General features: G+C 71.8%; 46 protein-coding genes and 1 tRNA gene (1 of these 47 cut by a window edge). 28 read left to right on the top strand and 19 right to left on the bottom strand.

Going from position 1 to position 57,671, the window contains the following annotated elements:
- Nucleotides 1-994: the 5' portion of an ABC transporter family substrate-binding protein gene (locus FS641_RS13230; RefSeq protein WP_144764502.1), read on the bottom strand. 689 nt of this gene lie to the left of the window's left edge; the window shows 994 of its 1,683 coding nt (coding positions 1-994); the start codon lies at nucleotides 992-994; its stop codon lies off the left edge, out of view.
- 144 nt (nucleotides 995-1,138) lie between these two features.
- Here FS641_RS13230 and FS641_RS13225 point away from each other — a divergent pair, with 144 nt between their 5' ends.
- From FS641_RS13225 to FS641_RS18455, 3 genes are read left to right on the top strand one after another with little or no spacing between them, the layout of a single operon-like run.
- Nucleotides 1,139-2,122: an ABC transporter permease gene (locus tag FS641_RS13225; RefSeq protein WP_144764500.1), complete on the top strand. Its 984-nt coding sequence runs from the start codon at nucleotides 1,139-1,141 to the stop codon at nucleotides 2,120-2,122.
- A 1-nt stretch (nucleotide 2,123) separates the two neighbouring features.
- A complete protein-coding gene (locus tag FS641_RS13220; protein ID WP_144764498.1) occupies nucleotides 2,124-3,164 on the top strand; it encodes an ABC transporter permease in 1,041 nt (346 codons plus the stop codon).
- A complete protein-coding gene (locus tag FS641_RS18455; protein ID WP_144764496.1) occupies nucleotides 3,161-5,407 on the top strand; it encodes an ABC transporter ATP-binding protein in 2,247 nt (748 codons plus the stop codon). Before FS641_RS13220 ends, FS641_RS18455 begins: the two co-directional genes overlap by 4 nt.
- Nucleotides 5,408-5,492: 85 nt before the next feature.
- On the opposite strand, the gene FS641_RS13210 is transcribed toward FS641_RS18455, so the two are convergent.
- Entirely contained in the window at nucleotides 5,493-6,242 is a 750-nt protein-coding gene (locus FS641_RS13210) for a CPBP family intramembrane glutamic endopeptidase (RefSeq protein ID WP_144764494.1), read from the bottom strand.
- Nucleotides 6,243-6,362: 120 nt separating this feature from the next.
- On the opposite strand from FS641_RS13210, the gene typA reads away from it, so the two are divergent.
- The 7 genes from typA (at nucleotide 6,363) to FS641_RS13175 (ending at nucleotide 14,431) form a co-directional block, all read left to right on the top strand.
- Nucleotides 6,363-8,285: a translational GTPase TypA gene (gene typA, locus FS641_RS13205; RefSeq protein WP_144764492.1), complete on the top strand. Its 1,923-nt coding sequence runs from the start codon at nucleotides 6,363-6,365 to the stop codon at nucleotides 8,283-8,285.
- A 126-nt stretch (nucleotides 8,286-8,411) separates the two neighbouring features.
- On the top strand, nucleotides 8,412-9,605 hold the full coding sequence (locus tag FS641_RS13200) for an amidohydrolase (RefSeq protein ID WP_186317751.1): 1,194 nt from the start codon (nucleotides 8,412-8,414) through the stop codon (nucleotides 9,603-9,605).
- Nucleotides 9,606-9,710: 105 nt separating this feature from the next.
- Entirely contained in the window at nucleotides 9,711-10,256 is a 546-nt protein-coding gene (locus tag FS641_RS13195; RefSeq protein ID WP_144764488.1) for a hypothetical protein, read from the top strand.
- Between the two features lie 18 nt (nucleotides 10,257-10,274).
- On the top strand, nucleotides 10,275-11,492 hold the full coding sequence (locus FS641_RS13190) for a PIG-L family deacetylase (RefSeq protein WP_144764486.1): 1,218 nt from the start codon (nucleotides 10,275-10,277) through the stop codon (nucleotides 11,490-11,492).
- Between the two features lie 36 nt (nucleotides 11,493-11,528).
- Nucleotides 11,529-11,846: a ferredoxin gene (fdxA, locus tag FS641_RS13185; RefSeq protein ID WP_144764484.1), complete on the top strand. Its 318-nt coding sequence runs from the start codon at nucleotides 11,529-11,531 to the stop codon at nucleotides 11,844-11,846.
- 10 nt (nucleotides 11,847-11,856) lie between these two features.
- On the top strand, nucleotides 11,857-12,975 hold the full coding sequence (gene dapC, locus FS641_RS13180; RefSeq protein ID WP_144764482.1) for a succinyldiaminopimelate transaminase: 1,119 nt from the start codon (nucleotides 11,857-11,859) through the stop codon (nucleotides 12,973-12,975).
- A gap of 157 nt (nucleotides 12,976-13,132) precedes the next feature.
- Complete coding sequence (locus FS641_RS13175; protein ID WP_144764645.1) at nucleotides 13,133-14,431, top strand: citrate synthase; 1,299 nt, start codon at nucleotides 13,133-13,135, stop codon at nucleotides 14,429-14,431.
- A 117-nt stretch (nucleotides 14,432-14,548) separates the two neighbouring features.
- On the opposite strand, the gene dapD is transcribed toward FS641_RS13175, so the two are convergent.
- The gene (gene dapD / locus FS641_RS13170; protein WP_144764480.1) at nucleotides 14,549-15,532 is read right to left on the bottom strand and encodes a 2,3,4,5-tetrahydropyridine-2,6-dicarboxylate N-succinyltransferase; all 984 of its coding nucleotides are present in this window, start codon (nucleotides 15,530-15,532) and stop codon (nucleotides 14,549-14,551) included.
- A gap of 312 nt (nucleotides 15,533-15,844) precedes the next feature.
- Between dapD and dapE the strand changes: the two genes are divergently transcribed.
- Together dapE and FS641_RS13160 are read left to right on the top strand one after the other, a co-directional pair.
- Complete coding sequence (gene dapE, locus FS641_RS13165) at nucleotides 15,845-16,927, top strand: succinyl-diaminopimelate desuccinylase (RefSeq protein ID WP_144764478.1); 1,083 nt, start codon at nucleotides 15,845-15,847, stop codon at nucleotides 16,925-16,927.
- The gene (locus FS641_RS13160; protein WP_260855821.1) at nucleotides 16,924-18,174 is read left to right on the top strand and encodes a hypothetical protein; all 1,251 of its coding nucleotides are present in this window, start codon (nucleotides 16,924-16,926) and stop codon (nucleotides 18,172-18,174) included. Before dapE ends, FS641_RS13160 begins: the two co-directional genes overlap by 4 nt.
- 160 nt (nucleotides 18,175-18,334) lie before the next feature.
- Here FS641_RS13160 and FS641_RS13155 read toward each other — a convergent pair whose 3' ends face one another.
- The gene (locus FS641_RS13155; protein ID WP_186317750.1) at nucleotides 18,335-19,480 is read right to left on the bottom strand and encodes an AI-2E family transporter; all 1,146 of its coding nucleotides are present in this window, start codon (nucleotides 19,478-19,480) and stop codon (nucleotides 18,335-18,337) included.
- A gap of 127 nt (nucleotides 19,481-19,607) precedes the next feature.
- On the opposite strand from FS641_RS13155, the gene FS641_RS13150 reads away from it, so the two are divergent.
- Nucleotides 19,608-19,778: a DUF3117 domain-containing protein gene (locus FS641_RS13150; protein ID WP_017887054.1), complete on the top strand. Its 171-nt coding sequence runs from the start codon at nucleotides 19,608-19,610 to the stop codon at nucleotides 19,776-19,778.
- 80 nt (nucleotides 19,779-19,858) lie between these two features.
- Nucleotides 19,859-20,581 carry an AAA family ATPase gene (locus FS641_RS13145; RefSeq protein WP_395879540.1) on the top strand — a complete coding sequence of 241 codons (723 nt, stop codon included), beginning with the start codon at nucleotides 19,859-19,861 and terminating at the stop codon, nucleotides 20,579-20,581.
- 16 nt (nucleotides 20,582-20,597) lie between these two features.
- Here the strand turns inward: FS641_RS13145 and FS641_RS13140 are convergent, their stop codons facing one another.
- Nucleotides 20,598-21,230: an O-methyltransferase gene (locus FS641_RS13140; protein WP_144764472.1), complete on the bottom strand. Its 633-nt coding sequence runs from the start codon at nucleotides 21,228-21,230 to the stop codon at nucleotides 20,598-20,600.
- A 62-nt stretch (nucleotides 21,231-21,292) separates the two neighbouring features.
- On the opposite strand from FS641_RS13140, the gene FS641_RS13135 reads away from it, so the two are divergent.
- Nucleotides 21,293-21,661 carry a twin-arginine translocase TatA/TatE family subunit gene (locus FS641_RS13135; protein ID WP_144764470.1) on the top strand — a complete coding sequence of 123 codons (369 nt, stop codon included), beginning with the start codon at nucleotides 21,293-21,295 and terminating at the stop codon, nucleotides 21,659-21,661.
- A 71-nt stretch (nucleotides 21,662-21,732) separates the two neighbouring features.
- Here FS641_RS13135 and FS641_RS13130 read toward each other — a convergent pair whose 3' ends face one another.
- The 4 genes from FS641_RS13130 to FS641_RS13115 form a co-directional block, all read right to left on the bottom strand.
- Nucleotides 21,733-23,043 carry a carbohydrate-binding protein gene (locus FS641_RS13130; RefSeq protein WP_222122093.1) on the bottom strand — a complete coding sequence of 437 codons (1,311 nt, stop codon included), beginning with the start codon at nucleotides 23,041-23,043 and terminating at the stop codon, nucleotides 21,733-21,735.
- Between the two features lie 205 nt (nucleotides 23,044-23,248).
- Nucleotides 23,249-24,415, bottom strand: coding sequence for an Mrp/NBP35 family ATP-binding protein (locus tag FS641_RS13125; protein ID WP_144764465.1), 1,167 nt, complete (start codon nucleotides 24,413-24,415; stop codon nucleotides 23,249-23,251).
- The gene (locus tag FS641_RS13120; protein WP_144764641.1) at nucleotides 24,408-24,905 is read right to left on the bottom strand and encodes a DUF1003 domain-containing protein; all 498 of its coding nucleotides are present in this window, start codon (nucleotides 24,903-24,905) and stop codon (nucleotides 24,408-24,410) included. Before FS641_RS13120 ends, FS641_RS13125 begins: the two co-directional genes overlap by 8 nt.
- 46 nt (nucleotides 24,906-24,951) lie before the next feature.
- Nucleotides 24,952-26,292: a magnesium transporter MgtE N-terminal domain-containing protein gene (locus FS641_RS13115; RefSeq protein WP_144764463.1), complete on the bottom strand. Its 1,341-nt coding sequence runs from the start codon at nucleotides 26,290-26,292 to the stop codon at nucleotides 24,952-24,954.
- An 80-nt stretch (nucleotides 26,293-26,372) separates the two neighbouring features.
- On the opposite strand from FS641_RS13115, the gene FS641_RS13110 reads away from it, so the two are divergent.
- The gene (locus tag FS641_RS13110; RefSeq protein WP_144764461.1) at nucleotides 26,373-27,320 is read left to right on the top strand and encodes a general stress protein; all 948 of its coding nucleotides are present in this window, start codon (nucleotides 26,373-26,375) and stop codon (nucleotides 27,318-27,320) included.
- A gap of 425 nt (nucleotides 27,321-27,745) precedes the next feature.
- Here the strand turns inward: FS641_RS13110 and FS641_RS13105 are convergent, their stop codons facing one another.
- Both FS641_RS13105 and FS641_RS13100 read right to left on the bottom strand, forming a co-directional pair.
- A complete protein-coding gene (locus FS641_RS13105; RefSeq protein ID WP_313957802.1) occupies nucleotides 27,746-28,222 on the bottom strand; it encodes a GNAT family N-acetyltransferase in 477 nt (158 codons plus the stop codon).
- A gap of 9 nt (nucleotides 28,223-28,231) precedes the next feature.
- Nucleotides 28,232-29,716, bottom strand: coding sequence for an aminopeptidase P family protein (locus FS641_RS13100; protein WP_144764459.1), 1,485 nt, complete (start codon nucleotides 29,714-29,716; stop codon nucleotides 28,232-28,234).
- Nucleotides 29,717-29,786: 70 nt separating this feature from the next.
- Between FS641_RS13100 and FS641_RS13095 the strand changes: the two genes are divergently transcribed.
- Nucleotides 29,787-30,659, top strand: coding sequence for a PHP domain-containing protein (locus FS641_RS13095; protein ID WP_260855820.1), 873 nt, complete (start codon nucleotides 29,787-29,789; stop codon nucleotides 30,657-30,659).
- Between the two features lie 132 nt (nucleotides 30,660-30,791).
- Here FS641_RS13095 and FS641_RS13090 read toward each other — a convergent pair whose 3' ends face one another.
- Entirely contained in the window at nucleotides 30,792-32,285 is a 1,494-nt protein-coding gene (locus FS641_RS13090; protein ID WP_144764455.1) for a DEAD/DEAH box helicase, read from the bottom strand.
- A gap of 84 nt (nucleotides 32,286-32,369) precedes the next feature.
- On the opposite strand from FS641_RS13090, the gene FS641_RS13085 reads away from it, so the two are divergent.
- On the top strand, nucleotides 32,370-33,086 hold the full coding sequence (locus FS641_RS13085) for a ferritin-like domain-containing protein (RefSeq protein ID WP_260855819.1): 717 nt from the start codon (nucleotides 32,370-32,372) through the stop codon (nucleotides 33,084-33,086).
- A gap of 112 nt (nucleotides 33,087-33,198) precedes the next feature.
- On the opposite strand, the gene FS641_RS13080 is transcribed toward FS641_RS13085, so the two are convergent.
- Both FS641_RS13080 and FS641_RS13075 read right to left on the bottom strand, forming a co-directional pair.
- A complete protein-coding gene (locus tag FS641_RS13080) occupies nucleotides 33,199-33,495 on the bottom strand; it encodes a hypothetical protein (protein WP_144764453.1) in 297 nt (98 codons plus the stop codon).
- Nucleotides 33,496-33,503: 8 nt separating this feature from the next.
- On the bottom strand, nucleotides 33,504-33,728 hold the full coding sequence (locus FS641_RS13075; protein ID WP_144764451.1) for a DUF3107 domain-containing protein: 225 nt from the start codon (nucleotides 33,726-33,728) through the stop codon (nucleotides 33,504-33,506).
- A gap of 108 nt (nucleotides 33,729-33,836) precedes the next feature.
- Between FS641_RS13075 and FS641_RS13070 the strand changes: the two genes are divergently transcribed.
- Together FS641_RS13070 and FS641_RS13065 are read left to right on the top strand one after the other, a co-directional pair.
- Nucleotides 33,837-36,992 carry a UrvD/REP family ATP-dependent DNA helicase gene (locus FS641_RS13070; RefSeq protein ID WP_186317749.1) on the top strand — a complete coding sequence of 1,052 codons (3,156 nt, stop codon included), beginning with the start codon at nucleotides 33,837-33,839 and terminating at the stop codon, nucleotides 36,990-36,992.
- Nucleotides 36,989-40,255, top strand: coding sequence for an ATP-dependent DNA helicase (locus FS641_RS13065; protein WP_260855818.1), 3,267 nt, complete (start codon nucleotides 36,989-36,991; stop codon nucleotides 40,253-40,255). Before FS641_RS13070 ends, FS641_RS13065 begins: the two co-directional genes overlap by 4 nt.
- Nucleotides 40,256-40,764: 509 nt before the next feature.
- On the opposite strand, the gene FS641_RS13060 is transcribed toward FS641_RS13065, so the two are convergent.
- On the bottom strand, nucleotides 40,765-41,763 hold the full coding sequence (locus FS641_RS13060; protein WP_144764447.1) for a phosphotransferase: 999 nt from the start codon (nucleotides 41,761-41,763) through the stop codon (nucleotides 40,765-40,767).
- A gap of 98 nt (nucleotides 41,764-41,861) precedes the next feature.
- On the opposite strand from FS641_RS13060, the gene nudC reads away from it, so the two are divergent.
- Together nudC and FS641_RS13050 are read left to right on the top strand one after the other, a co-directional pair.
- On the top strand, nucleotides 41,862-42,797 hold the full coding sequence (gene nudC, locus FS641_RS13055) for an NAD(+) diphosphatase (RefSeq protein ID WP_144764445.1): 936 nt from the start codon (nucleotides 41,862-41,864) through the stop codon (nucleotides 42,795-42,797).
- A complete protein-coding gene (locus FS641_RS13050; protein ID WP_144764443.1) occupies nucleotides 42,794-44,533 on the top strand; it encodes an ATP-dependent helicase in 1,740 nt (579 codons plus the stop codon). Before nudC ends, FS641_RS13050 begins: the two co-directional genes overlap by 4 nt.
- Here FS641_RS13050 and FS641_RS13045 read toward each other — a convergent pair.
- Nucleotides 44,424-45,281 carry a TOMM precursor leader peptide-binding protein gene (locus FS641_RS13045; protein ID WP_144764441.1) on the bottom strand — a complete coding sequence of 286 codons (858 nt, stop codon included), beginning with the start codon at nucleotides 45,279-45,281 and terminating at the stop codon, nucleotides 44,424-44,426. The genes FS641_RS13050 and FS641_RS13045 overlap by 110 nt on opposite strands.
- A gap of 43 nt (nucleotides 45,282-45,324) precedes the next feature.
- Complete coding sequence (locus FS641_RS13040; RefSeq protein ID WP_144764440.1) at nucleotides 45,325-46,722, bottom strand: zinc-dependent metalloprotease; 1,398 nt, start codon at nucleotides 46,720-46,722, stop codon at nucleotides 45,325-45,327.
- A 162-nt stretch (nucleotides 46,723-46,884) separates the two neighbouring features.
- Here FS641_RS13040 and FS641_RS13035 point away from each other — a divergent pair, with 162 nt between their 5' ends.
- The 3 genes from FS641_RS13035 (at nucleotide 46,885) to FS641_RS13025 (ending at nucleotide 51,304) form a co-directional block, all read left to right on the top strand.
- Nucleotides 46,885-47,997, top strand: a complete 1,113-nt coding sequence (locus tag FS641_RS13035) for a PDZ domain-containing protein (RefSeq protein ID WP_144764438.1) — start codon at nucleotides 46,885-46,887, stop codon at nucleotides 47,995-47,997.
- 147 nt (nucleotides 47,998-48,144) lie between these two features.
- A complete protein-coding gene (locus FS641_RS13030) occupies nucleotides 48,145-51,165 on the top strand; it encodes a UPF0182 family protein (protein ID WP_395879533.1) in 3,021 nt (1,006 codons plus the stop codon).
- Between the two features lie 62 nt (nucleotides 51,166-51,227).
- Nucleotides 51,228-51,304 (top strand) — tRNA-Met (locus tag FS641_RS13025).
- Nucleotides 51,305-51,426: 122 nt separating this feature from the next.
- Here the strand turns inward: FS641_RS13025 and FS641_RS13020 are convergent.
- Complete coding sequence (locus FS641_RS13020) at nucleotides 51,427-52,365, bottom strand: aldo/keto reductase (RefSeq protein ID WP_144764436.1); 939 nt, start codon at nucleotides 52,363-52,365, stop codon at nucleotides 51,427-51,429.
- 113 nt (nucleotides 52,366-52,478) lie between these two features.
- On the opposite strand from FS641_RS13020, the gene FS641_RS13015 reads away from it, so the two are divergent.
- Nucleotides 52,479-53,084: a TetR family transcriptional regulator gene (locus tag FS641_RS13015; RefSeq protein ID WP_144764434.1), complete on the top strand. Its 606-nt coding sequence runs from the start codon at nucleotides 52,479-52,481 to the stop codon at nucleotides 53,082-53,084.
- 58 nt (nucleotides 53,085-53,142) lie between these two features.
- The gene (locus FS641_RS13010) at nucleotides 53,143-53,946 is read left to right on the top strand and encodes a carbon-nitrogen hydrolase family protein (RefSeq protein ID WP_144764433.1); all 804 of its coding nucleotides are present in this window, start codon (nucleotides 53,143-53,145) and stop codon (nucleotides 53,944-53,946) included.
- Nucleotides 53,947-54,036: 90 nt separating this feature from the next.
- On the opposite strand, the gene FS641_RS13005 is transcribed toward FS641_RS13010, so the two are convergent.
- Nucleotides 54,037-55,248, bottom strand: coding sequence for an aminotransferase class I/II-fold pyridoxal phosphate-dependent enzyme (locus FS641_RS13005; protein WP_144764431.1), 1,212 nt, complete (start codon nucleotides 55,246-55,248; stop codon nucleotides 54,037-54,039).
- 245 nt (nucleotides 55,249-55,493) lie between these two features.
- On the opposite strand from FS641_RS13005, the gene FS641_RS13000 reads away from it, so the two are divergent.
- Nucleotides 55,494-57,524, top strand: a complete 2,031-nt coding sequence (locus FS641_RS13000; RefSeq protein WP_144764429.1) for a S1C family serine protease — start codon at nucleotides 55,494-55,496, stop codon at nucleotides 57,522-57,524.
- Nucleotides 57,525-57,671 lie beyond the last annotated feature (147 nt).

The raw sequence follows: 57,671 nt of genomic DNA, 5'->3' as shown, positions 1-57,671 counted from the left end.
CCGCGTGCTGGATCGCGAGCCGCAGGTTCTTGTCCTTGAGGAGACCCTGCGTCGAGAAGTCCACGTGCGTGTACGACGCCGACTGCGACGCGTAGATCTTCGTGTTCTTCGCGTCCTTGACACGGGCGTACCGGTCCGACGTGCCGGCCGCGACCGAGTCGAGCTCCTTGTTGAGGTACGCGTCGATGTCGGCGTTGCCGTCGAGTGCGCGGAAGATCACCGAGTCGAGCTTCGGCTTGTCACCCCACCAGTTGGGGTCCGGCTCGAGCGTGACCGTGCCGGCGGTCTCGTTGAGGTTCGCGACCTTGTAGGGGCCGGCCGACAGCGGGACCTTGTCCTTGTAGCCGTTGTTGAAGCCGTCGGGCGTGCCGATGACGCTCGCCGGGTAGAGCGGGCTGAACAGCGACTTCCAGTCCGAGAACGGGGTCGCGTACTTGACGATCGCCTGCCGCTCGTCGGTGCCCTGCGTGACGGACTCGATGTCCTTCCAGCCGGTGTCGTCACCGATCTGGTAGCTCTGGTCGGTGCCGTTGTTGGCCTTCCAGAGCGCCTCGAAGTCCTTCCAGGTGATCGGCGAGCCGTCGTTCCACTGGGCCTTCGGGTTCACCGTGTAGGTGATCGTCAGCGGGTCCTGGCTCGTCACCTCGGCGGACTCGAGCACGTTCTTGTCGATCTGCGGCTTGCCGTCGGCATCGATGTTGAACGTGTGCGGCATCGTCGCCTGCTCGATGTCGGCGGCGTCCTGCAGGGTGCCGTCGAGCTCGAAGTAGTTCCACTGCGAGATCCACTGCGAGATGGGCAGCCGGACGGTGCCGCCCTGCTCGAGGTCGGAGACCGGCTTCTCGTTGACCTGCGCGGACGACGGCAGTTCCTTCTTGCCGGAGTCGTTCGACGACCCGGAGCCTCCGCCGGAGCTCCCGCCGGAGCAGCCGGTCACGGCCAGCGCGATGCCGGCGAGGACCGCCGTCGTCGCGAGGACTTTCCTGTGCAACATGTTCTTCCCCTCGTGAAGTTGTGGAACACACTAAGACCCCCGGGCGGGGGTAGGACGACATTTCCCCCGCGGATGAACAATCGTTACCCGGCCGGACGGTCGGCGTGATCTCCCGGAAACACAACAGCCCGTATGGTGTTCCGCATGATCCGCTTCCTGGCGCGTCGAATCGTGTACTACGTCGTACTCGTCTTCCTCGCCACGTCGTTGACGTACTTCCTCGCGTCGGCGACGTTCAGCCCCCGATCCGTGTACGCAGAGCGGAATCCGGCACCCCCGACGGCGGTCGTGGACGCCAAGCTCGACCACATCGGCGTCAACGACAAGACCCCGATCATCGTCCGGTACGGCCACTGGCTGAACGACGCGGTGCACGGCGACCTCGGGCAGACCATCCAGGACCGCAGCGTGGACGACGCGTTCTGGCCACGCCTCGGGGTGAGTCTCCGACTGCTGCTCGTCGGATCGGTCATCGGCATCGTGATCGGCGTGCTGGTGGGCGTCTGGAACGCGATCCGGCAGTACCGGTTGTCCGACCGGGTGAGCGCGATCATCTCGATCTTCCTGATCTCGACACCGGTGTTCCTGACGGCGGTGTTCCTGAAGATCGGTGCCACGAAGCTCAACCAGGACACCGGGCAGCAGCTCATCAACTTCACCGGCGAGGCCACCCCCGGGCTGACGGGCTCGTGGTGGGACCTCTTCGTCGACCGCGGCGTGCACCTGCTGCTCCCGACGATCTCGATCGCGCTCGGGTTGATCGCGATCTACAGCCGGTACCAGCGCGCCACCATGCTCGACGTGCTCGGCTCGGACTTCCTGCGGACAGCGAGGGCGAAGGGCCTGACCCGGCGCCAGGCCACGTTCAAGCACGGCCTCCGGACGGCCCTCATCCCGATGACGACCCTGTTCGCGTACGGGTTCCTCGGCATCCTGACCGGTGCGACCTTCACCGAGAAGATCTTCGGGTGGAACGGCCTCGGTGCGTGGTTCATCGACTCCGTCCAGGGCAACGACGTCAACGCCGTGACCGCCTACACACTGTTCGCGTCGGTGGTGGTGCTCATCGCGGGCTTCCTCGCCGACGTGATGACCGCCGCGCTCGATCCGCGCGTCCGGAGGAGCTGAGATGACCGACACCCGCATCGAACCCGTCGACGGCGACACGCTCGGTCGGTCGGACGCGCCCCTGCCCGGAGACCCGACGGACCGGAAGGCCGCGAGCGGCAAGCAGCGCAACCGCTTCGTCCAGACCGTCGTCCGCGTGTTCATGAACCGCGGCGCGGGCATCGGTCTCGTCGTCATCGTGCTGCTGTTCGCGTTCGCGTTCCTCGGCCCCTTCGTGACGCCGTGGGGCTACTCGCAGATCGACTACACCGCGTTCACGACCCCGCCGAGCGCAGCGCACTGGTTCGGGACGAACGGCATCGGGCAGGACGTCTTCGCCCAGACCGCCCGCGCGATGCAGAAGAGCCTGCTCATCGGGTTGCTCGTCGCGCTGTTCTCGACCGCCCTCGCGGCGCTGACCGGCGCGGCGGCCGGCTACTTCGGCGGCTGGACGGACCGCATCGTGATGTTCTTCGTCGACATGCTGCTCGTACTGCCGTCGTTCCTGATCATCGCGATCATCAGCCCGCGCATCCAGAACTCCGGCTGGATCGTGCTCGTGGTGCTCATCGCGGCGTTCGGCTGGATGGTGACCGCCCGCGTCGTCCGCTCGATGACCCTGTCGGTGAAGGAGCGCGAGTTCGTCCGGGCCGCCCGCTACATGGGGATCGGCCCGTTCCGGATCATCATCCGGCACATCCTGCCGAACGTGGCGTCGTTCCTCATCATCGACGGCACGATCCAGGTGGGTGCCGCGGTGCTCGCCGAGACCAGCCTCAGCTACTTCGGCTTCGGCGTGCAGCCGCCGGACGTGTCCCTCGGCACGCTCATCGCGCAGAACCAGGACGCTGCCCTCACCAGCCCGTGGCTGTTCTACTTCGCCGCCGGGGCGCTCGTGATCTTCGCGATCGCGGCCAACCTGCTCGGCGACGGGCTGCGCGACGCACTCGACCCGACGAGCGCGACGGGCAAGAGGCAGAAGCGCACCGGCCGGAAGCGCGACCAGAACCAGGCCGCGGTGGACGCGGCGACCATCACCACCCAGGCCGGAGCAGGCGCATGAGCGACACCACGACCAGCACCGCGACCGACGAGATCCTCCGCGTCCGCGACCTGCACGTCCGCTTCCCGACCCCGCGGGGCGAGGTGCACGCCGTCCGCGGCGTCGACCTCGAGCTCCGCCGCGGCGAGGTCCTCGGCATCGTCGGCGAGTCGGGCTCCGGCAAGTCCGTGACGAGCATGGCAGTGCTCGGGCTGCTGCCCGAGACCACGAAGGTCAGCGGCTCGATCGAGCTCGACGGCGACCAGCTCGTCGGCCGCAGCGACCGGCAGATGAGCAAGCTCCGCGGGGCGAAGGTCGCGATGGTCTTCCAGGACCCGTTGTCCGCCTTCACGCCGGTGTACACGATCGGCGAGCAGATCGCCGAGACCGTCCGGATCCACCGCGCCGGCTCGAAGCAGCAGGCCCGCGAACGTGCGATCGAGCTGCTCAAGCTGGTCGGGATCCCGCAGGCGGAGAGCCGCGTCGACGCCTTCCCGCACGAGTTCTCCGGCGGCATGCGCCAGCGCGCGATGATCGCGATGGCCATGGCGAACGACCCCGAGGTGATCCTCGCGGACGAGCCCACCACGGCGCTCGACGTCACGATCCAGGCGCAGATCATCGACGTGCTCCGGACCGCGCAGCGCGAGACCGGCGCCGCCCTCGTGTTCGTCAGCCACGACCTCGGCGTCATCGCCGGGATCGCCGACCGGATCGCCGTGATGTACGCGGGGCGCATCGTGGAGACCGCGAGCGCCGAGGAGCTCTTCGCCCGCCCGCGGATGCCGTACACGATCGGGCTCATCGGTGCGCTGCCCCGGCTCGACGAGTCGAGCGGTGGCCCACTCGTGCCGATCCCCGGGTCGCCGCCGTCGCTCATCGGGCTCCCCGACGCCTGCCCGTTCGCCGACCGCTGCCCGCTCGCCGCCGCGGTGTGCCGCGGCTCCGAGCCGGCACTGCTGGTGCTCGACGTCGAGACCGGGCGCCCGGCGGACGCGTCCCACGGAACGAGCACGAGCGGCCCCGTGAGCAGCACGAGCACGAGCAGCCCCGTGAGCAGCACGAGCAGCCCCGCCGTTGCCAGCACGAGCAGCCCCGCCGCCAGCAGCACGAGCGCGACCGTCCCGCACGCCGCCGCCTGCCACCGCACCGACGAGGTCGCCGCCGCGCACGCCGACGCCGGCGCGATCTTCTCGCTGCCGGAGATCGACGCCGTCCCGATCGCCCACGTGCCGCGTGCGGAGCGGAAGCCCGTCGTGCAGGTCGCCGGCCTGACGAAGACCTTCCCGCTGGTCAAGGGCTCCGTGTTCCGCCGCAAGGTCGGTGACGTGTACGCCGTCGACGGCGTGGACCTCGACATCCGCCAGGGCGAGACGCTCGGCCTGGTGGGGGAGTCCGGCTCCGGCAAGTCCACGACGCTGCACCAGCTCATGGACCTCGAGAAGCCGGAGGTCGGTTCCGTCGAGTTGTTCGGCGCCCCGGTCGACACGAGCAAGTCCGGCACGAAGACACTGCGCAACCGGATCTCGATGGTGTTCCAGGACCCGGCCGCGAGCCTCGACCCCCGCATGAGCGTGTACGACGTCGTCGCCGAGCCGCTCCGTGCGGTCGGCGCGAGTTCCGACCGCATCGAGGCACGCGTGCCCGAGCTCATCGAGCTCGTCGGGCTCCGTGCCGCCGAGGCGGACCGGTACCCGCACGAGTTCTCCGGCGGCCAGCGGCAGCGCATCTCGATCGCCCGGGCGCTCGCGACCGAGCCCGAGCTCATCGTCCTCGACGAGCCCGTCTCGGCGCTCGACGTGTCGATCCAGGCGGGCGTGCTCAACCTGCTCGCGGACCTCAAGGCACGGCTCGGCCTCTCGTACCTCTTCGTCTCGCACGACCTGTCGGTCATCCGGCACGTCGCGGACCGCGTGAGCGTGATGTACCTCGGCCGCACGGTCGAGGAGGGCGCGGTCGACGAGGTCTTCGAGCGCCCGATGCACCCGTACACCGCCGCGCTGATGTCGGCGGTCCCGGTGCCGGACCCGGTCCTCGAGCGGAGCCGGACGACGATCCTGCTGCCCGGCGACCCGCCCAGCCCGACCGAGCGCCAGACCGGCTGCCGGTTCCGTTCCCGCTGCCCGCTCTACGCGATGCTCCCCGAGACGCAGCGTGCCCGTTGCCAGGACGAGGTCCCGGAGAAGACCTCGCACCGCGGCGCCGCGGTGGACCACCGCGCCGCGTGCCACTACCCGGAGCAGGTCGCGACGCTCGTCGCGTGACCAGCAGACGGACAGGAGGCGCGGTGCCGGACGCGCACCGAGCCTCCCGTCCGTCGTGTGCGCGCGGCAGACCGCGCTGCCGCGCCTACCGGAACAGCGCCGGGAAGGCGTGCGCCACCCACGGGTAGCCGACGAAGACGGCCGCGTCGAGGAGACAGTGCGTCACGATGAGGGGCATCAGCCGCCCCCACCGCGTGTAGATCCAACCGAACACGATGCCCATCACGGCGTTCCCGACGAACGCGCCGAAGCCCTGGTACAGGTGGTAGCTGCCGCGCAGGACCGCCGTCGACAGGATGATCTGCCACCGTCCCCACCCGACCTCGCCGAGGCGTCGGTACAGGTAGCCGATGACGATGACCTCCTCCTGCAGCCCTGACCGGATCGCGGAGAGCAGCAGCACGGGGATCGTCCACCAGTACGACCCGAGCGCCGCGGGGTCCACGTCCACCGTGAAGCCGAGCGCCCGACCGGTGAAGTAGAGCGCGAGCCCGGGGATGCCGATGCCGAGCGCGATGAGCACGGGCAGGCCCAGGTCGGTCCGCACCCGGAACCGGTCGATGCCGAGCGCACCGAGGTGCGGGCGTGTGCTGCTCCAGAGGAGGTAGCAGACCAGCGCGACCGGCGCGAGGTCGACCGCGATGCCCACGAGCTGCCTGGCGAGGTCGACGTACTGCACGGTCGTCGTCGACGTGTTGAGCGCGGTGGACTGCTGCCCGAGCGGGGTGGTCTGGGACAGGTCGTCGATGATCTGCAGCACCGAGTAGAGCGCGCTGCCACCGAGGGAGAGCAGCAGGACGATCGTGATCTCGATCCACGTTCGCCGTCGGCTCATGTGCTGTACTCCTGTCGGTTGCGAACTACCGGTAGACTGGCGTGTCGGGCGTTCTGCCCACGGGTGCGGCGGTGGAAACCACCGGCCCGACACTCTCCCAGCAATTGAAGGATGTCCTGTATGGCGCTCGCCACCCGGTCCGACCTGCGCAACGTCGCCATCGTGGCACACGTCGACCACGGCAAGACCACCCTCGTCGACGCGATGCTCACGCAGACCAACTCGTTCGACGCCCACTTCGAGGGCGAAGACCGCATGATGGACTCGAACGACCTCGAGCGCGAGAAGGGCATCACGATCCTCGCGAAGAACACGTCGGTGCTCTACAACGGCAAGCACGCGACGGAGTTCGGCTCCGACGGCCCGATCACGATCAACGTCATCGACACCCCCGGCCACGCCGACTTCGGTGGCGAGGTCGAGCGCGGCCTGTCCATGGTCGACGGCGTCGTGCTGCTCGTCGACGCGTCCGAGGGCCCGCTGCCCCAGACCCGCTTCGTGCTCCGCAAGGCCCTCGCCGCGAAGCTCCCGGTGATCCTGCTCGTCAACAAGACGGACCGCCCGGACTCCCGCATCGACGAGGTCGTCTCCGAGTCGCAGGACCTGCTCCTCGGCCTGGCGTCCGACCTGTCGGACGAGGTCGACGACCTCGACCTCGACGCGATCCTCGACGTCCCGGTGGTCTACGCCTCCGGTCGTGCCGGTGCGGCCAGCCGCAACAAGCCGAACGACGGCGAGCTGCCCGACAACGACGACCTCGAGCCGCTCTTCGAGGCGATCCTCCAGCACGTCCCCGCGCCGAAGTACGACGACCAGCACCCGCTGCAGGCCCACGTCACGAACCTCGACGCGTCCCCGTTCCTCGGTCGTCTCGCGCTGCTGCGCATCTTCCACGGCACGATGAAGAAGGGCCAGACGGTCGCGTGGGTCAAGCACGACGGCACCGTCCAGAACGCCCGCATCACCGAGCTCCTCGTCACGAAGGCGCTCGAGCGCTACCCGGCCGAGTCGGCTGGCCCCGGTGACATCGTCGCCGTCGCCGGTTTCGACACGATCACCATCGGTGAGACCCTGACCGACCCCGAGGACGTCCGTCCGCTGCCGACCATCACGGTCGACGACCCGGCGATCTCGATGACGATCGGCACCAACACCTCGCCCCTCGTCGGCAAGGTCAAGGGCCACAAGCTCACGGCGCGCATGGTCAAGGACCGCCTCGACCGCGAGCTCATCGGCAACGTGTCGCTCAAGGTCCTCGACATCGGCCGCCCCGACGCGTGGGAGGTCCAGGGTCGTGGCGAGCTCGCGCTCGCCATCCTCGTCGAGCAGATGCGTCGCGAGGGCTTCGAGCTCACCGTCGGCAAGCCGCAGGTCGTCACGAAGCGCGACGAGGACGGCAAGCTCCAGGAGCCCTACGAGCACATGACGATCGACACGCCGGAGGAGCACCTCGGCGCGATCACGCAGCTCATGGCCGCGCGCAAGGGTCGCATGGAGAACATGACGAACCACGGCACCGGCTGGATCCGCATGGAGTTCATCGTGCCGTCGCGCGGCCTCATCGGCTTCCGCACCGCGTTCCTGACGGAGACCCGCGGCACCGGCATCGCCAACGCGATCTCGCACGGCTACGCCGAGTGGGCCGGCCCGATCCAGACCCGCATCAACGGCTCCATCGTGTCCGACCGCTCCGGTGTCGTCACGCCGTTCGCCATCACCAACCTCCAGGAGCGGATGACGTTCTTCGTCAACCCGACCGAGGAGGTCTACGAGGGCATGGTCATCGGCGAGAACTCGCGCGCCGACGACATGGACGTGAACATCACGAAGGAGAAGAAGCTCACGAACATGCGTTCGGCGAACGCCGACTCCTTCGAGTCGATGACGCCGTCGCGCCAGCTCTCGCTGGAGGAGTGCCTCGAGTTCGCCCGCGAGGACGAGTGCGTCGAGGTCACCCCCGACGCCGTGCGCATCCGCAAGGTCGAGCTCGACGCGCAGGCACGCCAGCGCGCGTACGCCCGCCTGAAGCGCCAGGACGCGTAAGCACCGCACCGCACTGGAGGCTCGCCCTCCGCCCGACGGCCCGGTCACCTGCCCAGGTGGCCGGGCCGTCGGCGTCGGTGCCGTCCGGGACCGTGCCGTCCGGGGTTCGGCGTTACGGTGGGATGCGTGACCCTCGACCTGCTCCCGCTCTACCAGGACCTCCACGCGCACCCGGAACTCGGCTTCCAGGAGCACCGCACCGCCGGCATCGTCGCCGACACGCTGCGGTCCCTCGGTGGCATCGAGGTCACCGAGGGCGTCGGCGGCACCGGCGTCGTCGGGGTCCTGACGAACGGCGACGGCCCGGTGGTCTGGCTCCGCGCCGACATGGACGGGCTGCCCGTCGAGGAACGTACCGGCCTGCCGTACGCGAGCACCCACCGCGGCACCGACGAGACCGGCACCGAGGTCCCGACCATGCACGCCTGCGGGCACGACATCCACGTCACGTGGCTGCTCGGGGCGCTCGAACGACTCGGCGCGACGCGCTCGGAGTGGGCCGGCACGGTCGTCGCCGTGTTCCAGCCCGCCGAAGAGGTCATCTCCGGTGCCCGGGCGATGATCGACGACGGCCTGGCGGAGCGCTTCCCGACGCCGTCGATCGTGCTCGGACAGCACTCCGCCCCGGCACCGGTCGGCACGGTCGCGGTCGGCTCCGGTGCCGTGATGGCGTCGAGCGACCGGTTCACGGTCACGTTCACCGGTCGCGGCGCGCACGGCTCGGCGCCGCAGGCATCGCTCGACCCGGTCGTCACGGCCGCGTCGGCGGTCGTGCGACTGCAGACGATCGTCGCCCGCGAGACGTCGCCGTTGGACGCCGGCGTCGTCACGGTCGGCAGCTTCCACGCCGGCAGCAGGGCGAACATCATCCCCGACAAGGCCGTCATCGAGATCTCGACGCGGGCGCGCAACGAGGAGACCCGCGGCAGGATCATCGCCTCGATCGAGCGCATCGTCCGGGCCGAGAGCCAGGCCGGCGGGCTGCCGGAACCGACGATCGAGCGCCTGCCAGGGGCGGACGTGCTCGTCAACGACCCCGAGCACGCCGCCCGGGTGCTCCGGGCCGTCAGCGCCGTCGTGTCGGAGGCCGTCGACACGGAATCCGGGCTCGCGATGGCCTCCGAGGACGTCGGGCAGCTCGCCACCGCCGCCGGAGCACCGATCGTGTACTGGTTCACCGGCATCACCGACCCGGAGCTGTTCCGCAGCGGTGCCGACATCCCGAGCAACCACTCGCCGTTCTACGCGCCGCAGGCGGAGACCGCGATCCCGGTCGGGGTCGACGCGCTCGTCGCGGCGACGCGCGCCCACCTGGGCTGACGGTCGCCGCCGGCCGGACGGGAGGCCGTGGTCGCTCTCCATGGTCTGGTGAGACTCCCAGGGAACTCGCGCCGGGCCTCCCGACTGCTTCGGTACTGTCGCCGCATGCGCAACGCCATCCGCACCCCGCTCGTGGCCGCCGTGGCGGCCGGGATCGCCCTGGCCGGGCTCACCGGCTGCTCCTCGGAGACGCTCAAGCAGGCCACCGACCTCGGATCGAGTGTCGCCTCGGACGTCGGCGAGCAGGTCAAGGGCATCGACGGCTCGGCGATCGAGCAGGGCATGGCGAACCTCGCCGGCGGCATCGACGGGGCGCTCGACACGGCGCTCAAGGGCGCGCACGTGACCTCCGACGGCAAGCTCCCGGACGGGTTCCCGACCGCCGCGGTCCCGCTGGTCGACGGCACCGTGCTCGGCGGCGGCTCCGGGCCGAACGGGTCCGGGTGGGTCGTCCAGGTGCGGGCGTCCTCCGTCGAGGACTTCCCGGCGGCTGCGCAGCAGCTCACCGACGCCGGGTTCACCGAGTCCGCCAAGCGCGCGGACGCCTCGAGCGCGTTCGGGATCTTCCGGAGCGACGACCACCGTGTCGTGCTGACCTTCGCGAAGTCCGACGGCGGAGCCACCGCGACGTACATCGTCACCCCGCGGTAGTCCCGTACCCTGGAGCCGATGTCGAAGGTCTCCGCGACGCGCCCCGAGCGCGTCCTCATCGTGCACGCCCACCCCGACGACGAGACCCTGTCGTCCGGTGGCACCATCGCGACGCTCCTCGAGCTCGGGACCGAGGTGACCGTCCTCACCGCGACCCGGGGCGAGCGGGGGGAGATGCTCACGCCGGCCCTCGCGCCGCTGGTCGGCGACGGGCAGCGGGTGGCCGCGCACCGGGAGACCGAGATCGCCGCGGCACTCGCCGCGCTCGGCGGCCCGCGGCACCTCTGGCTCGGCGGCCCTGGTGCCCGTCCGACGGACCTGCCCGAGCGGCGCTACACGGACTCCGGGATGCAGTGGGGCCCGGACGGACGGGCGGTCGCCGCCGACGACGCACCGGCCGACTCGCTGACCACGGCGGACCTCGGCGAGGTCGTCGACGACGTCCGGGCCGCGATCCGCTCCACCGGTGCGGACGCCGTGGTCAGCTACGCCGACGACGGCGGGTACGGCCACCCCGACCACGTGCGGGTGCACCACGCCGCCCGGTACGCGGCGAGGGCCGAGGACGTGCCGTTCTCGATGATCGTCGACCCCGGCTCCGGTGACGTCGACATGACGGTGGACGTGCTGCCGGTCCGGGCGAAGGTGCGCGCAGCCGTCGAGCAGTACCGCTCCCAGGTCACGGTCGACCCCGTGGACCCAGCCGACCCGCTCGCGCTGTCGTGGGTGATGCCGCACGGCGTCCGCCAGCACGCCCCGGCGACCGAGGCGTTCCGGCACGAGGCCCCGCCGGCACCGCCGGCGCCCGAGACGTACGCGGACATGAGCCCGGCGGGCAAGGCGACCGCGGTGGTCGTCGCCCTCGTCGCCGGACTGCTCGCCGGTGGGCTCGGGACGATCACCCACCAGCAGGAGCTCGGCGGCTTCCCGATCGGCATCGTGCTCACGACGCTCATCGTCGTCGGGCTGGCCGTCGGCGTCCGGCTGCTGTACCGGTCGCGGGCGCTGGTCGCGGCCGTCGGCGTCGGGGTGATCGTCGCCACGCAGGTGCTCGTGTCCGTCGGTGGTCAGAGCTCGCCGCTCGTGCTGGCGAACACGGCCGGGTACGTGTGGACGTTCGGACCCGCCGTGGTCGCGATGTTCGCACTGGCGTGGCCGGACCTGTCCGGGGCGCGAGCGACAGCGGTCGGCCGGCCCGAGGCGTCGCGGTCCGGGTCGTCAGCGGGCCGCGAGTAGACTCGACCTGCTCAGTTCGAAGGGAGCACCCCGACCGTGACCTACGTGATCGCCCAGCCCTGTGTCGACGTCAAGGACCGCGCGTGCATCGACGAATGCCCCGTCGACTGCATCTACGAGGGCGACCGCTCGCTGTACATCCACCCGGACGAATGTGTGGACTGCGGTGCGTGTGAGCCCGTCTGCCCGGTCGAGGCGATCTACTACGAGGACGACCTCCCCGACGAGTGGGCCGACTACTACAAGGCCAACGTCGAGTTCTTCGACGAGGTCGGTTCGCCCGGCGGCGCCGCCAAGGTCGGCGTGATCCACAAGGACCACCCGGTCGTCATGGCCCAGCCCCCGCGCGGCTGATCGACCCGTCGTGGCGCTCGACCTCCCCGACTTCCCCTGGGACCAGCTCGTCCCGTTCAAGCAGCGCGCCGCCGAGCACGAGGGCGGCATCGTCGACCTGAGCGTCGGCTCGCCCGTCGACCCGACGCCCGCGGTCGTCCGGACCGCCCTGGCCGAGGCCACGGACGCGCACGCGTACCCGCAGGTCGCCGGCACCCCCGCACTGCGACAGGCCATCGCCGACTGGTACGGCCGTCGGCACGGGGTCGCGCTGACCGAGGACCAGACGCTCCCGACGATCGGGTCCAAGGAGTTCATCGCCGGCCTCGCGCTCTGGCTCGGGATCGGCCGCGGCGACACGGTGGTGTTCCCCGCCGCCGCGTACCCGACGTACGAGCTCGGCGCCGCGCTCGTCGGTGCCACGGCGCTGGCGTCCGACGACCCGGCTGCGTGGCCGTCGTCGACGCGGCTCGTGTGGCTGAACTCCCCGGGCAACCCCGACGGCCGCGTGCTGTCCGTCGAGGACCTCCGCGTCGCGGTCGCACGGGCCCGCGAGCTCGGCGCCGTGATCGTCGGCGACGAGTGCTACGCCGAGCTCGGCTGGGAAGCGCCGTACGACGTCGCGCCGACGCCGACCATCCTCGACCCCCGCGTGGTGGGAGACTCGGTCGACGGCGTGCTGAGCGTCTACTCGCTCTCGAAGCAGTCCAACCTCGCCGGGTACCGCGCGGCGTTCGTCGCCGGCGACGCCGCGGTGCTCGCCGACGTGCTCGCGGTCCGGAAGCACACCGGGATGATGCCCCCGATGCCCGTCCAGCACGCGATGATCGTCGCGCTGCAGGACCAGACGCACGTGCAGCAGCAGAAGGCGCGCTACCGTGCCCGTCGGAGCATGCTCCGGCGTGCGCTCGAGGGTGCCGGCTTCCGTGTCGACCACAGCGAGGCGGGGCTCTACCTCTGGGCGACCAGGGGCGAGCCGGCGCTCGACACCGTCGCGTGGTTGGCCGAGCGGGGCATCCTCGTCGCGCCGGGGACCTTCTACGGCGCGGCCGGGGGCGAACACGTGCGGGTCGCCCTCACCGCGACGGACGAGCGGATCGCCGCCGCCGCCCAGCGCCTGACGAGCGGTCGGCGGCTCGACGTCGCCTGACGGACCACCGACGGCCCGCGCCGCCAGTCGTGGGTCCCACCACGTTCCGGGTGCTCCGGTGTGCACGATCGACAGTGGCCGCGATTAGGCTGTCACCGTGACTGACACTGCCAACGACGCTCAGAAGACGGCCACACCGCCAACGACGCCCGTCCCCGTGAGTCCCGCAGCCGAGCAGGCGACGGACACCGCGACGCTGTCGTACCCGGGCGGCACCGCGGAGTTCCCGATCCTGCCGAGCGTCGACGGTGCGTCCACGGTGGACATCTCGACCTTCAAGAAGCAGACCGGGATGAACACGCTCGACTACGGGTTCGTGAACACCGGGTCGACCAAGAGCGCGATCACGTACATCGACGGCGACCAGGGGATCCTGCGCTACCGCGGGTACCCGATCGACCAGGTCGCGTCGAACTGCACCTTCCTCGAGGTCGCCTGGCTCCTCATCTACGGCGAGCTGCCGACGCCGTCGGAGCTCGAGGGCTTCGACGCGCGCATCCGCCGCCACACCCTGCTGCACGAGGACCTGCGTCGCCTGTTCGACGCGCTCCCGCACTCGGCGCACCCGATGTCCGTGCTCTCCAGCGCCGTGAGCGCCCTGTCGACCTACTACGAGGACGACATGGACGTCGACGACCCGGAGAAGGTCGAGCTGCAGACCGTGCGGCTCCTCGCGAAGCTGCCCGTCATCGCCGCCTACGCGCACAAGAAGGCGATCGGACAGGCCTTCCTGTACCCGGACAACTCGCTGTCGTTCGTCGACAACTTCCTGCGGCTGAACTTCGGCACCATGGCCGAGACCTACACGCCGAACCCGGTGCTGTCGAAGGCCCTCGACCGCCTCCTCATCCTGCACGAGGACCACGAGCAGAACGCCTCCACCGCCACCGTGCGGCTGGTCGGGTCGACGAAGGCGAACATGTTCGCGTCGATCTCGGCCGGCATCAACGCGCTGTACGGTCCGCTCCACGGTGGTGCGAACGAGGCCGTCCTCGAGATGCTCCAGCAGATCAAGGACTCCGGCGAGCCCGTGCAGCGGTTCGTCGAGCGGGTGAAGAACAAGGAGCGCGGGGTGAAGCTCATGGGCTTCGGGCACCGCGTGTACAAGAACTACGATCCGCGCGCCAAGCTCGTGAAGGAGTCGGCGGACGAGGTCCTCGAGAGCCTCGGCGTGCAGGACGACCTGCTCGACATCGCCAAGGAGCTCGAGCAGATCGCGCTGAGCGACCAGTACTTCATCGACCGCAAGCTCTACCCGAACGTCGACTTCTACACGGGCATCATCTACAAGGCGATGGGCTTCCCGCCGCGGATGTTCACCGTCCTGTTCGCGATCGGTCGTCTGCCCGGGTGGATCGCGCAGTGGCGTGAGCTCAACAACGACCCGCTCAACAAGATCGGGCGCCCGCAGCAGCTCTACGTGGGGCACCCGAAGCGCGACCTGCCCGCGCGCTGACGCGGCCACCGGCCCCGGCCACCACGACATCGCGCCCCGCCGCGGACATCGCGCCCCGTCCCGACGGGGCGCGATCTCCGTACCGGGGTGCGACCGGACCGCGGCGGCCACCCGGTGCTACGCGTGCAGGGCCGTGTTGAGCTGGATGCCCTGACCGGTGCGGGGGAGCGCCTCGACGGCCCCGGAGACGCTGTTGCGGCGGAACAGGACGTTCGGGGCGCCGGACAGCTCCGCGGCCTTGACCGTCCTCGGGCTGCCGTCCGGGTTCGGTGCCGAGCCGACCAGGACGACCTTCGTGCCGGCGGTGACGTACAACCCGGCCTCGACGACCGAGTCGTCCCCGAGCGAGATGCCGAGGCCCGCGTTCGCGCCGAGGAGCGCCCGCTCGCCGAGGGACACCCGGTGCGTGCCACCGCCGGAGAGCGTGCCCATGATCGAGGCGCCGCCGCCGATGTCCGTCCCGGCGCCGACGACGACGCCCTGCGAGACGCGGCCCTCGATCATGGCGTCGCCGAGGGTGCCGGCGTTGAAGTTCACGAAGCCCTCGTGCATCACCGTGGTGCCGGGAGCGAGGTGCGCGCCGAGTCGGACCCGGTTCGCGTCGGCGATGCGCACCCGGTCCGGCACGACGTAGTCCACCAGTCGGGGGAACTTGTCGATGGCGTGCACGGCGATGCCGGCGCGCTGCAGGCCGGGGCGGAGGCGGGTCAGGTCGGCCGGGAGGACCGGGCCGGCGTTCGTCCACGCGACGATCGGCAGGTGGGCGAAGACCCCGTCGAGGTTCACCGTGTTCGGCTGCACGTGCAGGTGGCTGAGCAGGTGCAGACGCAGGTAGGCGTCCGGCGTGCTCGCGGGCGGAGCGTCGATCTCGATCTCGACGGTGACGGCCTCGATCCGGACGCCGCGGCGCTCGTCGGTGCCCACGTGCCCCCGCAGGTCCTCGGGGAAGTCGGCGTCGGCCGGCCGGGCGCCGAGGTGGGTCTCCGGGAACCAGGCGTCGAGCTCGGTGCCGTCGGCGGCGACGGTCACGAGGCCGTGGCCCCACGCGGTGGACGGTCGAGCGGAGGACGGTCGGGCGGGCGCGGCGGTCGTGTCGGTCACGGGACCCAGGGTAGCGAGCGAGCGGTGGCGACCACCCGTCCGGCCGGACGGGCCAGGACGGGCCAGGACGAGCCAGGACGAGCCAGGAGGGACCAGGACGGACCGGGACGGACCCGGGACGGACCGGGACGGGCAAGGACGACAGAGCCGACGCGTCCCGCCGACCACGAGCGTGCCGTGACGGGCACGGCGGAGGTGGTCGTCCCGCCGACCACGAGCGTGCCGTGACGGGCACGGCGGAGGTGGGCCGAGCCTCCAGTCCGCTCAGCCGCCGCGGGGGAGTCCGCAAGGGGCGGCCGATAAGGTGACCGCATGCCGGAGCAGCTCGACCTCACCGCCTCGTCCATCGACCTCACCCGCGCGATCTGCGACGTCGAGTCCGTCTCGGGGAACGAGGGCACCCTGGCGGACGCGATCGAGGCGGCGCTCGCCCCGCTCGGACACCTCGAGGTGGTCCGCGACGGCGACGCGATCGTGGCGCGCACGCACCTCGGGCGCGACCGCCGCGTGGTGATCGCCGGCCACATCGACACCGTGCCGCTCAACGCGAACCTGCCGACCGAGTTCCGCACCGCCGAGGACGGCACCGAGGTCCTCTGGGGGCGCGGCACCGTCGACATGAAGGCCGGCTGCGCGGTGCAACTCAAGCTCGCCCACGACCTCGTCGCACCGAACGTCGACGTGACCTGGGTCTGGTACGACCACGAGGAGGTGTCCGACGCGCTGAACGGCCTCGGCCGCCTCGCCCGCACGCGGCCCGAGCTGCTCGCGGGGGACTTCGCGATCCTCGGGGAGCCCTCCGGCGCGCAGATCGAGGGCGGCTGCAACGGCAACCTCCGCGCCGAGGTCCGTGCCTACGGCAAGCGCTCGCACAGCGCCCGGAGCTGGATCGGCGACAACGCGATCCACAAGGCCGCGCCGATCCTGGCGACCCTGGCGGCGTACGAGCCCCGGACGGTCGAGGTCGACGGGCTCGAGTACCGCGAGGGCCTCAACGCCGTGGGGATCACCGGCGGCATCGCCGGGAACGTCATCCCCGACGAGGTCATGGTGCACGTGAACTACCGCTTCGCCCCGTCCCGCTCGGCGGACGAGGCCGTCGCACACATCCGCGAGCTCTTCGACGGACACCAGGTCGACATCGTGGACCTCGCAGCCGGAGCCCGCCCGGGTCTCGACGCCCCGCTCGCCCAGCAGTTCGTCGAGGCCGTCGGCGGTCCGGCGCCCCGGCCGAAGTACGGCTGGACCGACGTCGCGCGCTTCTCGGCGCTCGGGGTGCCCGCCGTGAACTACGGCCCGGGCGAGCCCGTCTACGCCCACCACGACGACGAGCAGGTCCCCGTCGCGCAGATCACCGCGGTCGAGGACGGCCTGCGTCGGTGGCTGACGGCGTGACCACCGCGTCGCCGTCCGGCTCCGTGCCGGTACGGCGACCGCGCCCCGCCCTCGCGCGCTGGCGTGCGCGGTACCGGGTGGTGCCGTGGTGGGCGCGCATCACGGTCGTCTACGTGCTCGCACGCATCGTCACCGGTGCGCTGCTCATGGGGTTCGCACGGGTCCAGACCGCCAACTCGTTCACCCAGGCGCACCCGGGCTACCTGTCGTTCGCGTCGATCTGGGACGGTGCCTGGTACCGGGTGATCGCCTCGGCGGGGTACCCGTCGACGCTCCCGGTGGACACCGCTGGGCACGTCACGGAGAACGCGTGGGCGTTCATGCCGGCGTACCCGTTCCTGGTGCGCGGCCTCATGCTCGTCACGGGGGCGTCCTTCGAGCTCGTCGCCGTGACGGTGTCACTGGTGGCCGGGTGGGGCGCGGCGCTGGTCTTCCGGCGGTTGATGGGGCGCTTCCTCGATCCGTCGCGGGCCACGTTCGCCACGGTGCTGTTCTGCGTCGCGCCGGTCTCGGTGATGTTCCAGGTCGCCTACGCCGAGGCGATGGGCCTGTTCCTGCTGCTCGTGGCGCTGCTGCTGCTCGTCCAGCGCCGCTTCTGGACGATGCTGCCGGTCGTGCTGCTGCTCGGCATGACCCGGCCCACGGGGCTGGCCTTCGCACTGCTGATGGTCCTGTTCATCGGGACGTGGGCGTTCCGCCCGACGTGGCTCCGGATGGAGGCTCCGCTCACCCTGCGCGGACTGGTCCCGCCCGCCGTCGTGGCCGTGGCGTCCGGCCTGGTCGGGCTCGCCTGGCCGGCGATCGCGTGGGCCGTCACCGGGGTGCCGCGGGCGTACACGGACACCGAGCTCGCATGGCGGTCGTCGTACATCGGCTGGAAGGACCTGGTGCCGTTCACGCCGTGGGTGCAGGGCTTCGGCTGGTGGTTCCGGCAGCCCGCCGGCGGGGTCCTGCTCGTGCTGGTGCTCGTCGGGTTCGCGGCGTTCGTCGCCATGCCCGCGGCCCGGCGGATCGGGCTCGAGCTGCGACTGTGGGCCGTGGCGTACCTCGTCTACCTGCTCGCGGTGTTCTTCCCGCAGTCGAGCACGTGGCGCATCCTGCTGCCGATCGCGCCGCTGCTCGGCATCGTGGCGCTGCCGCGCTCCCGTGTGTACCGGGTCGTCGTGGTCGTGCTCTGCATCGTGCTGCAGTGGGTGTGGCTGTACTACTGCTGGTGGGTGGACGGGTACGACTGGACCCCGCCGTGACCGGGCGCGTGCGCTGCCGCGGGCGCTCCTGCCGGCGCTCCTGCGGGCGCTGCCGCGGGCGCTCGTGCTGGTGCTCCCGCGGGTGCTCTCGCGGGAGCTCCGCTCGCGTTCGCACGCGCTGAGCGACACTCCACGGGGTCCGGCGCGCGTGGGGTGTCGGTCAGGGCGTGGCGTCGGTGGGCGCTGCGGCCGCGGCAGGGTCGTCGGGCACCGCGTCCTCCGGGCGCCACGCGGCGGCGGCGACGACCATCGCGTTCACGGTCGCGATGAACGGCACCGCGAAGAACGCCCCGACGACCCCGGCGATGGTCGTGCCGGCGGTGACGCCGAGCACGACCCCGAGCGGGTGGACCTTGACGGCGCTGCCGGTGAGGAACGGGTGCAGGACGTGGCTCTCGAGCTGCTGCACGACGAGGATCACGCCGAGCATGAACAGCGCCGGCACCCAGCCGTTGAACACGAGCGCGACGAGCACCGCCACGCTGCCGGCCACGATCGCGCCGACGACGGGGACGAACGCGCCCATGAAGACGATCACACCGATCGGGATCGCCAGCGGCACCTGCAGGATGAGCGCACCGATCACGACACCGAGGGCGTCCGTGATCGCGACGACGAGCTGGACCCGGATGAAGCTCGTGAGCGTGTGCCACCCGGCAGCCCCGGCGACGTCGATGCGCGGTCGCGCGCGGCGCGGGAACAGCCGCACCACCCAGGCCCAGATGCGACGACCGTCGATGAGCACGAAGATCGTCGTGAAGACGATGATGAACAGGCCCTCGAGCGCGTGGACCGCGCCGGAGCCGGCCTCCTGGAACCCGGCGGCGATCGACGACGCGTGCGACTGCAGGTACTTCGTGCCGTTCGAGACCCAGGTGGTGACCTTCTTCGCCGTGATGCCGAACGGCTCACTGTCGAGGAGTGTCTGCAGCGACCGGATCTGGGTGTCGAGGCGGTGTTCCAGCGACGGCAGGTCGTACCGGATCTGCGCCGTCACGACGAGGGCGAGCGCACCGATCACCACGACGACGGCCACCAGGCAGGTCAGCACCGCGGCCCACTTCGGCCAGCGGTGGCGCTGCAGGAACGCCGACATCGGGGCGAGCAGCGCGCAGACCAGCAGCGCGATGAGGAACGGCACGACGATCTCGCTGAGCAGGACCACGAGCGCGACGACGACGGCGAGCATCGCGACGACGACGAGGACGCGCCACGAGAACGCCCCGGCGACCTGCAGACCCGCCGGGACGGCATCGCGGGAGGCGTCGTCAGGGTCCGGACGCCGCTTGGAGGGAATGGTCAGCACGATCACAGAGTAGGGAGGATGGCCGCGAGAACGGCGGGATCCGCACCCCCCAACCTGGGCAGTTTCGCAGTTGGCCCTGTCGTACGGGATAATGGGCGGGCATGTACTGCACGAAAGGGGACATCTGATGGCAGCCATGAAGCCGAGGACCGGTGACGGGCCGATGGAGGCTGTTAAGGAGGGTCGACTCATCATCGTGCGGGTTCCGCTCGAAGGTGGAGGCCGCCTGGTCGTCTCGGTCAACGACGCCGAGGCCAAGGAACTCCACGACGCACTCGCTGAGGTCGTCTCGGCCTAGTTCGTCGACGCACCACTGCAACGGGCCCGGAACGCGTACGTTCCGGGCCCGTTGTCGTCGGTCGGCGACAGGATGGGGGTGTGCCTCGATCCCGCCGCCCAGTCCGCCGTGTGGAGGAGCACGCCGCCGACCCGATGCCACGCGGGTCCTGGCCCGCGACGCTCGCCCCCGTCCGGCAGCTGCTCGACGACGGGCTCGACCTCGACACCGTGACGATCGTCGTCGGGGAGAACGGTGCGGGCAAGTCGACCCTGGTCGAGGGGATCGCGCTCGCCTTCGGCATGAGTCCGGAGGGCGGTTCGACGAACGCCGGACACAGCACGCGCCCGAGCGAGTCCTCGCTCTGGGAGCACCTCACGCTGCTCCGTGATCCTGGGGCTCCACGGAGCGGGTTCTTCCTCCGTGCCGAGACCATGCACGGCTTCTTCACCTACCTCGAGCAGCACCCCACCGCACGGCCCGAGCCGGTGTTCCACGAGCGGAGCCACGGGGAGTCCTTCCTCGACTTCGTCATCGACCGGTCGCGGTGGCCAGGCCTGTGGATCCTCGACGAGCCCGAGTCCGCCCTGTCGTTCCAGGGGTGCCTCGCGCTGATCGGCCTGTTGCAGGCGATCGTCGACGACGGCCGCGGGCAGGTGCTCTTGTCGACGCACTCGCCGGTGCTCGCGGCGTTCCCAGGAGCGACCATCCACGAGGTGGGCGAGTGGGGCCTCCGTCGGAGCAGTTGGGCCGACCTCGACCTGGTCCGGAACGAGCGGTCGTTCCTGGAGCACCCGGAGCGCTACCTCCGCCACCTGGCGTGAGCCGGGGCGCGACGGACTACGCCGTGACCTTCGTCATCTGCAGCAGCCCGTCGCCGGCGGGGGAGAGCGAGCTGATCACGGCGCCCGAGGTCGACACCTCGGTGAGCAGCAGCCGGAAGTCGGTCGTCGCGCGGTCCCGCCGCACGGGGTCGGCGACCCGCCCGCGCCACAGGGCATGCGGGACGAGCACGGTGCCGCCGAGGCGAGCCAACCGGAGTCCGTGCTCGACGTACTCGATGACGTGCTCGGGGTCGGCGTCCACCAGGACGACGTCGTAGGACGCCTCGTTCATGCGGGGGAGCACCTGGTTCGCCCGGCCGGGGATGAGCCGCACCCGTGACGGGGCGGTGCCGGCGGCGATGTAGGCGTCACGTGCGTACTGCTGGTGGTCGACCTCGACGTCGATCGTGGTGAGGGTCGCATCGGGGGCGCCGGCGAGCAGGTACAGGCCGGAGACGCCGAGGCCGGTGCCGATCTCGATGATGCCCGTCGCGCGCGAGGCAGCGGCGATGACGCTCATCTGCGCCCCGATCGACGGGGAGACGGCTTCGACGCCGAGCTCGAGCGAGTGCTCGCGGGCGCGGGCGATCACCTCGGACTCGGAGACGATGTCCTCCGCGAACTTCCAGTTCGACTCTTTCTCTGACACGCACACTCCTCGGTCGACAACTCTAGGGTGCAGTCCGGTCGGTTCGGGTTAGGCTCGCTCGTGTGAACATCCCGCTCGACAAGATCCTGATCATCGGGATCATTGCCGTGCTCCTGCTCGGGCCGCAGCGCTTGCCGATGTACGCCCAGAAGCTCGCCGAGTTCGTGAAGGCGGTGCGCCGGTTCGCCGACACCGCGAAGGACCGGATGCGCGAGGAGATGGGACCCGACTTCGACGACGTGGACTGGCAGAAGCTCGATCCGCGCCAGTACGACCCGCGTCGCATCATCCGGGACGCCCTGCTCGACTCCGCGCCGGCCGGTGCCGCCGTGTCCGCGCCGGTGGTCACCGCCACGAAGGTCCGTGCTCCCGCGCCGGTGGTCCCGCTCGGCCCCGGGGAGCGCGCTCCCTTCGACAGCGAATCGACCTGACGCACGCCGATGACGGACGGGAGGCCCGGTGCCAGCTGGCACCGGGCCTCCCGTCCGTCAGGTGGTGACGACTACTTGAGGTCGGCGAGGAACCGGTCGGTCCAGGCCAGCGCCGCCGTGCCCGAGACGGAGCTGCACGTCGCAGACGCGGTGCTCGTCGGGGTGGCGCAGGGGGTGTCGCGGTCGAGGGACCAGGTGTGCACGCCGGCCAGGCCGTGCGACTTCGCGTAGGCGGACACCGTGTCCGCGTCGGCGAGCGTGAAGACCTCGTCCGAGGCGTCGTTCACCCCGAGCATCGGCGTGACCTCGATCTTCGACGCGGGCGTGCCGTACGTGTGCTGCAGGTTCGTCACGGCCTGGATGGTCGACTGTCCCATCTCGCACGTCGACCCGACGACGACGCAGTTCGCCGAGGTGGCGCGGCCGAAGTCCATCGTCATGAGGTTGACGGTGTAGTTCGTCAGGCTCGAGGCCTTGATCGCCTTGACGGTCGTGTCGCCGGTGCTGTTGAGGCCGCCGTACGATCCGTCGCTCGCGGCGAGGGTGGCCAGCGTGAACGAGAAGCGCAGGTTCGGGTACTTCGTCTGTGCCAGTGCCGCGGCGGAGACGAGGTTCTGGATGTCGGACGCGGACTGGCCGCTCTCGATGTCGAAGTCGACGCCGACCATGTGCGGGGACGCGTACCGGGCGATGAAGCTCTGCAAGGCGGTGCCGGAACACTTGAACTGTCCTGCTGCCCCGCCCGTGCTGACGACGTAGTTCACACCAGCGGCGTCGAGCTTCGGGATGTTGGCGCTGGCGAACGCGTCGGCCGCGACCCCGCCCCAGTTCTCGCTGCCGCAGGTCCCGGTCGCGAAGGCGAGGGTGATCGCCTTGAGGCCGGGTTCCCTGGTCGACACCAGGCTGTTCGAACTCCCCACGACGGGGATGCGTGTGCCGGTGACGGCGGTGTTCATCACGTTCGTGTTCCAGTCGAGGTTGACCGTGACGTCCTTGTACGGGCTGAAGACCAGGCCGCTCGCGCTCCCCGTGCTGCCGTTCCCCGGCGTCGTGGTGCCGCCTCCCGTGCCGGTGCCGCCCCCGGTCCCGCCGCCGGTGGTGCCACCCGTGCACGAGCCGGCCGAGGTCCACGGCTGCCCGCTCCCCGTGGCGCCGGAGTGCGTCGCGGGGTCGTCGCCCTGGGTCCACCAGTTGGCGGTGTAGTTCGTGCCGTTCTCACTGACCGTCTGGCCGCCGGTGTATGCGGTCCCGGCGGCCCACGGGCTCGCACAGGTGGTGGCGGCGGTCGCGGCCGTCGCCGGTGCGGCAGCGAGCGCTCCCCCTGCGAGCGCTGCTGCCAGGGCGCCGACGACGCCCATCCGGATCCTGGTGGTCCTGTTCACCTGGGTTCTCCTGTCCTTCGGTCGACGACGTCGTCGACCCGGTGGGGCTCCTGCGCCCTGAATTCGCAGGAGCATTGTGGAATACCCCTGCATAATGCGCGCACCGGAGCCGTGACTTCCATGAGAGGACGTACAGGACGCGCCGCGTGGACCGTTGCGGACGGCGGCCATGGACGGCGACTGTGGACGGCAGCGCCGGACGGCCTCAGGAGAGGGAGAGCCCGAGCTTCCGGCCGGCGAGACCCCGGCCCATCATCGCCAGTCGGTCGGCGACGGCGGTCAGGGCGACGGCCGCCGGGTCCGTCGGGTCGCCGAGCACCACGGGCAGGCCGTCGTCCCCGCCCTGGCGGAGCGGGACCGAGAGTGGCACGCTGCCGAGCACCGGGACGGGGGAGTCCTGTCCCCGGGAGAGCCGAGCGGCGGTCTCGGCGCCACCGCCCTCGCCGAACAGGTGCAGCACGGAGCCGTCGGGCTGGACGAGTCCCGCCATGTTCTCGACGACGCCGACGACCCGCTGCCCGGTCTGCCGTGCGACGACCCCGCTGCGCTCGGCGACGTCGGCCGCGGCGGCCTGCGGCGTGGTCACGACGAGCACCTCGGCGTGGGGGAGCAGCTGGCCGACGGAGATCGCCACGTCCCCGGTGCCCGGCGGCATGTCGAGCAGGAGCACGTCGAGGTCGCCGAACCACACGTCGGACAGGAACTGGTTCACGGTCCGGTGCAGCATCGGCCCGCGCCAGGAGACCGCGGTCGACGCATCGTCGACGAACATGCCGATCGAGATCACCTTCACGTCGTGGGCGACCGGCGGCAGGATCATGCTGTCCACCCGGGTCGGCCGCGGCGCCACGCCGTGCTCGTCCGTGAGGCCCATCAGCCCCGGCACGCTGAACCCGTGCACGTCGACGTCGACGACACCGACCCGGAGGCCGCGGCGGGCGAGTGCGACGGCCAGGTTCACCGTCACGGTGGACTTCCCGACGCCGCCCTTGCCGCTCGTGACGGCGACGACGCGGGTCAGGGAGTCCGCGGTGAACTGCACGCCCTGGGGGCGTCCCTCGCGGAGTCGCTCGGTGAGGGCCTTCCGGACGGCCGGGTCCATCACGGACACGTCGACGGCGACGCTGTGCACCCCGGCGACGGAGCCGGCGGCAGACCGGACGTCGCGCTCGATGGTGTCGGCGGCCGGACACCCGACGATCGTGAGCTGCAGGTCGACGCGCACCGAGCCTCCCGGCTGCACGTCGACACCACGGATCATGTCGAGCTCCGTGACGGGGCGGCGGATCTCGGGGTCCACGACGCGACCGAGCGCAGCGAGGACGGCGGCGCCGAGCTGCTGGTCGTCCGTGGGGAGCGTGGCGTCAGCCACGCGCTTCCGCCTGCCGCTCCGGTTCGCCGTCGTCGATTGCGTCGCGGCGGTCGAGTTCCTCGAGCAGCGAGCGGAGTTCGGCGCGGATGAAGTCCTTCGACGCCATGTCCCGCATCGCCAGGCGGAGTGCCACGACCTCGCGGGCCAGGTACTCCGTGTCGGCGAGGGTCCGCTCCGCGCGCTGCCGGTCCTGCTCGAACTGCACCCGGTCGCGGTCGTCCTGCCGGTTCTGCGCGAGCAGGATGAGCGGCGCCGCGTACGAGGCCTGGAGCGAGAGCACCAGGGTCAGCGCCGTGAAGCCGATCGCGGCGGAGTCGAACTGGAGCGCCTTCGGCAGGAGCGTGTTCCAGCCCATCCAGACGGCGCAGAAGAGCGTCAGGCCGACGAGGAACCAGGGCGTGCCCATCGCCCGGGCGATGCCCTCGGTCGCGCGGCCGAAGGCGTCACCACGGCCGTTCCGGCGTCGGGTGGGGAGCACGCGGGTGCGCATGCCCTTCGGGGAGTCGAGGCGCTCGTCCTGGCGCTCCCGCCGGTTCTCATCCGTTCGTGCCACGTGCGTTCCTCCTTCCCGGTGCGGTGCGGCCCGGTGTCACCGGAGCCCTGCGGCTGCGTGCGCGCGGTCTGGCCGCGCCCACGGCCTCGGTGTCGCTCTGACTCCGCCAGTCGTCGGGCAGGACGTGGTCGAGCACGTCGTCGATCGTCACCACCCCGACCAGGCGGTGGGCGTCGTCGACCACGGGGACGGACACGAGGTTGTAGGTCGCCATGATCCGCGTGACCTCCGCCGCGCTGGCGTCGACCCGCACGGGCTCGGTCTGCTGGTCGATGAGCGTGCCGAGGCGCTCGTTCGGCGGGTAGCGCAGCATCCGCTGGAAGTGCACGAGCCCGAGGAAGCGCCCCGTCGGCGGTTCGTACGGCGGCAGCGTGACGCAGACGCTCGCGCCGAGCGCCGGTGCGAGCTCGTGGCGGCGGATGAGCGCGAGCCCCTCCGCGACGGTGGCGTCGGCGGAGACGATCACCGGCTCCGTCGTCATGAGACCACCGGCGGTGTCCGGCTCGTACTCCAGGAGCATGCGGACGTCCTGCGCCTCCTCCGGCTCCATGAGCTGCAGGAGGGCTTCGCTCCGCTCGTCGGAGAGCTCGGCGAGGAGGTCGGCGGCGTCGTCGGGCTGCATCTGGTCGAGGACGTCGGCGGCGCGGGCGTCCTCGAGCGAGGAGAGGATCTCGACGCGCTCGGTGTCGGGCATCTCCTCGAGGACGTCGGCGAGCCGGTCGTCGGGGAGCTCCTCGGCGACCTCGAGCCGACGTTCGACGGGCAGGTCGAGGAGCGTCGATGCCAGGTCGGCCGGCACCAGGTCGGAGTACGCGGCGATGACGTGCTCGGCGGACTGCGACTCCCCGGGGAGCTCGTCCTCGGTGACCTCGTTCCAGGTCGCGAACGTCGTCGGACCCTTGCCGAACGGGGACGGGGTGGTCTTCGGCTTCCGGAGGAAGAGCTGCGACACCTCCCAGTCGCCCTGGCCGCGGTCCTCGATCGCGATGTCCTCGATGGTCGCTCGGATGCGCTCCTTCGTGATGAGGACCTTGCGGCCGAGCATCTCCGCGATGACCCGGACCTCGCCGCCGCGCTGCTCGAAGCGGCGCATGTTCACCAGGCCGGTCGTGATGACCTGCCCGGCACCGATCGACGTGATCCGACCGACCGACACGAAGATGCGGCGCTTGCCGGGGACCTCGACGATCAACCCGACGACGTGCGGAGGGTCGACTCGGCGGTAGACGACCAGGACGTCCCGGACCTTGCCGACGCGGTCGCCTGCGGGGTCGAAGACGGAGCACCCGGCCAGGCGGGCGACGAATACCTTCGTGGCGCTCACCCGGCCAGCGTAGCCGGTCACCCGGGCGCTTCCCTGGCCGCTCTCGTGTGATTGCAAGGGGAACGGTGGATGATGACTGTGTGAGCACTCAGAGCCCCTTCGGTCGCACCGCGCAGGTCTTCCCCACGCTGCCCCGTGGCGATGTCCTCGGCACCTTCGACAGCTACCCGGACGCGCAGCGGATGGTGGCCAAGCTCGCGGAGTCCGACTTCCCCGTCAACAAGCTCTCCATCGTCGGCAACGACCTCAAGACCGTCGAGCGGGTCACCGGCAAGATGACCTACGGACGTGCTGCGCTCGCCGGTGCGCTGTCCGGGCTCTGGCTCGGGTTCTTCTTCGGCATCGTCCTGACGCTGTTCTCGCCGACCGCCAGCGGTCTGATCTTCGCGGCCGTGCTCATCGGCGCCGCGTTCGGTGTGCTGTACGGCGTCGTGTCGTTCGCGATCACGAAGCGGCAGCGCGACTTCACGAGCGTGCACCAGGTCCTCGCCACGAACTACCAGATCATCGTCGACCCGCAGCTCGTCGGGCAGGCGCAGCGCATCCTCGGGCAGTTCGGGGCCACGCCGCACGCGGCGTGGAACCCGGGCCAGCAGCAGGGGGCGCCGTTCCAGGGGCAGGGGCAGGGCCAGGGCCAGCCGCCGCGCCCGCCGCACCAGGAGCCGTGGCGTCCGGGTCCGGCCCAGGGCTCGCCGTACGGCGGGCAGTCCACCCCGCACGGTGCGCCGGGAGGCTCGGGTCAGCCCGGCACGTCGGGTTCGGTCCCGGGGGCCAAGCCGCGGTACGGCACGAACGAGGGTCCGCGCTGGGGTGAGACCGGGACGCAGCAGCCTGCGGGGTCCTCGTCCGCGTCGTCGTCCTCGTCCGCACCGGCGTTTCGTCCGGAGGAGCCCCCGCGCTACGGGGAGCGCGTTCCGGGAGCGACCCCGCCGGTGTCGAACGCTGGTCAGGCTCCGGGCGAGCAGCCGGCGGCGGAGCGTCCCGCGGGCGAGGCTCCCGAGTCCCGCGGCGACGACGAGCAGCGCTGATCGCTGACTGACGGCGGGGCTGCGGGAGCGACTCGTCGTCCCGCGGGTCTCGCGCCTCCCTCGCGCGTCTCGCTCGTGCTTCCCGCTCGTGCTTCCCCCTCGGGCCTCCGTCTCGCGCCGACTGGTCGAGACTCCCCGCTCACTGCTGCCGGGCGGTCGAAGAACGTCGGTCGTGGCGCGGGCGAACGACCGATCGCGACCACTCGGCGCACGTCGGCGGGGTGTCGTGACCAGTCGTGTCCGCGAGGGGCCGCGCCCGAGCCCGCGTCCGAGCCCGCGCCCGCCGAGGTTCCACGACTCGCCGCTCAGGTCCGTCGGGGTTCCACGACTCGCCGTCCGGGCGCCTCGGGGTTCCGCAATTCTGGAACCCCGACCGCGTGGGGCGACCTCGGCCACGTGACAGGCGAAGACAGCGCGGGACGGGCCTAGAGCACCTTCGAGTAGCAGACGGACAGGGGTGCCCCGACGTACGGACCGAAGTTCGCGATGCGGGTGAAGCCCTCACGCTCGTAGAACCGGATCGCCCGCGTCTGCGCCGGCCCCGTCTCGAGCACGAGCGCCGGCGAACCGAGGTCGAGCGCTGCCTCTTCCAGCCGTCGCAGGATCTCCGTCGCGACCCCGGCCCCGCGGGACTCACGCCGGACGTACATCCGCTTGATCTCGGTGATGCCGTCCTCGACGAGCCGCAGCCCACCGCAGCCGAGGGGCGTGCCGTCCTGGTCGCGCGCGACGAAGAACACCGCGATCGACTCCGCCGTCGGCTTCTCGCCCGGCTCGGTGTCGCCGCCGTAGGTGCTGTCGATCTCGATCCGCTGGGCGGCCCGGAGCCGCATGGCATCGGGGGAGTCGAAGTGCTCGACGTCGATCGCGAGGTTCTGCGCGGAGGCTCCGGGTGTCGTCACCCGATCAGGCTAGCGCCCGGTCCGGGCGATCCACCCCTCCACTTCCGAGGGGGTCCTGGGGATGCCGACCGACAGGTTCTCGGCGCCGTCGGCGGTCACGAGGACGTCGTCCTCGATCCGTACACCGATGCCGCGGAACTCCTCGGGTACGGTGAGGTCGTCCTGCTGGAAGTAGAGACCGGGCTCGATCGTGAACACCATCCCGGGCTCGACGATCCCGTCGATGTACATCTCGCGACGGGCCTTTGCGCAGTCGTGCACGTCGAGGCCGAGGTGGTGGCTCGTGCCGTGCACCATGTACCGACGGTGGAACTGGTTGTCGGGCTGCAGCGACTCCTCGGCGGAGACGGGGAGGAAGCCCCACTCGGCGGTCTTGCGCGCGATGACCTCCATCGCCGTGGCGTGCACCTGGCGGAAGGTGATGCCCGGCTTGACGATCGCGAAGGCGGCGTCGGCGGCCTCGAGCACGGCGTCGTAGACCATGCGCTGCACGTCGGTGAAGGTGCCGCTGACCGGCAGCGTGCGGGTGATGTCGGCCGTGTAGAAGGAGTCGACCTCGACTCCGGCGTCGATGAGGATGAGGTCGCCCGGCTGGACGGCTCCGTCGTTGCGGGTCCAGTGCAGGATGCACGCGTGGTGTCCCGAAGCGGCGATGGTGTCGTATCCCACCGTGTTGCCGTCGGCACGGGCGCGACGGTTGAACGTGCCCTCGACGATGCGCTCGCCGCGGGGGTGCGCGAGCACGGCGTCGAAGTCGGCGATGACGTCGTCGAAGCCGTGCTTGGTCGCGTCGACGGCCTTGCGGAGCTCGTTGACCTCGAACGGGTCCTTCACGAGGCGGAGCTCGGAGAGGTCGCGTGCCAGGACGTCGTCGGAGGCGGGGGTGTCGTCCGTCGCGGCGACGCCACCGACGGGGGAGCCGAGGCGGTCGTCGAGCGCCCGGGTGAGGTCCACGTCGGCGTCGCGCACGACCAACACCTGGTCGTCGAGGGCACCGAGCACGGTGTCGAGCGCGCCGAGGTCGGCGGTGGCGACACCGAGGTCGGCGGCGACCTCGGCGAGGGAGGGCCGCGGACCCACCCAGAACTCGCCGATCTCGGGGTTCGCGTAGAACTCCTCGGAGTCACGGCCGGCGGTCGCCCGGAAGTAGAGGGTGGCGTCGTGGCCGTCGTCGGACGGCGTCATCACGAGCACGGAGCCGACGACCGTGTCGGTGCCCCAGCCGGTCAGGTGCGCGAACGCGGAGTGCGGTCGGAACGGGTAGTCGCAGTCGTTCGAGCGGACCTTCGCGGTGCCGGCGGGCACCACGATCGTGCGCCCGGGGTGCAGCGCGGAGATGCGGTCTCGGCGCGCTGCGGCGAACGTCGCCTGCTCACGCGCGGACGGCAGCGGCCGGTCGCGCTCGGCCCACTGGGAACCGATGAAGTCCTTGAAGGTCGAGGAGCCGGGAGTGGTGGAGCGGTTGCTCGTCGCGCGGGGAGTGGTGTCGGCCATGCACCCCATCATCGCACCGCCCGGCGCCCCGGGTCTGTGCACCTGCTCACCTGTGGATACGATTGGGCGCGTGCCCGACCCGTTCATCGACCTGCACGCGCACTCCAGTGTCTCCGACGGCACCGAGCCGCCAGCTGCCCTCGTCCGCGCAGCCGCGGCCTCCGGGCTCGACGCCGTCGCGCTGACGGACCACGACACCACCGCCGGGTGGGACGAGGCCTCGGCGGCTGCACGGGAGCTCCCGCTGACGCTCGTCCCCGGACTCGAACTCAGCACGCGCGTCGGGTACCGGAGCGTGCACGTCCTCGGCTACCTCGTCGACCCGGCGGACGCCGGCCTGACGGCCGAGACCGACCGCATCCGCGAAGGACGGTTCTCCCGGGCGCGCCGCATGGTCGAGCGCATCGGCGCCGACCACCCGCTCACGTGGGACGACGTCATCGCCCAGGCGAGCCCCGGGGCCACGATCGGACGGCCGCACATCGCTGACGCGCTCGTCGCACGCGGCCTCGAGTCCGACCGCAGCGCGGCGTTCCGCGGGATCCTCCACCCCGCGTCCGGCTACTACGAACCGCACGAGGCACCGACGCCCCTCCGCGGCGTCGAACTCATCCGCGCCGCCGGCGGCGTCCCCGTGATCGCACACCCGGCAGCCACCTCGCGCGGCATCGTCATCGACGAGCCCGGTCTCCGCGAGCTCGTCGACGCCGGGCTCGGCGGCCTCGAGGTCGACCACCGCGAGAATCTCGCCCACGGCAAGCGCACGCTCCTCGAGTGGGCGGACCGCTACGGCCTGTTCGTCACCGGCTCGAGCGACTACCACGGCACCGGCAAGCCGAACCGACTCGGCGAGCACCGCACGTCCCGCCGCGCGTTCGACGCGATCGTCACGCAGGCGACCGGCTCGACCCCCGTGGTCGGCCCCGGCTCTCGCCTGGCCTGAGTCGTAGCGGTCCCGACCGACCGGCGACGCAGCGACGACGACGGCTCCGTCGCCCCGGCCGACCGGCGACGCAGGACGACGAAGGCCCCGTCGCGTCAGCGACGGGGCCTTCGTGTGGACTGCCGGGAGGCGCTACTCGCCGTCCGACGCCGGCTGCGGAGCCGAGGCGGTCGCCTCGCCCCCCGTGCCGGCACCGCGACGACGGCGACGCCGACGCCGCTTCGGCGCGGAACCGTCGCCCTCGGGCGCGTCCGACCCGGCGACGGCCGACTCGGACGCCACCGGAGCGGAGTCCGAAGCCGATGCTGCCGGGCGGTCCGAGCCTCCAGAGCGGGTGCGGCGACGCGGACGCGACTCGTTCGCGTCGCCGGCGTCTCCCGAACGCCGCGGCGGGCGGGATCCGGTGCGCTCCTGCGCGCCGGCCGTGGCGGCGTGCGACGACGAGCCGGGCAGGCGGCCCTTCGTGCCCTGCGGGATGTCGAGTTCCTCGAACAGGTGCGGCGACGACGAGTAGGTCTCCACGGGCTCGGGGATGCCGAACTCGAGGGCCTTGTCGATGAGCGTCCACTTGTGCAGGTCGTCCCAGTCCACGAACGTGACCGCGATGCCGGTCTTGCCGGCACGGCCGGTGCGGCCGGCGCGGTGCAGGTACGTGTCCGGGTCGTCCGGGATGGTGTGGTTGATCACGTGCGTGACGTCGTCGACGTCGATGCCACGGGCCGCGACGTCGGTCGCGATGAGCACGTCGCGCTTGCCGGTCTTGAAGGCTGCCATCGCGCGCTCGCGCTGCTCCTGGTTGAGGTCGCCGTGCACGGCGGCGGCGTTGAAGCCGCGGTCCTTCAGCTCCTCGACGAGCTTCGCCGCGGCGCGCTTGGTGCGCGTGAAGATGACGGTCTTGCCGCGACCGTTCGCCTGCAGGATGCGGGCGATGACCTCGTCCTTGTCGAGCGAGTGCGCCCGGTAGATGACGTGCTTGATGTTGGCCTGCATGAGGCCCTCGTCCGGGTCCGTCGCGCGGATGTGCACCGGACGCGTCATGAACCGACGGGCCAGGGCGACGATCGGCGCCGGCATCGTGGCCGAGAAGAGCATCGTGTGGCGCACGGCCGGCACGGCCTGGAAGATCCGCTCGATGTCCGAGAGGAACCCGAGGTCGAGCATGCGGTCGGCCTCGTCGAGCACGACCTCCTGCACGTGTGAGAGGTCGAGCATGCGCTGGCGCTGCAGGTCGATGAGGCGCCCGGGGGTGCCGACGACGATCTGCGCGCCCGCCTTGAGCTGCTCGATCTGGCCCTCGTACGCCTTGCCGCCGTAGATCGAGACGATGGTGGTCGGACGGTTCGACGACGCGAGTTCGAGGTCCTCGGTCACCTGCACCGCGAGTTCACGCGTCGGGACGACCACGAGGGCCTTGACGCCGGGAGCGGGGTCCGCGCCGAGTCGCTGGATGAGCGGGAGGCCGAAGCCGAGGGTCTTGCCGGTACCGGTCTTCGCCTGGCCGATGATGTCCTGGCCGGTGAGGCCGAGCGGGATGGTCTGTTCCTGGATCGGGAAGGGCTCGATGATGCCCTTGCCGGCCAGTGCATCGACGATGTCCTGGTCGATGTTGAGGTCTGAGAAAGTCAAGAAGGTCACCCTGTCCTATCGGGGAGTCCCGACCAGTCTACCGGGGTGCGAGGAGCGTGCCGTCGCGGCCCCTATGCTGGTCGCGTGGTGTCGTGGTGGAACCGGAAGCGCGCGGCGCAGCTCGCAGCGCAGTGGCTTGCGTCCCGGAACCCGAAGAACGCCTCCCAGGTGGAGCGGCTGCAGCTCGACGACGTCAGCCCCGAACTCCCCGTGTACCTGGGGCAGGCCGCCTACCTCCAGCTGTCGCTGTACGAGACGATGGGTCGAGCCGGGGCGGGGGCACCGACGCTCTCCGGCCGCCTGGTGACGGGCGTGCTCGCGACGACCGCGCTCGAGCGACACCGGTCGATCGTGGCCGAGATCGAGCGGCTCGGCGAGGACCCCGCCGAGCTCATGGCACCGCACCGTGCCGCGATCGACGTCTTCCTCGAGCGCACGAACGGCGCCGACTGGTACGAGTCCATGCTCACCGGCTACGTCACCGCCGGGATCCTCAACGACCTGTTCGCGAACCTGCTGCGCTCGCTGCCGAACGACGTCCAGCAGCGGCTCGGATCGGTCTTCGACGCGCGCGAGGAAGCGGCCGTCGTCGAGGAGCTCAGCGCCCGGATCGACGAGGAGCCGCAGGTGTCGTCGCGCCTGGCGATGTGGGGCCGTCGCCTCGTCGGCGACACGCTCCTGGTCGCGCGGTCCGCGCTGGCGTCCCACGCGCGCGAGGACCAGTCCCGCCTGGAGCCGGTGTGGACCGAGCTCATCGCAGCGCACACGCGCCGGATGGACGCGCTCGGCCTGACGGCCTGACGCACTGACGGCCTGACCTGCGCTGTCGCCCCGCGCGGTCTGCCGCGACGCCAGGACGGACGGGAGGCTCGTGGCGGCGCCGCCACGAGCCTCCCGTCCGCTGGTCACTCCGTCAGGCGCGGTTGGCCTTGACCCGCTCGTAGTAGGCGGTGTCGGCCTGCGTGCGCCGACGGCCGAGGAACCACTCGGTGACGAGGGCCACGACGCCGGCGCCGAGGAGTGCGACGACCCAGATCCAGGTCGCGTCGTACTGCCACCCCGCCCAGGTGAGCGCCTCCCAGAGGACCGCGGCCGTGATGCCGCCGACGGCTGGGCCGAGCAGCTGTCCGCGCGTCGTCCGCCAGGGCAGCACGACGTGCGCGACCGCACCGCAGAGGAGGCCGCCGAGGACCGCGAAGAGCAGCTCCACGGGTCGGCTCAGGCGACGAAGCCGATGCGGCGCGCTTCCTCGGCGCCGAACTCGACGTACGCCAGGGCGACGGCCGGGACGATGAACTTGCGGCCCTTGTCGTCCTGCAGCGTCAGGTGCGTCGAGCCGGAGGACAGGGCGTCCGCCACGGCCTGTTCGATCTCCTCGGCGGTCTGCTTGGTCTCGAAGGCGATCTCGCGCGGGCTGTTGATGATGCCGATCTTGATGTCCACGTGCACACCATATCCGAGGGGTCCGCACCGGTCCGGTGCGTTCGCCGCGGGCGCACGGACGGGCGTGTGCGGGGCGGGGATGTCGGCTGCGCTCGGTACCGTACGAGCGTGCCGCAGACCACGCTGACGCCAGCCGCCGCCCCCGAGCAGGTCGCTCGCGCGCTGGCGGCGGACCCGGCCCAGGCCGCGGTCCTGGCGCTGCCGGACGGTGCGCACGCCGCGGTGATCGGTGCGCCGGGCACCGGCAAGACCTCGACGCTCGCCCGCCTGGTCGCGGCACGGTTGCAGCGTCCGGACGCGATCAGCGACGACGGTCACGCGTCGGTGCTGGCGCTGACGTCGTCCCGCACCGCCGCGACCGCGCTCCGCGACCGCCTGGCCGTCACGGTCGAGCGCGTCATGCCCGGGGCACTCGCCCGGACGGTCAACTCGCTGGCGTTCCAGGTCGTCGCCCACGCGGCAGCAGCGCAGGGGCAGCCCGCTCCGACGCTGTTGACCGGCGGCGAGCAGGACCGCATCCTCGGCGACCTGCTCGCCGGGCACGAACTCGACGGCACCGGGCCGGACTGGCCGGAGCCCATCACCGCGGTGGTGCGCGAGCGGGCCGGGTTCCGCACGGCCCTCCGCGACGTCATGATGCGCGCCGTCGCCGCCGGCGTGGAGCCGGACGACATGCGGGAGCTCGGGGACGACCACGGCCGACCGGAGTGGCGTGCTGTGGGGGACCTCGTGGACGAGTACCGCGCAGCCGTCTCGGCGTTCCGGGCGACCAGTCTCGACGCGGCCGAGCTCGTGGCGTTCGCCACCGCCGCCGTGCTCCGCGGGGAGCTCCCGCCCGCGGTGGCCGCGCTCCGCCTGGTCGTCGTGGACGACACCCAGGAGCTCGTCGAGGGGGAGATCGCGCTCCTCGGTGCCCTCGCACGGTCCGGCGTGCAGGTCGTCGCGTTCGGAGACCCGGACATCGCGGCCTCGGCGTTCCGCGGCGCGGAGCCGGACGTCCTCGGGCGTCTCGCGTCGCGGCTCGGCGTCCAGCGTGTGCACGAGATCGTGCTCGGGACCGTGCATCGCCACCCCGCACCGATCCGGGCGCTCGTGTCCGGCATCACCGGCCGGATCGGTGCCGCAGCGGCCGGGCGACAGCGCACCGCGGTCGCCGCCGACGACGCCGCTCGGTCGGACTCGGTGCTGCACCTCGAAGCGGGGAGCCGGTCGGCGCTCGTCGTCGCGATCGCCCGACGCCTCCGCGAACACCACCTGCTCGACGGCGTGCCGTGGCACCGGATGGTCGTCGTGACCCGGAGCGGCGCCGCGATCCCCGAGCTCGTGCGGGCGCTCTCCGTCGCCGAGGTCCCCGCGACCGCCGGAGCGGCACCCACGCGCCCTCGTGACGACACCGCCGCGCGTGCCCTGCTCGACGCCGCCGGGGTCGCCCTCGGCGTGCTGCCCCTCGACGCCGCGCTCGCGACCGCCTTCGCCACCGGTCCCCTCGGCGGCCTGGACACCCTGGCCATGCGTCGGCTCCGGCTCGCCCTGCGGCGCGAGGAGCTCGCCGGCGGCGGGTCCAGGACGGCGGACGACCTGCTCGTCGAGGCACTCGGCGCCCCGGAGCGGTTGGCCACCGTCGACGCCGCCTTCGCACGGCGCGCGACGCGGCTCGCGAAGAGCCTGGTGCAGGCCCGGGCCGACGCGCTCGCGGACGCCAGCATCGAGGAGCTCCTCTGGGGGCTGTGGGAGCGCAGCGGACTCGCGGGCATCTGGGGTGGCCAGTCCCTCGCCGGCGGTGTCGGCGCGGCGGAGGCGGACCGGCACCTCGACGCGGTCGTCGGGCTGTTCACCGCCGCCAAGCGGTTCGTCGAGCGCACCCCTGATGCCCCCGCCCGGGTGTTCGTCGACGACCTCCTCAGCGCCGACCTGGCCGAGGACAGCATCGGGCCGGACCGCACCGCCGGCCGGGTCCGCGTCCTGACGCCCTCCGCGACGATCGGCCTCGAGACCGACGTCGTCGTGGTGCTCGGGCTGCAGGACGGCGTCTGGCCGAACACCCGGGTCCGCGGCAGCCTGCTCGACCCCGACGGGCTCGTCCGCGCCGCCGCTGGCATCGACCACGCCCCGGTCGACGACCGAGCCGCGGTCATCGGGGACGAACTCCGCCTGTTCGCCCGGGCGGTGTCCCGCGCGACGACCCAGGTCGTCATCGGCACGATCGCCAACGACGACGAGGCGCCGTCTCCGTTCGTCCGCCTCGTGCCCGTGCCGCCCGACCGGCAACCGTCCGCGCACCCGCTCTCGCTCCGCGGGCTCGCCGGGTCCCTCCGTCGCCGCGTGGTGACCACCGGCGACCACGAGGCGGCGTCCGCACTCGCCCGCCTCGCCGCCGAGGACGTCGCCGGGGCCGCCCCGGACGACTGGTACGGCACCGCCGAGGTCACCACGGACGACCCGCTCGTCGACCTCGACGCCGAGCCGCAGCCCGACCCCGTCAGCGGCGAGCCCCCACCGCCGACCGTCGGGGTGTCGCCGTCCCGCATCGGCACCTTCGAGGAGTGCCCCGTGCACTGGTTCGTGCAGACCTTCGGCGGTGGTGCCCCGAGCCCGGCCATGGGCATCGGCACGATCGTGCACGAGGCCATGGAGCACGCGACGGAGATCGACGTCGAGTCGCTCTGGCAGCGGGTGGACGCCAGGTGGGGTGAGCTGACGTTCGAGTCGCCCTGGATCGCCGACCGGGAGCGCGCCCGCACCCGGCGGATGATCGAGGGCCTGAGCGACTACCTCCGCACCTTCGCCTCCGCCGGCCGGCAGCTGCTCGGCGCGGAGTCCACGTTCACGCTCGTCACCGGCCCCGCCCGGATCCGCGGCAGCATCGACCGGATCGAGATCGACCCGGACGGCCGGGTCAGCGTCGTCGACCTGAAGACCGGCCGGAGCATGCCGAGCGAGAAGAACGACATGCCGGAGCACCCGCAGCTCGGGGCGTACCAGCTCGCGATCGAGGACGGCGCCGTGGAGGGCGTCCCCGCGGGCTCCCCGATGACGGACGCACGGCTGGTCTTCGTGCAGAACCCGAAGGGCGGGCACGCCTACTCCGAACGGACCCAGCACGCCTTCGACCCCGAGCAGCAGGCCGCGTACCGGGCACGCCTGCACGACGTCGCACGCGGCATGGCCGCCCGACGGTTCGTGGCGAACGTCGACGACCACTGTGAGAAGGCCCGCACCGGTGTCGAGTGCCGGATCCACGTCGTCGGCGAGGTGACCTGGTGACCGACGACACGATCGACCAGGCGCAGCCGCTCGACGTCCGACAGGCTTCCGGGCCCGGTCAGACCGACCCGGGAGGGACCGCGCCCGTCCGGTACGGCGCCGACGCGATCGCCGATGCCCTCGATCGGCCGCGCCCCACCGACCAGCAGCGCGCCGTCATCGAGTCCCCGCTCGTCCCGGCCCTCGTGGTCGCCGGCGCCGGCAGCGGCAAGACCGAGACCATGGCCTCCCGCGTCGTGTGGCTGCTCGCGAACGGGCTGGTCCGGCCGGACGAGGTCCTCGGGCTCACGTTCACCCGCAAGGCCGCCGGCGAACTGTCCGTGCGCATCAACGACCGCATCGCCGCGCTCGAGACAGCGGGGCTGATCACCCCCGGCGACGCCTTCGAGGCCCCGACGGTCTCCACGTACAACGCCTTCGCGAACAGCGTCTTCCGCGAGAACGCCCTGCTCGTCGGACGCGACGGCGAGTCCCAGGTCCTCACCGAGCCGTCCGCGTGGCAGCTCGCCCGGCGGGTCGTCGTCAGCGCACGCGACGACCGGCTCGCCGGCCTCGACCGCAACGTCGACACCGTCACGGCGGCCGTCGTCGCGCTCGCCGGAGCCGCGTCCGAGCACCTCGTCGAACCCGAGCAGCTCCGCCGCTTCGCGATCGAGTTCTCCGAGCTGCTCGAACTCCCCGGCAACCGCGGCAAGCCCTACGCCGCCGTCACCGCGGCGGTCGCCGCGATCGGCGCCCTCGAACCGCTCGCCGACCTCGTCGCCGAGTTCCGTCGGCAGAAGGTCGACCGCGGGTTCGTCGAGTTCTCGGACCAGATCGCCCTGGCGCTCGCCGCCGCCGAGGCAGCACCCCGCGTGGCGACGGACCTGCGGCAGCGGTTCCGCGTGGTGCTGCTCGACGAGTACCAGGACACCTCCGTCGTGCAGACGCGGTTCCTGGCGCGGCTCTTCCGCGGGCACCCGGTGATGGCGGTCGGCGACCCGCACCAGTCGATCTACGGGTTCCGCGGTGCCAGCGCCGCGAACCTCGCCCGGTTCCCGCACGACTTCGGCGGCGACGCGGTCCCGCGCACCTTCGCCCTCTCCACCAGCTGGCGGAACCCGGTCGACGTGCTCGCCGGCGCGAACGCGGTCGTCGCACCGCTGTCCGAAGCCTCGGACGTGGACGTCGAACGGCTCTCCCCGAGACCGGGTGCCGACGCCGGGGACGTCCGGGCCGTGTTCACCGAGACCCTGCCGGAGGAGGCCGACGCGGTCGCGGCCTGGTTCGCGGACCACCGACGCCGGAACCCCGGCGGGTCGATGGCGCTGCTCCTCCGCGCCCGGAAGGACCTCGCCGCGTTCACCGCCGCGCTCGGGCATCGCGGTGTGCCGTACCACGTGCTGGGCACCGGTGGACTGCTCCAGCGACCGGAGATCGTCGACCTCGTCGCGTGCCTCCGGGTCCTCCACGACCCCGCGGCGGGGAACGACCTCATCCGGCTGCTCGCCGGTGCCCGCTGGCGGGTGGGCGCGCGGGACATCGCGGCACTGCACCGGCTGGCGCAGTGGTTGTTCCAGCGCGACCACACCCACCACCGGCTCGACGACGACGTCACGGCGGCGTTCCGTGCGTCCGTGGCGGTCGGGGAGCACGGCTCGGTGGTGGACGCTCTCGACTTCGTCGCGGTCGCCCCGGACGACCACGGGGCACTCGAGGGCATCACCGAGGCCGGCCGCGCCCGGATGCGTCGGCTCGGGCAGCAGCTCGCGGCGCTCCGGTCCCGGGCCGGCGGTGACCTCGTCGACTTCGTCACGCTCGTCGTGCAGGAGATGCACCTCGACATCGAGGTCGCCGCGCACGAGCAGGGGAGCACTGCGTACCTCGACGCCTTCGTCGACGAACTCGCCGGCTTCGTCGCGACGGACGACCGTGCCGACCTCGGTGCGTTCCTCGGCTGGATCGACGCCGCCGCCCGGCGCGACGACATGGGGCCCCGCTCCGAGGAGCCCGAGGCCGGCACCGTGCAGATCCTGACCATCCACGGGTCCAAGGGGCTCGAGTGGGACGCGGTGGCCGTACCCCGCATGGTCGAGGGCGCCCTGCCTGCCCGGCCGCAGGAGGGGTCGTCCGGCTGGCTCGGGTTCGGCCGGCTGCCGTACGAGTTCCGCGGCGACGCCGACGAGCTGCCGGCGCTCGCCTGGCGCGGGCACGACTCCCAGAAGGACGTCACCGTGGCGATCGACGCCTTCAAGGAGGAGGTCAAGGCCCGCAACGAGGACGAGGAACGCCGGCTGACCTACGTCGCGCTGACCCGGTCGCGGCACGAACTGCTCGTGAGCGGGTCGTTCTGGGCCGGTGGCGTCAAGCCGATGCAGCCGAGCCGCTACCTCGCGGACCTCGTCGCCGCCGGGGTGGTCGACGGGGCGGGCATCCCGGAGACCACCGAGCACGAGCAGAACCCCCTCGGGGACGCGGGAGCCACGCAGACCTGGCCGCACGTGCCGTTCGGGGACCGTGCACCCCGGGTGGCGGCGGCCGCCGAGCGGGTCCGGAACGCGAACCCCGGCGCTGCGGGTCGGTTCGCGGCCGACATCGACCTGCTCCTCGCCGAGCGTCGTGCCGCGCGGTCCGCCAAGCACCGCGTGGTCGTGCCGCACCGGGTGCCGGCGTCCGGCTTCAAGGACTACCTCACCGAGCCCGACGCCGTCGCCGAGCGGCTGCGTCGTCCGATGCCGGAGCGTCCCTACCGTGCGACGCGGCTCGGCACGCTGTTCCACCAGTGGGTCGAGCAGCGCGGCCGGGCGGGCGGTGCCCTCGAGACGCTCGACGCCTGGGACGACGAGCTCGACCTCGACCCGGACGAGTCGGCCGCACCAGACGCCGCCGTCACCGACGACGACGCCCGACGACTCGCGGCGTTCCAGGAGACCTTCGCACGGTCCCGGTGGGCCGGCCTGACCCCGCTCGAGGTGGAGCGCGAGATCCACATCCCGTTCCTCGGCCACAGCGTCGTGTGCAAGCTCGACGCCGTCTACGCGATCGACGGCCGGATCGAGGTCGTCGACTGGAAGACCGGCAAGGCGCCGACGGGGAAGACCGACCTCGAACGACGTCAGCTGCAGCTCGCGCTCTACCGTGTCGCCTACGCGGAGTTCACCGGGCGCCCGGTCGACGAGATCGACGCGGTGTTCTACTTCGTCGCCGACGACCTCGAGGTCCGGCCGACCGCGCTCCTCGACCGCGCCGGGCTCGAGCGGGCCTGGTCGGCCGCCGTCGGCTGACGCGGGTGCCCGGCGTCGCGCGGGTGCCTGCTCGCGCGGTGGCCCGTCGGCGCGGTGGCCCGTCGGCGCGGTGCCCCGTCGGCGCGGTGGCCCGTCGGCGTCGAGGTTCCGGAATTCTGGCATCTCGACGGGCTCCGAGCGCGTGTCGTGGAACCGCGTCGGACCTGAGCGGCGAGTCGTGGAACCTGGTGGTGGTGCCGGAGGGCCGGGCTGACGAGACCGGACCAGAGGCGGACGGGAGGCACGGTGCCGCCCCGCCCCGATCCTCCCGTCCGTCGCTCCGTCGCCTCGTCGCCTCGCCGGCCGCCGGTCCAGCGGTCACGAATCCCCGCTCGCGTTCGTCGGGTGGTCGCGTTCAGTCGGCGCGGAGTGCCGCAGCCGACAGCACGTGACCGTTCGTGTGACGTGAGCGGTGTGTCGTGACCAGCCGGACCCGACGGAACGCGACCAGTCCACCGGCCGGCCGGCCACCCGCCGCCCTACCGCCCTACCGCCCGACGGGCGGAGGGTCAGCCGTGCCGGCGCTCGGTCGACGACAGGAGCTGCTCGACCTCGCCGATCTCCATCGTGTCGGGGGAGACGGACTGCAGCGGGGTCGCCGACGGTGCGTGCACCGCGTCGACGAGACGGTGCATCATCGCCACCGCGTCGTCGACGACCTCGGTGCTCTTCGCCTGGACGCCGTGCAGCAGCCACTGCGCGGTCTCGAGCTCGTGGTGGACCCGGGCACGCTGCGCGAGCTGGCGATCGCGGCCGCCGCCGCCCGCCTCGTACGCGGCGAGGACGGTGTCGAACGCGTCACGTCGGCCGGCGAGCACCCACGCGAGGTCCTTCGCGGGGTCGCCGAGCCGCAGCTCGCCCCACCCGAGGACACCCGACACCGCGTCGCCCTCGACGAGGATCGCGTCCACGCCCATGCTGCCGTGCACGACGGTGGGCGTGAACTGCCAGAGCTGCTGGTCGCGCGCCGCGCCCTCCCACCGTTCCTGCAGTGCGGCCGGGACGAGCTTGGTCGCGACCGCGCGGTCCATGACGGACACCGCGGAACGGAGGATCTCGAACGGGGTGAGCGAGGGCAGGCCCGCGTCCGTGACGAAGCTGGTCGGCAGCACGTGCACCGCGGCGATGGCGCCGCCGACGCTCGTCGCGAGCGCGGGGCGCTCGGCCAGGGTGCGGAGCGCGGGGTGCGTCCCGGGGACGTAGCTGGTCACGATGGCCCGCGTGGAACCGATCGGCGCCTGGCCCCGGTACTCGGGGACGCCGAACGGGAGGCGCGACCTGATCCCGGCGCTCAGCGCCCGGATCGCGAGGAGGTCGGCCGACTGCCGCGCCTCCGCACGCTGATTCCGTGGGCGGCGGATCGCCGAGGTCGCGCCGTCCGCGTCACGCAGGACGGCCGACTCGTAGTCCCCGGCCGCGACCGAGCCGAGGGTGCGCGTCCCCGTGACCTCGAGTCCGGGCACGGCCGTCGTCGCCAACGCCGCTAGAGTGAACTGGGATCCCGCCATGCCCCTCAGGGTAGGTCCGCCGGCGTCGCGATCGGTGCGCGCCACGCTGACCGCCGGAGCGAGCGCCCCCGAAACCGACGATCCTTGAGGAGTCCCACGTGACCGTGGAGTTCGCCGCCCGGCTTCCGCTCTCCCGCAACGAGCTCGACCGCGACGCAGAGTTCCGGACCACCGACGACGTGGAGCAGGTGCTCCGTGACGACGTGGAGACCCGCTTCCTGCCGGTGCACGGTGCCGCGATGCTGCGCTCGCCGTCCGGATCGCTGCGCTTCGTCACCGCCGCCGACGTCCCGCCGGACGCCCCGGTCGTCTACCTCGGGCGCTCGGTGCGTGACGCTGAGGACGCCCCCGTCGGCACGCGCTTCGCCGCCGCCCTCGTCGACGACGCCACCGCCGCCCGGATCGAACCCGACACGGACGCGTGGGAGAACCTGCGGATGTTCGGCACCGAACTCTCCCCGCGCGACCAGGGCCTCGCGGTCGAGGCCGTCGCGATGGCGAACTGGCACGCGGTCCACGGCTTCTCGCCGCGCACCGGATCGGCCACGGACGTCGTCACCGGGGGCTGGGTGCGCCGCGACCCGGAGGGCCACGAGCACTTCCCCCGGACCGACGCGGCGATCATCGTCGGCGTGACGGACGGCGACGACCGCATCCTCCTCGGCTCGAACGCGGCGTGGGACCAGGACCGCTACTCGCTGCTCGCCGGGTTCGTCGAGCCGGGGGAGTCGCTCGAGGACGCCGTCCGCCGCGAGGTGTGGGAGGAGTCCGGCGTGCACGTCGAGGAGCCCGAGTACCTCGGTTCGCAGCCGTGGCCGTTCCCCGCGTCGCTCATGGTCGGCTTCCGGGCGAAGGCGCGCGACGGCGACCCCTCGACGGCGCGTCCGGACGGCGTGGAGATCCTCGACGTCCGGTGGTTCTCCCGCGAGGAGATCCGCGAGCGCGCCGGCGACACCCTGCTGCTGCCCGGCCGGACGTCGATCGCGCGCGCCATCATCGAGGAGTGGTACGGCGGCCCGCTGGACCTGCCGTGAGCACGGTGCCCGTGTCGGCCACGCCGTCCGCACCCGAGGCGCTCCTCGCCGGACTCGACGCCGAACAGCGCACCGTCGCGACGACTCTGCTCGGACCGGTCGCGGTGCTCGCCGGCGCCGGGACGGGCAAGACGCGGGCGATCACGCACCGCATCGCGTACGGCGTGGCGACCGGCACCTACTCGCCGAACCACGTCCTCGCCCTGACCTTCACGACGCGGGCCGCCGGTGAGCTCCGCTCCCGACTGCGGGCCCTCGGCGCCGGGACCGTGCAGGCGCGGACGTTCCACGCCGCGGCGATGAGCCAGCTCAGCTACTTCTGGCCCGACACGGTCGGTGGGCACGCTCCGCGGATCGTCGAGTCGAAGGCGCGGATGATCGCGCACGCCGCGGACACCGTCGGCATGCAGGTCGACAAGCCGGTCCTGCGGGACCTCGCCGCCGAGGTCGAGTGGCGGAAGGTGCAGCGGCTCACCCTCGACGAGTACGAGTCAGCCGCCGCGGACCGCGTGATGCCGCGCGAGACGTCGCCGGCCCGCGTGATCGACCTCATGCGCGCCTACGAGCGGTTGAAGGACGACCGACGGCAGATGGACTTCGAGGACGTCCTGCTCGCCACCCTCGGGATGGTCGAGAGCGAACCACGGGTGGCCAGCCACGTCCGCCAGCAGTACCGGTTCTTCGTCGTCGACGAGTACCAGGACGTCTCGCCGGTGCAGCACGACCTGCTCGCCGCCTGGCTCGGCGACCGGCAGGACCTCTGCGTCGTCGGTGACGCCAGCCAGACGATCTACTCGTTCGCCGGGGCGTCGAGCCGGTACCTGCTCGGTTTCGGCTCGGAGTTCCCGCGCGGCTCGGTGCTGCGACTGGAGCGCAACTACCGGTCGACGCGCCAGGTCGTGCACGCGGCGAACACGCTCATGCGCGGGCAACCCGGTGCGCTCGACCTCGTCGCCCAGACGACCGACCCGGGTCCGGAACCGGTCGTCGTGCCGTGCGTGCACGACGGCGACGAGGCGCAGACCATCGCCAGGCGGATCGCCGACCTGGCCACCGACGGGGCGGCGTACGGCGACTGCGCGGTGCTGTTCCGCGTCGGCGCCCAGTCCGCCGCGCTCGAGGCCGCGCTCGGCCGCGCCGGGATCCCGTACCGGGTGCAGGGCGGCACGCGCTTCTTCGACCGGCCGGAGGTCAAGCTCGCGGTGCACCACATGCGCGGTGAGGCGATCCGGCAGACCGACGACGAGCTCACCCGCCGGGTCGGACTCGTGCTCCAGGTGAGCGGCTGGACCCCGACCGCGCCCGAGGGCACCGGTGCCGTCCGCGAGCAGTGGGAAGCGCTCCAGGCGATCATGGGCCTCGCCGAGGACGCCCCCGCCGGTACGACGATGCAGCAGTTCACGCAGGACCTGGTCGACCGCGCTGCGACGCACCACGAGCCGGAGCTCGACGCCGTGACCCTGGCCACGCTGCACTCGTCGAAGGGCCTGGAGTGGCCGCACGTCGTCATCGCGGGTGCTGCCGAGGGTCTGCTGCCGATCTCGCACGCCACGACCGACGACGAGGTGGACGAGGAACGGCGCCTGTTCTACGTCGGTCTGACCCGCGCACGCCGCAGCGTGACCGTCACGTGGTCACGGCAGGGGTCCAGCCGCGGCGGGGTGCGGACACCCAGCCGGTTCCTGGCAGCGCTCGACACGCACACCGGCGGTGTGCCCGGACCGGACGCCGGCTGACCGCGAGGTCGTCGCGGTCGAACACCAGCTGTTCGTCGTCGGGCTGCACCGAGGTGCCCGGGAGCCACTCGAGCACGCGGCGGGCGACGGCCGCGGCCACCGCACCTGACCGGTACGGCGAGAGCGGCGCTGCCGGTCGACCCCAGACCTGCGCCGCGATCGCCGGCCACGCGGGGTCCTCGTCGACGTGGGCGTACTCGATGCACTGCAGGCAGGGGCCGGACCCGGGGACGAGCATGGGGCCGACACGGACCCGACCGTCACCGACGACGACGGGCAGGTGTGGCGTGCCGCGCCGGGTCCAGGCCGCCCGGACCGCCGGGTCGACCACGTGCTCGGCGACGACCACGGCCAGGGCCGGCTCCGGATCGGGCACGGTCACGGGGCCGCCGCGCGGTGACGCCGTCCTGACGACCGTCACGCCCTCGCCGGTGAGGTAGTCGTCGAGGGTCGCGGCGAGTCCGGCGGTGCCGTGCACCTCCACCCGGGCGAGCGGCTCGGGGAGCATGTCGAGCACCGCCGGCGACGCCGCGCCGAGCACCCGCGCGGCGACCTCCGGACGGCAGCCGACACTCGTCGCGAGACCGGCCAGGGCGTCTCGGCCGGTCTCACGACGGAGCGCGCAGAGGAAGCGCTCCTCGGCGGTGGTGGGGACGCCGACCACGGCACGCGGTGGGTCGACGCCGAGCTGCACGGTCGTCGGGTCACGCCAGACGAACTCGATGGTCGGATCGATGCGGATGCCCATCGCCCCACCGTGCCGGAGCACGACCGGCCGGTGGGAGCGCCGGTCAGATCTGTGGAGAACCCGACGGGCCGTCCCCCTCAGGGTCCTCGACCCCGCCGGACTCGTCCTCACGCGGACGCTCGCCCGTGGCGTCGTTCAGCAGGTCCTCGAGCGCGCGGTCGAACTCGTCGTCCTCGGCGCTCTGCCCTGGGTCGCGGAGCCGGGCCACGAGCGCGTCCGGGAAGTCGATGTCGTCCGACCCGGGGACCAGGTCGAACGCCTCCCACAGTGCGTCGCGCCGCTCGGCACCGAGCTCGTCGGTGACCCGCTGCCACATCGCAGCGGCCTCGCGGAGCCGGCGGGGGCGGAGTTCGAGGCCGACGAGCGTCGCGAACGCCGACTCGGCCGGGCCACCGGCTGCGCGACGACGGCGAACGGTCTCGGCGATCGCCCCGGACCGGGGGAGCCGGGCGGTGGCGGCGGCCGTGACGGTGTCGACCCAGCCCTCGACGAGTGCGAGCATCGTCTCGAGCCGCCCGAGCGCCGCGTCCTGCTCGGGCGTACGGGGCGGGATCAGCGCACCGGAGGCCAGGGCGTTCCGCAGCTGCTCCTGGTCGGTCGGGTCGATGTCCGCGGCCAGTTCCTCGACGCGGTCGAAGGGGATGTGGATCCCGCGGGCGTACTCGGTGATCGACGAGATGATGTGCAGCCGGAGCCACCGTGCGGAACGGAAGAGCCGGGCGTGCGCGAGCTCCCGGACCGCCAGGTAGATGCGGACCTCGTCCTCGGGGACGTCGAGGCCCTCGGCGAACTCGGCGACGTTCTGGGGGAGGAGCGCTGCGACCTGCTCGTCGAGCAGCGGCACGCCGACGTCGCCGCCGGACACCACCTCCTTCGACAGCTGGCCGACGACCTGGCCGAGCTGGATCGCGAACAGCGCGCCACCGACGCCACGCATCGCCTTGGAGACGTCGCCGAGCATGGCCTTGAGCTCCTCCGGCGCGCGCTGGTCGATCGCTTCGGTCAGCGCGGTCGCGATGCTGTCCGCCACCGGCTCCGCGATCTGCGTCCACACCGGCGCCGTCGCCGTCGCCCACTGCTGCCGCGTGTACAGGCTCGGCGTCGCGGTGAGTTCAGCGACGTTCGTCACCTCGTCGAGCCAGAGTGCGGCGACCTGGAACGCCTGGTCGCTCGCCTGCGCGGTGGCGGGGTCGACGGGGTGCTGGCCGTCGGCGGCGATGGCGGTGGCGCGCTCGGCGGTGACCGAGAAGTCGATGCCCTCGCCGCCGGACTGGGCTGCACGCTGCAGCTGGCTCATCAGGTTCGCGACGAAGGCGGGGTCGTTCGGCAGCCCGGCAGCACCGGCCAGCTGCGACGGGTCGATCTGCCCCTCGCCCGCGAGGAGCTTGCGGAGCATCTCCTGGAAGTCGTCGTCCGGCCCCGGCTGCGGTTCATCAGGCATGCCGACTACGCTAATCGCTGCTCGTGGGGCCGGACCTGGGACGGACCCGTGGGATCGAGCTCCGGGCTGCGCCCAGGGCGAACAGCTCGGCCAACCCGCCTCGGAACAGCTCGGCGAACCCACCTCGGAACAGCTCGGCGAACCCACCTCGGAAGGACCCCGTTGACCCTCTTCGCGCCCGCGCCCCGTCGTCGCCGCTCCCGCTCCCGGAGGGTCGGGTGGGCCTTCGTCATCGGGGCAGTGGTGCTCGCGATCGTCGCGACCGCGCTGCCGAGCCCCTACGTCATCGAGCTCCCCGGTCCGGTGTTCAACACGATCGGCACGCAGCAGCAGGGCACCGGCAAGGACGCGAAGGACGTCGAGCTCATCCAGGTCGACGGGCACGAGACGTACCCGACCTCGGGAGCGCTCGACATGCTCACCGTCAGCGTCCAGGGCACGGCGACGCAGCGTCCGCCGTGGACCAGCGTGATCCGGGCGCTCTTCACGAAGTCCGAGGCGGTCGTCCCGGCGTCGGCGATCTACCCGCCGGGGACCACGACGAAGCAGGTGAACGAGCAGGACGCCGCCGACATGACGAACTCGCAGCAGTCCGCGGTCGCCGCCGCCCTGATCCACCAGGGCTACCAGATCCCGACGACCCTGCGGGTGGGCACCGTACAGCCGGGTTCCGCCGCGGACGGCACGATCCGGAAGGGCGACGTGATCACGGCATTCGACGGCACCGCGCTCACGACGAACGCGGACGCCACGACGCTCCGCGACCTCGTCGCGAAGCACGGGACGTCGTCCCCGGCCACGGTGACGATCACCCGGGACGGTGCGACCCAGCAGGTGTCGGTCACCCCGCGCGACGAGAGCGGCACGGCCCTGCTCGGGGTCGGCGTCGTGGAGCGGTACGACTTCCCCTTCCGCGTCGACATCACCCTGCAGGACGTCGGCGGTCCGTCGGCCGGCATGATGTTCGCGCTCGGGATCATCGACGAGATCACGCCGGGCGAGCTCAACGGGGGCAAGCACGTCGCCGGGACGGGCACCATCACCGCGGACGGCCAGGTCGGCCCGATCGGCGGCATCCGCCAGAAGCTGTACGGCGCGGAGGCTGCCGGGGCGACGGTCTTCCTCGCCCCGGCGGACAACTGCGACGAGGTCGTCGGCCACGTCCCGGACGGGCTCCACGTCTACGCCGTGAAGACGCTCGACCAGGCGGTCACCGACCTGGACACGATCGCGGCGGGACGCAGCACCGCCCGTCTCGCCACCTGCGGTTCCTGACACACCGGCGGGCGGCGTCGGACTGGAGGCCCGGCTCGCGTTGCTGAGATCGGGTACAGGTTCGCTGTCGGTCGCGTCCCATAGGATCGATGCACTGACGGCCCGGTGCGCCGGGCCCGCCGGTCCGACACGTCTGGAGCACATCACGTGACGACAACCTCGTCCAACTCGTCCACCGCGGGACGGCGTTCGCCGCGTGTCCCCATCGTGGTCACGATCATCGTGCTGGCCGCACTGGTGATCGCCTTCTTCATCTTCGCGAGCCTGTACACGGACTACGCATGGTTCGCCCAGTTGGGCTTCCAGAACGTCCTGACCACCAGGTGGATCGCCGGCGGACTCATGTTCCTCGCCGGGTTCCTCGGGATGGCGGTGCCGGTCTGGCTCAGCATCCTGTTCGCGTTCCGGTTCCGACCGGTGTACGCCAAGCTCGGGTCGCAGCTGGACCGCTACCAGCAGGTCATCGAGCCGCTCCGCCGCGTCGTGATGATCGGCATCCCGGTCGTCCTCGGCGTCTTCGCCGGACTCGCGACCGCACCGCGCTGGAGCATGGTGCTCGAGTACTTCAACCGCACGCCCTTCGGCAAGAAGGACCCGCAGTTCGGTCTCGACATCGGCTTCTACGTCTTCGAGCTGCCGTTCTGGCGCTCGGTGGTGGCGTACTCGTCCGCGGTCGTCCTCATCGCCGGCCTCGCCGCGCTCGCCGCCTGCTACCTCTACGGCGCCATGCGGTTCGGTGCGCGCGAGGTCCGCATCTCGCGGGCCGCCCGCGTGCAGCTCGCGATCACGGCAGCCGTGTACATCGCGCTGCAGGCCGTCAGCCTCTGGCTCGACCAGTACGCGGCGCTCCTCAAGGACAACTCGCTCATCACCGGTGCCCAGTACACCGAGGTGAACGCCACGATCCCCGGGCGCGAGATCATGGCGGGCATCGCCGGGATCGTCGCCCTGCTGTTCATCGTGACCGCGGTCATCGGCCGCTGGCGGGTCTCGGTCGTGGGCACCGGGCTGCTGCTCGTGTCCGCGATCGTCGTCGGCGGGATCTACCCGTGGATCGTGCAGCGGCTCCAGGTCGCCCCGAGTGAGCGGTCGTACGAGTCCGCGTACATCCAGCGCAACATCGACGCCACCCGCGACGCGTACGACGTGTCCGGCGTCAAGGAGTCGAACTACGACGCCACGACCGAGACGGCATCGGGCGCCCTGGCCGAGGACGCCCAGACGACGACGAACATCCGCCTGATCGACCCCAAGATCGTCTCCGACACGTTCAGCCAGCTCCAGCAGTCGCGGCAGTACTACCAGTTCCCGAACGAGCTCGACGTCGACCGCTACGACATCAAGGGCCAGACCGAGGACACCGTCATCGCGGTCCGTGACATCGACCTCGACGGTCTCAGCAGCGCCGCGAACACGCAGTACAACCGCACGTTCGTCTACACGCACGGGTTCGGTGTCGCCGCGGCGTACGGCAACCAGCGCGCCAGCGACGGCAAGCCGGTGTTCCTCGAGTCCGGGATCCCGTCCACGGGTGCGCTCGGCGACTACCAGCAGCGCGTCTACTTCGGCGAGACCTCGCCGCCGTACTCGATCGTCGGTGCCCCGAAGGGGTCGAAGAACGTCGAGCTCGACTACCCGTCCGGCTCCGACGACGCCAACGGCGGCAACGCGACCACCACGTACCAGGGCAACGGCGGCCCGAGCATCGGCAACTTCTTCAACCGGCTCGTCTACGCGGCGAAGTTCCAGTCCGAGCAGATCCTGCTGTCGAACGCGGTGAACAAGGACTCGCAGATCCTCTACGACCGGAGCCCGCTCGTCCGCGTCCAGAAGGTCGCGCCGTACCTGACCCTCGACAAGGACGCCTACCCGGCGATCGTCGACCACCGCCTGCAGTGGATCGTGGACGGCTACACGACCTCGAACGCGTACCCGTACTCGCAGAGCCAGAGCCTGTCCGACAGCATCAACGGCACCGAGTCGTCGACGTACCGGACCGACCAGGTGAACTACATCCGCAACTCGGTGAAGGCCACGGTCGACGCCTACACGGGCAAGGTCACGCTGTACGCCTGGGACACGAAGGACCCGATGCTGCAGACGTGGCAGAAGATCTTCCCCACGTCGATGCAGCCGATGTCGAGCATGAGCGCCGAGCTCCTCGACCACGTCCGGTACCCGACCGACCTCTTCAAGGTGCAGCGGTCGATCCTCGGCACGTACCACGTCACGAACGCCAACTCGTTCTACTCGGGTGACGACGCCTGGACGACGCCGTCCGACCCCACGACGGGGTCGAACAACAGCGACGCCAACAGCGACACGAGCACCACCACGACGACGAACGCGCTGGGCACCCAGACGACGGCGACGCGGGACGACCTGCAGGACCCGTACTACCTGACGATGAAGGTGCCGGGGCAGGGGACGGCCTACTCGCTGTACACGACGTACATCCCGCAGCAGACCGGGTCGAACGCCCGGAACGTGCTCACCGGGTACCTCGCCGTGGACTCCGACGCGGGCGGTGCCGGCAAGGGCAAGCGGGCGTCCGGGTACGGCAAGCTCACCCTGCTGACGATCCCGAAGACCGACAACATCCCCGGTCCGCTCCAGGTGCAGAACCTGTTCAACTCGGACACCACGGTGTCGCAGGAGCTGAACATCCTGAAGCGCGGGAACAGCACCGTCAAGCAGGGCAACCTGCTGACGCTCCCGGTCGGTGGTGGGTTCCTCTACGTCCAACCGGTCTACGTCCAGTCGACGTCGAGCGGTTCCTACCCGCTGCTGCAGAAGGTCCTCGTGGCCTTCGGCGACAAGATCGCGTTCGAGGACACCCTCGACGAGGCGCTGAACCAGCTCTTCGGCGGTGACTCCGGCGCGCCGGCCGGCGACCAGGGTGCCACGGGCGGTTCCGGTTCCTCGGACGCCGGTTCGTCCGACAGCGGGTCCTCCGGCTCCGGGTCCGACACCGGCACCGGTGCGACCGGCGGCAGCGGATCGACTTCGACGAACCCGGCGGTGCAGCAGGCCCTGGACGACGCGAACGCGGCACTCCAGGACCGCCAGCAGGCCTACGCGGACAACGACCTGGTCGCCGCGGCCGAGGCGGACAAGCGCCTGCAGGAGGCCATCCAGGCCGCCATCGAAGCCGAGTCGAACGGCTGACGACACGGGCGGGGCGCTCGATTTGGCGCCCCGCCCGTTGCCGTGTAGGCTGTTCTACGTGCCGCGGGGTGGAGCAGTTCGGTAGCTCGCTGGGCTCATAACCCAGAGGTCGTAGGTTCAAATCCTGCCCCCGCAACCAAGCGTCACGAAGAAGCCCCGGTCCGTCAGGACCGGGGCTTCTTGCATGTGTCGGGCCGTCCGCCGGACGGGAGGCTCGGTGCGGGCCCGCACCGTGCCTCCCGTCCGGCACTCGGTCACCGATCAGCCGGCGCGCCGGCCGCGCACCCCCTGCCCGAGTGCGTCGATCCTGGCGAGGTCGTCGACGGTCAGGACCACGTCCGCGGCGGCGACGTTCTCCGCGACCCGTCCCGGGTTCCGCGATCCCGGGATCGGCACGATGTCGTCCCGCTGCGCGAGGATCCACGCGAGGGCGAGCTGGGAGAGCGAGATTCCCTTCGCCGTGGCCAGCTCGGTGAGGCCCGCGACGACGGCGGTGTTGGCGTCCCAGTGTTCCGGCGCCCACCACTCGAGCCACTGCCGGATGTCGTCGGCGGCGTACTCCTGCCGTGGTGCGACGGCGCCGCTGAGGAAGCCGCGGGCGAGCGGTGAGTAGGCGACGAGGCCGATGCCGAGCTCGTCGACGGTGCCGAAGAGCTCCTCCGACTCGCGGGAGAAGATCGAGTACTCGGTCTGGAGCACCGAGATCGGGTGCACGGCATGCGCGCGGCGGATGTTCGCCGCATCGGTGTTCGACAGGCCGAGGTACCGGACCTTCCCTGCCTGGACGTACTCCTGCATGACGCCGACGACGTCCTCGATGGGGACCGCCGGGTCGTGGACGTGCTGGTAGAGCAGGTCGATCGAGTCGGTGCCGAGGTTCCGGAGACTGGCGTCGACGACCTCCCGGATGTGGTCGGGGTGGGAGTTCGGCCGGTAGGCATCGGGCGTGAAGCCGAACTTCGTCGCGATGGTGACCTCGTCCCGGACGGGGGCGAGTGCGGCGCCGAGGAGCTGTTCGCCCGTTCCCCAGCCGTAGAGCTCGGCCGTGTCGAAGTGGGTGACGCCGAGCTCGTGGGCCTGGCGGATGGCGGCGATCGACTCGGTGTCGTCACCGGGGCCGTAGGCGAACGTCGTGCCCATCGCGCCGTAGCCGACGGCGCCGACGACGAGTCCCTGCGTGCCGAGAGTGCGGAGCTGCATGCTGGTTCCTTCCGTTGTCGTACTGGCAGTGACTGCCGTACCTGGCAGAGCCTGCCATATGCGACGGCATCTGTCACGCTCGGCTGCGTCTGCCAGCACGGTACGATCGCCGGGTGAGCGAGACGAGCACCGGCACCCGGTCCGGACTGCGGGACGTCGCCCGGGATGCGGTCCGGGCGCGGGTCGCGGCAGTGGCCATCGCCCGCTTCGACGCGGACGGGTTCGACCGGGTCACCGTGGAGCAGGTCGCAGCCGAGGCCGGGATCTCCCCGCGGAGCTTCCACCGGTACTTCCCGGCGAAGGAGGACGCGGTCATCGGCGACCCGACGCGACACCGGGCTGCTCTGGTCGCGGCGTTCGCGGCGCGTCCGCCGGGAGAACCGGTGTGGCGGTCCCTGCGGGAGACGTTCGTGGCGATGGTCGAGCACGCCGGCGAGGACACCGAGACCGGCCGCCGGTCCGTCCGCGTGATGACGAGCACGCCGTCGCTACGTGCCCGGAACCTCGAGAAGCACCAGGCGTGGGCCGAGGCGCTGACGCCGCTCGTCGTCGACCGGACGACGGGCTCGCCCGACGGGGACGCGGAACTCCGCGTGCACACCGTGGTGCAGGCGGCGCTGGCGTGCTTCGACGTCGCGGTCACCACGTGGGCGCAAGGGCAGGACGAGGACCTCGCCGGGATCCTGCGACGGTCCTTCGACGTGCTCGACGTCCGCTGAGGGCCCTGCGGTCCGCTCCGCACTGCCGGCACCGGGGCCGTGCGGTTAGCCTCGTCCCGTGACCAGTCTGACGATCGCCGCCGCGCAGTTCGCCCCCGTCGACGACCCGGCGACGAACCTGGAGACCGTCCGGTCCGCCGCGGAGGACGCCGCCGCCCGCGGTGCCGACCTGCTCGTGACGCCGGAGTACACGTCGTACTTCACGGCGGACATCGACGACCGGTTCGTCGCGGCGGCGCAGGCACTCGACGGGCCGTTCGTCCGCGGCCTGCAGCAGGTCGCCCGGGACACGCACGTGGCGCTCGTCGTCGGTGTCGCCGAGGCGTCGGAGCAGCCGGAGCGCTTCCGGAACGCGCTCGTCGCGATCGGACCGGACGGCGCGGTCCTGCACGTCTACCGGAAGGTGCACCTCTACGACGCCTTCGGCTCGCGCGAGTCCGACCGCATCGAACCGGGCGCCCCGTCGCAGCTGCCGGTGTTCGAGCTCGGCGGCGTGCGCATCGGCCTCGAGACCTGCTACGACCTCCGGTTCCCCGAGGTCACCCGACGGCTCGCCGCGGCGTCCGCGGACGTCGTCGTGCTGCCGGCCGAGTGGGTCAGGGGGCCTGGCAAGGAACACCACTGGCGCACGCTGCTCACGGCGCGGGCGATCGAGAACACGATCTGGGTGGTCGGCGTCGGCCAGGCGCCGCCCGTGGGGATCGGCGGTTCCGTGGTGCTCGATCCCGCCGGGGTCGCGACGGCCGCGCTCGGTGCGTCGCCCGGCCTGCTCGTCGCGACGGTCGACACCGCGGTGACAGACGAGGTCCGGCGGGTCAACCCGTCCCTGGCCCTCCGTCGGTACGACGTCACGGAGCGGTGACCGGAGCGGTGACCGGGGCGGTGGACGCCACCACCGGGCGACGGGACCGGGCCCGCGGGACGCGGGCGCAGCCTCCTGGACGGCCGCGGGTCAGCGTGCGGTGACGGACCGGTCGAGTCGCGCGAGTCGGGCCGCCGCGTCGTCGAGCACCGACCGGCGCTTGCAGAACGCGAAGCGGACCAGCGAGCGGTAGCCGTGGGCGTGGTCGGGGCGGACGAACGCCGAGACCGGGACCCCGACGACGCCGGCCAGGGCGGGGAGCTCGAGGCAGAACGCCCGGGCGTCGTCGTGGCCGAGCGGTGCGGCGTCCGCGATCACGAAGTAGCCGCCGTCCGGTTGCAGCACGTCGAAGCCGGCTGCGGCGAGACCCGACGCGAGGACGGCGTGCTTCGCGGCGAGGTCGGCGGCGATCCCGGTGAACACCGCGTCGGGGAGGCGGAGTCCCACGGCGACGGCCGGCTGGAACGGGGCACCGCCCGTGAACGTGAGGAACTGCTTCACCGAGGTGACGGCGTCGACGAGGGCCGGGGGAGCCGTGAGCCACCCGATCTTCCACCCGGTGGTGCTGAAGGTCTTCCCAGCACTCGAGATCGTCACGGTCCGTTCGGCGGCTCCCGGGAGCGTGGCGATCGGCACGTGTGGGACGTCGAACGTGAGGTGCTCGTACACCTCGTCGGTGATGATCACCGCATCGTGCCGGGTGGCGAGCTCCACCACGACCCGGAGGACCTCGGTCGGCAGCACCCGACCGGTCGGGTTGTGCGGGGTGTTCACGAGGACGGCGCGCGTGCGGTCGGAGAACGCGGCGCGGAGGGTGGCCTCGTCGGGGAGGAAGTCCGGCGCGGTGAGCGGCACGGTGACGTGGGTGCCGCCGGCGAGCCCGATGAGCGCACCGTAGGCGTCGTAGAAGGGCTCGAAGGTGATCACCTCGTCGCCCGGCTCCACGAGCGCGAGGAGCGTCGCCGCGAGCGCCTCGGTCGCGCCCGCCGTCACCAGCACCTCGCGGTCGGGGTCGACGTCGAGCCCGTACCAGCGCTGCTGGTGCTCGGCGACGGCCAGCCGGAGGTCCGGAGTGCCGCGGCCCGGCGGGTACTGGTTGAACCCGTCCCGGATCGCGCGGGCTGCGGCCTCGAGCACCTCGGCGGGGCCGTCCTCATCCGGGAACCCCTGACCGAGGTTGATCGCCCCGGTGCTCGCCGCGAGGGCGCTCATCTCCGCGAAGACGGTCGGCGCCGGCGTCCCGTCGGGGCCGAGGAGCATGGCCCCCTCCGCCGCGCGCAACCAGGGTCCGGACTGTCGCATGGGATTCCCTCCGACGGCGTGACGGTGAACGGAGCCCAACCTAGTGCGTCCGGATCGAGTCCCTGGCGCGTCCGGGGCTCGTGCCCGGTGGGTTCAGGATCACGTGCACCGTGCGTCGAGATCGTGTGCCCGGGAACCGTCCACAGGTCGCGCATAAGATCGCCATAGGGCACTCGCAGCCCAGTCAGGATGACCGCCCAGGTGGGTGCGACAGACTGCACGAGCTTGAAAGGAGCACGTCCAGCATGACCGACACCACGCCCCACGGGCACGCCGACGACGACCGTCACGAGGACACGACCCCCGAGGTCGGTGCCGACGACGTCGCACAGCAGGCGGGCGACGCTGGAGCGTCGACGCCGAACGGACACGACACCACCGCGCAGCACGATGCCGACCACACCGACGTGATCGAACCGGCGTCGGCGGCGAACGAGACGGACCAGTACACGGCGCCCTACCCGACCGCGCAGGACGCGTCGTCGCAGGACACGTCGTCGCAGGGCGGGTACGGCCAGAGCGGGTACGGCCAGGGCGGGTACGGCCAGGACCACACCGCCTACGGGTCGGCCTCCTCGCAGCAGTACGGGCAGCAGGGGCAGTACGACCAGTACGGGCAGCAGCCCACGTCCCAGTACGACCAGCAGCCCACGTCCCAGTACGGGCAGCAGGGGCAGTACGACCAGCAGGGGCAGCAGCCCACCTCCCAGTACGGTCAGACGTCGCAGTACGGGCAGGAGTCGCAGTACGGCCAGACGTCGCAGTACGGCCAGGACTCGCAGTACGGGCAGAGCTCCCAGTACGGCCAGACGTCGCAGTACGGCCAGGACTCCCAGCAGGGTCAGTCGCCCCGGTACGGCGAGTACGCGCAGCCGACGTCGGCCCACGGGCAGTCGGCCTACGGCGCGTCCGCGCCTGCTCCGACCTCGAGTGCCTACGCCGACGGCGAGGGCACCGACCAGCGCTCCAACGGCTACTACTTCGGCGGTGGCGCGGCGAGCGGTGCCGCCGCGGGCAGCGCAGCAGCCGGTGCGACGAGCACGACCGAGTCCCGGTCGCGCTCCGGCCGATCGAGGCTCGTCCTCCCGATCGTCGGCGGCCTCGTCGTCGGCGCGCTGATCGGCGGCGCCGCCGGTGGTGGCTGGGTGGCCGCGACCTCGAACGGCGGCTCCGCCACGACCGGGACGTCGACGTCGCAGGGCGGCGGCAACCTGACCGTCAACGACTACAACTCCGCCACCGTCGTCACGGCCGTGGCCGCGCAGGCGACCCAGTCGGTCGTCACGATCAACGTGTCCGCCTCGAACGAGGCCGGCACCGGTTCCGGCGTCGTGCTGACCGACGACGGCTACATCGTGACGAACACCCACGTGGTGACCCTCGACGGCGACAGCTCGAAGGGCACCATCCAGGTCACGACCTCCGACGGCAAGATCTACCCGGGCAAGCTCGTCGGGACCGATCCGACCGTCGACCTCGCGGTGATCAAGATCGACGCGAACGGCCTCAAGCCGATGGCGTTCGCCGACTCGTCGAAGCTCAACGTCGGGGACACCGCCGTTGCGATCGGTGCGCCCCTCGGCCTGTCGAACACGGTCACCGACGGTATCGTCTCGACCCTGAACCGCAGCATCCAGGTCACGTCGAGCGACCCGAACGCCGGCGGCGACTCCAACCAGGGTCAGGGCAACAACGGCAGCGGCCCGTTCGACTTCTGGGGCAACGGTGACAACGGCTCGAGCTCCGGCGCGAGCGCGACCGTGTCGCTCCCGGTCATCCAGACCGACGCGTCGATCAACCCCGGCAACTCCGGTGGTGCCCTGCTCGACTCGAAGGCCAAGCTGATCGGCATCAACGTCGCGATCGCCAGCGCGGGGAGCTCCGACTCGTCGAGCTCGCAGTCGGGCAGCATCGGCGTCGGCTTCTCGATCCCGTCGAACCTGGTGAAGCGGGTCGCGAACGAGATCATCGACAACGGCTCGGCCACCCACGGTCTGCTCGGCGCGACCGTCGGCGACGCCAACGAGGACGCCAACGCCACGCAGATGGGCGCGCTCATCAAGTCCGTCTCGTCCGGTGGCGCTGCTGCCGCCGCCGGCCTCCAGAAGGGCGACGTCGTCACCAAGCTCGGCAACGCGACCATCTCGGACGCGACCGACCTCACCGCGCAGGTCCGGTACTTCGCCGGGGGCGCCAAGACGACGATCGTCTACCTCCGCAACGGTGAGACCCGCACGGCGGACGTGACGCTCGGGACGTACAACAGCAAGGGCTGACGCCCAGCAGGACGACGGGAGGCGCGGTGCCAGCTGGCACCGCGCCTCCTGTCGTTCGCGCGTCCGCTCGGCGGGTGGCGCGCCGGTCGAGCGGGCCGCCCGGACGGCTGCCGGTCTCGGCTGCGCCGCCACTCCGGCTGAGCGGGC

It is taken from the genome of Curtobacterium sp. 9128 (genome assembly GCF_007673775.1).
Classification (GTDB): domain Bacteria; phylum Actinomycetota; class Actinomycetes; order Actinomycetales; family Microbacteriaceae; genus Curtobacterium.
This window is presented reverse-complemented; position numbering and strand designations above follow the sequence as displayed.

What these genes read in the sequence shown, in the direction of transcription:
- FS641_RS13100 (WP_144764459.1), bottom strand. Translation starts at nt 29,716, where the DNA reads ATGGCCGACACCACTCCCCGCGCGACGAGCAACCGCTCCACCACTCCC.
- FS641_RS13150 (WP_017887054.1), top strand. Translation starts at nt 19,608, where the DNA reads ATGGCAGCCATGAAGCCGAGGACCGGTGACGGGCCGATGGAGGCTGTT.
- FS641_RS13060 (WP_144764447.1), bottom strand. Translation starts at nt 41,763, where the DNA reads ATGGCGGGATCCCAGTTCACTCTAGCGGCGTTGGCGACGACGGCCGTG.
- FS641_RS13210 (WP_144764494.1), bottom strand. Translation starts at nt 6,242, where the DNA reads ATGAGCCGACGGCGAACGTGGATCGAGATCACGATCGTCCTGCTGCTC.
- FS641_RS13195 (WP_144764488.1), top strand. Translation starts at nt 9,711, where the DNA reads ATGCGCAACGCCATCCGCACCCCGCTCGTGGCCGCCGTGGCGGCCGGG.
- FS641_RS18455 (WP_144764496.1), top strand. Translation starts at nt 3,161, where the DNA reads ATGAGCGACACCACGACCAGCACCGCGACCGACGAGATCCTCCGCGTC.
- FS641_RS13220 (WP_144764498.1), top strand. Translation starts at nt 2,124, where the DNA reads ATGACCGACACCCGCATCGAACCCGTCGACGGCGACACGCTCGGTCGG.
- FS641_RS13120 (WP_144764641.1), bottom strand. Translation starts at nt 24,905, where the DNA reads ATGCGCACCCGCGTGCTCCCCACCCGACGCCGGAACGGCCGTGGTGAC.
- FS641_RS13020 (WP_144764436.1), bottom strand. Translation starts at nt 52,365, where the DNA reads ATGCAGCTCCGCACTCTCGGCACGCAGGGACTCGTCGTCGGCGCCGTC.
- dapE (WP_144764478.1), top strand. Translation starts at nt 15,845, where the DNA reads ATGCCGGAGCAGCTCGACCTCACCGCCTCGTCCATCGACCTCACCCGC.
- FS641_RS13005 (WP_144764431.1), bottom strand. Translation starts at nt 55,248, where the DNA reads ATGCGACAGTCCGGACCCTGGTTGCGCGCGGCGGAGGGGGCCATGCTC.
- FS641_RS13000 (WP_144764429.1), top strand. Translation starts at nt 55,494, where the DNA reads ATGACCGACACCACGCCCCACGGGCACGCCGACGACGACCGTCACGAG.
- FS641_RS13190 (WP_144764486.1), top strand. Translation starts at nt 10,275, where the DNA reads ATGTCGAAGGTCTCCGCGACGCGCCCCGAGCGCGTCCTCATCGTGCAC.
- FS641_RS13045 (WP_144764441.1), bottom strand. Translation starts at nt 45,281, where the DNA reads ATGGGCATCCGCATCGATCCGACCATCGAGTTCGTCTGGCGTGACCCG.
- typA (WP_144764492.1), top strand. Translation starts at nt 6,363, where the DNA reads ATGGCGCTCGCCACCCGGTCCGACCTGCGCAACGTCGCCATCGTGGCA.
- FS641_RS13040 (WP_144764440.1), bottom strand. Translation starts at nt 46,722, where the DNA reads ATGCCTGATGAACCGCAGCCGGGGCCGGACGACGACTTCCAGGAGATG.
- FS641_RS13225 (WP_144764500.1), top strand. Translation starts at nt 1,139, where the DNA reads ATGATCCGCTTCCTGGCGCGTCGAATCGTGTACTACGTCGTACTCGTC.